This window comes from Nocardia sp. MH4, assembly GCF_019266065.1.
GTDB lineage: Bacteria > Actinomycetota > Actinomycetes > Mycobacteriales > Mycobacteriaceae > Nocardia > Nocardia canadensis.
Genome location: NZ_LPNR01000106.1, coordinates 1 through 57,671 on the forward strand (window position 1 = coordinate 1; position 57,671 = coordinate 57,671).

Sequence of the window (57,671 nt, forward strand, 5' to 3'; positions counted from 1 at the left end):
GCGCGCGGCCAGCGCCGGGCGGCCGGGCCCGCCCTCGGCGGCGGGCACGACCCGGGCCGCCAGCTGCGCCACGGTCGGCGCGTCGAACAGATCGCGCAGGGCGATGGTCGAGCCGAGCGCCGAATTCACCCGGGCGACCACCTTGGTCGCGCTCAGCGAGTTGCCGCCGAGTTCGAAGAACGACTGGTCGACGCTGACCTGCTCGGCCCCGATGACCTCCGCGAACACCGCGGCCACCGCGGCCTCGGTGTCGGTCCGGGGCGCGAGGTAGGGGCGCTGCGCCGCCGAGAAGTCCGGCACCGGCAAGGCTTTGCGATCCAGCTTGCCCACGGGGGTGAGGGGAATCTCGTCGAGCACGACGACATAGGCGGGCACCATGTAGCCGGGCAGCTCCGCCGCGACGGCCGCGCGCACCCGCTCGGTCTCCAGTGCGACACCGGGCGTGGGCAGGACATAGGACACCAGCACGGTCGCCCCCGCCGGGCCCGCGCGCCCGATGGTCACCGCGTAGTCGATCTCCTCGTCGCGCGAGAGCACCGCGTCGATCTCGCCGAGCTCGATCCGCAGGCCGCGGATCTTCACCTGGAAGTCGCTGCGGCCCAGGTACTCCAGCGCGAGGTCGCCGTCCTCGACGACCCAGCGGACCATGTCGCCGGTGCGATACATGCGGTCACCGGGCTCGCCGTAGGGATCGGCGACGAACCGGCTCGCGGTCATCTCGAACCGGTTGAAATAGCCGCGGGCCAGCGCGGGCCCGGCCAGATACAGCTCGCCCGCGATGCCGACCGGCACCGGCCGCAACCAGGTGTCCAGCACCACCACCGCCGACCCCCGGATCGGTCCGCCGATGGTGATCGGTTCGCCCGCCACCAGCTCGGCGGGACCGGTGGCCCAGATGCTGAATTCGGTGGGGCCGTACAGGTTCACCATCCGGCGACCGGCCGACCACTTCTCGATCAGCTCGGGGGTGGCGGCCTCACCGGCGACCGACAGCACCCGCAGATCGGTGAGTTCGGTCGGTTCCATGGTGGCCAGCGCCGACGGGGTGATCACCGCGTGGGTGACCCGTTCGGCGCGCAGCAGCCCTTCGAGTTCGCTGCCGCCGTAGACCTCCGGCGGCGAGATCACGAGCCGCCCGCCCGCCGAATGCGCGGTGAGCATCTCGAAGACCGAGGCGTCGAAGCTGGGCGAGGCGACCTGCAGCGCGCTCGCCGACGGGTCGAGGGCCAGCGTCTCCCGTTGCGCGGTGGTGAGATTGGCGATGCCGCGATGGCTGAGCAGCACCGCCTTCGGCTTGCCGGTGGAACCGGAGGTGTAGATCAGGTAGGCGGTGTGGTCGATGTCGATGGGCCCGCCGCGTTCGGCGTCGGTGATCGGCGCATCGGAGACCAGCATCACCCGGCGCAGCGTGTTCAGGTCGTCGAGCAGCAGCCAGTCGATGGTGCCGGGCAGCGTCTCCCCGGTCGTGGTGACGGTGACGCCGATCGGCGCCTTCGAATCGGCGAGCATGTGCTCGATGCGCTCCACCGGATAGCTCGGGTCCAGCGGGACGAATGCCGCGCCGGTCTTGGCCAGCGCCCACACGGCCACCACCGATTCCAGCGACCGGGTGAGGGCGAGCACCACGAACACCTCGGGGCCGACGCCGCGGCCCAGCAGGACCCGGGCGAACCGGTTCGACCAGGAATCCAGGTCGCGGTAGCTCATTCGCAGCTCACCCGCGCTGACCGCGATCGCGTCGGGATCGATGCTCGCGCCCGCGGTCAGGATGTCGGGCATCGTCCGCATCGGCACCGAGGGCAGCCCGCGGACCGGCGCCAGCCGCGCCAGTTCGGTGTCGTCGCAGTAGCGCACCTGCGAGACCAGGTCGTGCGGCTGCGCGGCGAGCCGGCCGAGCAGCCCGACGAACCGGTCCAGCAGCGACTGCGCGGCGGTGGCGTCGAGCTGATCGGCCATGAACTTCACCGTGATCCGCAGCGCGTCGCCCGCGCCCGCCTCGCCGCGCAGCGGGATCACCATGAGATTGAGCGGATACGGCGTCGCGTCGGTGCCCTCGACGTCGAGCACCCGCATACCCGCGATGTCGAGCGCCTGCGAGAGCGCCTCGCGATCGATCGGATAGGACTCGAACACGGTGAGGGTGTCGAACAATTCGGCCAGCCCGACCGCACGGTGGATCGCGGCCAGCCCGACGTGCTGATGATCCATCAGCCGGGCCTGCTCGGCCTGCACCCGGGCCAGCAGATCGGAGACCTTCTCGGCGGGGTCCAGCGTCACCCGCACCGGGACGGTGTTGATGAACAGGCCGACCATCTCCTCGACGCCCGGCAGCTCCGGCGGCCTGCCCGACACCGTGCTGCCGAACACCACGTCGGTGCGGCCGGTCAGCATGGCCAGCAGCAGCGCCCAGCTCGTCTGGACCAGAGTGTTCACCGTGGCGCCCGCCTCGCGGGCCGCGCCCTCGAGCTCGGCGACCGTGGCGGCGGACAGCTCGCGGGTGACCATCGCGGTCTCCGGTGAGGCGATCCCGGCCAGGGTGGGGACCGCGCGCGTCGGGGTGTCGATCCCGGCCAGGGACTGCTGCCAGGCGGCGAGCGAGGCGTCGGCGTCCTGGGCGGCGAGCCAGGCCAGGAAGTCGCGGTAGGAGCGGGCGGGCGGCAGCACCGACGCGTCGCCCGCGGTGACGTAGAGCGCGAGCAGTTCCCGGACCAGCAGCGGCGTCGACCAGCCGTCGAGCACCAGGTGATGGTTGGTCATGATCAGCCGGAACCGGCCGGGCGCGGTGGTGACCAGGGTGAAGCGGATCAGCGGGGGACGGGTGAGGTCGAAGCGGGTCAGCGCGTCCAGGGCGATGATCCGGTCGAGTTCGCGGGTGCGCTCCGCGTCGTCGGTGAGGTCGGTCAGATCGATGTCGGTCCAGCGGATCTCGGCGTCGGCCAGGACCAGCTGGCGTGGACCGTCGTCGGTCTCCACGAACGCCACCCGCAGGTTCTCGTGCCGGTCGACGAGCGCCTGGGCCGCGATCCGCAGCCGGGTGGTGTCGACGGTGCCCGCCAGGGTGAGCATCGACTGCACGGTGTAGCCGTCGGCGGTGTCGGAGTCGTAGAGCGCGTGGAAGAGCAGGCCGTACTGCAGCGGCGAGAGCGGCCACACGTCGACGAGATTCGGGTAGCTCTGTTCCCAGCGATCGATCTGCGGCTGGTCGAGGGCGACGAGCGGGAAATCCGACGGCGTGCGCCCACCGGCCTCTCCGGAACGCGCGTGGTCGGCGAGCGCGCGCAGCGCGGCGGTCCACAGGTCGGCCAGCTCGTCGACCGCGTGCTCGTCGAGCAGCCTGCTCGCGTAGGCCCAGGTGACTTCCAGGCCGGCGTCGGTCAGCACGGCATTGATGTCGACGACGGCGGCCAGCGGGGCCCGCTCGTCGTTGGTCGCGGCGAAGCGCCGGGGCATCCAGGGATCCTCGCCGGTAACCGCGCGGCCGAGATAGTTGAAGCTCAGCTGGGGCGTGGGGGCATCGGCCAGCGCGGCGGCGGTGTCGCTGTTCAGGTACCGCAGCAGGCCGTAGCCGACCCCGCGGTCGGGCAGCGATCGTAACTGCTCCTTGGTGGCCTTGAGGGCGGACCCCGCCGCCGGGCCGCCGGCGAAGGCGTCGCTCAGGTCGATGTCGGCGAGGTCGACCGCGACCGGGTACACGCTGGTGAACCAGCCGACCGTGCGCGCGACATCGGCGCCGGGCAGCAGGGATTCGTCGCGGCCGTGGCCCTCCAGGGTCAGCAGGGCCCCGGTGCGGTCGCGCCAGCGGCACACGGCCATGGTCAGTGCCGCGAGCAGCACATCGTCGGCGCCGCAATGGAATTGCTCGGGCAGGGTGGTCAGGACGGTGTGCGCGAGCTCCGGCGGTACCGTGCTCAGCCGCTGTTTCATGGTGGCGACGACGTCGACGACGGGGTCGAAGGCGGTCCGGTCGGCGGCGAACGAGGGGTCCGGTGTCGCCAGGACGTGTTGCCAGATCGGCAGTTCGCCGAGCCGGGTGTCGGCATCGTCGGCCAGTCCGTGCGCCCAGCGGCGGAAGGAGGTGCCGACCGGGTCGAGGGTGCCGCCGAAGGCGGCGGTCGCGAAGTCCGGCAGCAGGATTCGCCACGAGACGCCGTCGGTGACGAGGTGGTGCAGGACCAGCCAGCACAGCGGCGCGGCCTCGGCACGGTCGAGCAGCACGAACCGGGCGACGGCGCCGACCGTGGGATCGAGCTGATCCGCGGCGTCCTGCAAGGCACGCTCGACGGCGTCGTCGGTGTCGGCCGAGACGACGTCGAGCAGCGGGTCGGCGGCGACCGAACCGGGTTCGGCGACCACCCATTCCCAGCCCCGCGGGGTCTCGCGCAGCGACGAGCGGAGCAGGTCGTGGTGATCGAGCAGGACCTGGATCGCGGTCGCCAGCGCCGCACGGTCGATGCCCGCGGGCAGGCCGATCAGCACGGCCTGCCCGTACCGGCCCCAGGCGTCACCGTGCTCGACCAGCGCGTGCACGATCGGCGTGAGCGGCACCGGACCGACACCGCCACCGGGCAATTCGTGCACCACGTGGACCTCGGTGTCGGCCGCGACCGCCGCCAGCGCGGCGACGGTCTTGCGTTCGAACACGTCCCGGGCGCTGAACGCGATCCCGGCGGCCTTCGCCCGCGAGACCAGCTGGATGGAGACGATGCTGTCGCCACCGAGGGCGAAGAAGCTGTCGTCGACGCCGACCGACTCCAGGCCGAGCACGTCGGCGAACAGCGCGGCGAGCGTCTCCTCGCGCGGGGTGGACGGCGCGCGGCTGGTGACGGTGCGCGCGCTGAAATCCGGTGCGGGCAGCGCCTTGCGGTCCACCTTGCCCAGCGGCGTCAGCGGAACCCGGTCGAGCACCATGACCACCGCGGGCACCATGTAGGCCGGAAGGCTCTCGCCGACCGCCGCTTTCACGGCCTCGGGGTGGACGTCGGCGCCGGGCTCGGTCGTCACATACGACACCAGCGCGGTCGCGCCCGTGGCCGTCTCGACGCCGAGGGTGAGCGCGAAATCGATCTCGGGCAGCCGCTGCAGGGCGGCATCGATCTCCCCGAGCTCGATCCGGAAGCCGCGCACCTTCACCTGGAAGTCGCTGCGGCCCTGGTATTCCAGGACGAACCGGCCGTCGTCGTCGCGCCACCGCACCAGGTCGCCGGTGCGGTACATCCGCTCACCGGGTGCGTGCGGATTCGCGACGAACCGGCTCGCCGTCAGACCGGTGCGCCGGTGATAGCCGCGGGCCACGCCGGGGCCGGCGAGGTACAGCTCGCCGACGGTGCCCGCCGGGACCGGGCGCAGCCAGGGATCCAGCACCAGACCGGTCACCCCGCGCACGAGACTGCCGATCGTCACCGGCGCATCGGGCACCAAGGCGTCGGTGAGGGTGGTGGTCACGGTGGTCTCGGTGGGGCCGTAACCGTTGAGCAGGGTGCGACCGGCCCACTTGGCCACCAGTTCCGGCGGGCACGCGTCGCCGCCGACGACGATCGTGCGCAGCCCGGGCAGCGTCGCGGGATCGAGCGAACCCACGACGGCCGGGGTGACATTGAGATGGGTGACCCGGTGCGCGCGCAGCACCTGCGCCATGTCCTCGCCCGCGTACGCCGAGGGCGGCACCACCGCCAGGCTCGCGCCCGCCGCCAGCGTCACCAGGATCTCCTCGACGGAGATGTCGAAACTCGGCGAGACGGCGTGGGCGACAACGGAGCTCGCGTCGACACCGAACCCGGCTCCCGAGCTCGCGACGAGGTTGGCCAGGCCGCGATGCGAGACGAGCACGCCCTTGGGCAGACCCGTCGAGCCGGAGGTGTAGATGATGTAGGCGACCTGATCCGGCCGCACCGGAGCGCGGCGGTCGGCGTCGGCGATCGGCCCGGCATCCTGGGCGGCGATCTGCGCGAGGGTCGCCTCGTCGTCGAGGGTGAGCCAGTCGACCCCGTCCGGCAGCGATTTGCGCGCCTGCGCCACGGTCAGACCCGTGATCACCCCGCTGTCGTCGACCATGTGCTCGATGCGGTCGGCCGGATAGGTGGGATCGATCGGGACGAACGGCGCGCCGGTCTTGGCGACCGCGATGGTCGCCAGCACCGACTCGGCCGAGCGCGGGATGGACAGGGCGACACCGTGTTCGGGGCCGGCGCCGGCGGCGATCAGCACCCGGGCGAGCCGGTTGGTGTAGTCGTCGACGGCGCGGTAGGTCAGTGTCTCGTGCGCGCCCCAGCGCAGCGCCACCGCGTCCGGGTCGAGTGCGGCGCCCGCCGTGAGGATCTCGGGCAGCGTGCGGATGTCGACCCCGGCCGGTCCGCGCGCGGGGACCGCGAGGGCCTCCTCGGCGGGGGACAGGACCGGCACCGCCGACAGCGGCGCCTCGGGTCCGGCGACCAGGAATCGGTGCAGGAACCGCAGGAAGCGCGCGTGATGCCCCGCCAGGTCGGCCTCGCTGTACAGATTGCCGTTGCCCTGCAAGTCGATGTGGGTGCTCTCGCCGCCGACGCCCGGATACAGGTTGACGAACAGGTCGTCGATCAGGCCGGAGGTGAGCACGTGCAACCGCCCGACGACCGGGCCGAGCGCGATCCTGGTGTCGACCATCATCAGATTCACGGCCGGGCCGAACGAGGTGGCCTCGTCCATCGCCCAGCCGAGGTCGCGGACGATGTCCTCCTGGCGGTAGCGCTGGCGGCGCAGCGCGCCGGTCAGCTCGCTCTGCACGGCGAGGATCGCCGCGCCGACGGTCGTGGTCGGGTCCAGACCGACCCGCAGCGGGACGACATTGGCGAGCATGCCGCCGGACCGGCGCAGCGTCGCGGAGGTGCGCGCCGACACCGGCAGGCTCAATACCACTTCTCGCGCCCCCGTCATCGCGGCCAGGTAGGCGCCGAACGCGGCGACCACCGTCGGCGCGACACCCGAGTTCACGGCGGCGGCAACGGAATCCAGCAGCGCCGCGGTCTCGGCGGGCAGCGCGCCCGAGACCCGGTTCGGGTGGCCGTCGACCTCGGCGTCGCGCCCGGCCAGATTCACCGGATCGGCCATCCCCGCCAGGTGCTCACGCCAGTACTCCCGGTCGGCGGTGAAACGGTCGGAGGTGCGGTAGGCCAGGTCGGCCGCCACGATCTTCTGCAACGGCTCGGCCTTGGACGCCGGGGCCTCTCTGCCCTCGACGGCGGCGTTGTAGAGCTCGCCGGTGCGCTGCACCAGGGCCAGCGCCCCCATGCCGTCCAGCGCGATGTGATGCATCCGCGAATACCAGAACCAGCGGTCGTCGGCGACGCGGAGCATGGCCAACCGGACCAATCGGTCGCGCATCACGTCCAGGGGAGCGGTGTACTCGGCGCGCATCCACGCGTGCGCCGCCGCGACGGGGTCGGGCTCGGCGCGTAGATCCAGCTCGGCCATCTCGTCGTCGAGGGAGAAGTCGACGTACTGGTGGGGTTGGCCGTCGATGTCGATCAGGCGCAGATAGCCGGTGCCGAACTCGCGGCCGGTCCGGCGCACGACCCGCAGCAGCAGTTCGTGGTCGACCGGACCACTCAATTCGACGTATTGGGCGATGGAAATGGGGGTGTCGCCCGCGATGTGCTGGGCGAACCAGATACCACGTTGCGCCGCGGACAGCGGGAAGGCGCCCTCGGAAGGCTGGGTCATGAGCGGACCTGCGTTCTCATGTCTGGAGCTCGGTATTCACCATGTGTCCCCGACCGGCGGGCGATTACCTGGTAGGTAGTACCCGCCGCTGCGTACTGCGCTCTCGATCCATTCTGGACCTGCGAGGACCAGACCGGAATGGGTTCAGGAGACAGCGCGCAGATCGGCCGTCGACAGCGGCGCGTCGGAGCTGACCAGATAACGCTGCAGGGTCGAGCGATCGTCGAGGACCAGCCAATCGACGACGTCGGTCAGTTCGGGCCTGCGGGCCCGGGTGGTGATGCCGGCGTAGGCGCCGAAGACGAACTCGTCGTCAGTGACCGCGACGGGGATCGCGCCGATCTTGCGCACGGCCGCCTCGGCGACGATCGCCTCGATCGTGGCGTCGACCGCCAGCGCGATCCGGGCGCCCGCGGTGACGCCGCGGCCCAGCAGCAGTCGCGCCAGCCGGTTGGCCCAGCGATCCAGATCCGCGTCGGCGAGCTGTCCATCGGTGGCGATCGGGCCGCCCTGCTTGCGCGGCAGCTGGATGACGTTGTCGGCGATCGAGGTGGTCGTCGTGCTCATCGTGGTGTCCCCTTGGCGCTGGTAGGAGGTGCTTTTCGGTACACCTCTACTGTCGTCGCCGGGCGGGGTCTCCGACAGCGACCCCAGCGTTGGGGGGTGGCCTCCCAGGGGGGCGCGTTTCCCACCCCAAGGTGGTTGAACCCGGTGGTCGTCAGCCGAAGCCGATGACCTCGATATCGCGGTACTTCGCATCGGTCGTGATCAGCAGCAGGGAACCGGCGACCGTGGTGAATCGCAGGGATCTGGTCCCCGGCGCCACGGTGATCGGCAGTACCGGTCCCGCGCGACCGGTCGACCGGTCCCAGGTGCGTAGGTGGTAGCCGTTGTCGGAGGTCAGCGTGACGACCTGGTCGGCGAGCAGCACCGCCGCCTCGGCGTACTGCGCTCGCTCGTCGGAGGTCGTGTCGAGCTCGGTGGATGCGCCGTCGGCCGCCGACAGGATTTCCCATCGCCTGGGCAGCCGATATCCGTCCGGGTGGTCGGAGCTGACCAGGGCGTGGTCGTCCGCGGCGCGCACGTCGACGTTTGTGCGGCTCGATGCGGCGATCGCCGACGTCAGCGGGGCGTTCGGCGGCAGGAGGAGCGCGGCGTCGGCGCCGCCCCGGACGTAGCTGATCCAGACGAAGCCGCTGTCGAGCACCCGGACCTCGACATAGCCGGGCGACTCCCGGCGCGGCGCGGAAAAGTCGCGCCGGTCGCGCACCTGCCCGGACCGCGGATCGAACACGGTGACAGCCACCGTCGCCGTGTCGCCGTCGCCGCAGGTCGCGACTCGGTAGATCGCGGTCATCGTGGCGACGACGCGCTCCCCGGTCGAGGTGCACCCGGGCGGTTCGGCCGGAGTGGTCCACAGGTGGCGGCCGGTCCTCGCGTCGTACCGGGTCACCGTCCCGCGGGCGGAGGTGGTGGCCAGCAGGTGCCCGGGAACGATGGCGTCCCGGTCGCGGGTGAAATCCCCGGCGCGGTTGACGGCCCCGTCTCGGGTGAAGTCCGCGTCGGACCAGCGGAGTTCACCGGTGTCGGTGTCGAAGGCCAGCCAGCCGCGCTGCTCCCAGTAGGTCAGCACGACGTCCTCGCCGCGCAGCGCGACGGTCTTCGGCGGCACGTTCCCCACGCTGTCGGAGCCGACACCGAGGCGCCGGTAGTGCCAGCGTTCGGAACCCGTCGCACCATCGTAGGCCGTGATGCCGCCCCTGGTCGAGACGATGAACCCCGTTCCGGTGAAGGCGATTCGAGTGTCCGCGTTCGAGCCGCCGACCGGGGGCCGGAATCGGAATCTCTCCGGCCCGAGCACGGCGGGCACCGCGGTCTCCGGGCCGGGGTCGGCGGTGACGTGGTCGACCGAGGCACTGTCGTCGCCCAGCCGGCCCGCGACCCCGGCGGCGCCGAGCACCGGCGCGACGCCGACGACGAGGGCCACGACGAGCGCCGACCGCCGGGGCATAGGGGCGGTCGGCGTCGCCACGAGCACGAAGATCAGCGCCGCACCGAGGACGACGAGGGCCAGCGCCGCGATCGCACCCGGTACCCGCGGCGTGACGACGAACTCCGCGGTCAGCCGCTGATAGGTCGACGGGATGTGCGCGGTCACCGCGAACACGATGCTTCCGATGAGCACCGCCAGCAGGGCGAGCACGCCACCGGCCGTGACACCCGCGGCCCGCTCGTCACCGCGGCGCCCACGGATCAGCACCACCGTCACGATCAGCACGACCGCACCCGCGAAGATCAGGGTTGCCCGGACGAGGTGGCGGGGGAACTCGCCGGTCTCGGCGTAGCTGTCGAACGGCACCGGAATCGGTGCGGCGACGAACCAGCTGTACAGCGCCAGCGCGACACCCCCGGCGACCAGCACGGCACCGATCACACCCGCGTGGACCGGCCACGACGAACGTGCGCGCTCGGTCGACTGATCGTCGGACATGTTCCCCCCGGATAAGGACTCGATCGACACCGCCCCACCGGGTGTCGAGTCGAGACTAGCGCCGGTGGTGGCGACGCGGAAAACGCGCCGCCCCACCGCTCAGCGCGCGTTGCCGCCGATGCTGAAGTGGGCGCCGGTGGGGTCGGTGAGACCGGCCAGGCGGCCGTAGGGGGTGTCCATCGGCTCGAAGACGACGCCGCCGCCGAGGGTCTTGGCGAGTTCGACGGTCTTGTCGACGTCGTCGGCGCCGAAGTAGGCCGTCCACGCGCCGGGGATGCTCTCGGGGAGGTGGCCGGTGGCGTCCATGACGCCGCCGCGCATCGGTGAGGTCGCGTGGATGGTCGTGTACCGGAACTCGGGGGTGTCGGCCACGGCGAAGGTGTCGCGCCAACCGAAGACCTCGCGGTAGAAGGTCAGCGACTGCTCGTAGGCGCGGGTCATCAGCTCGAACCAGGACGGGACGCCGTCGTGGTTGCGCCAGACACCGTCGGCGACATCGCCGATCGCCTCGAAGCCGGGGAACTCGTCGGCCTGCCAGACGCCGACGCCGACACCGCCGACATCGGCCAGCACCGCCATCGTGCCGAGGTCGCCGACCGCCATCGGCTCGACGAAGATGTTGCCGCCCGCGGCGCTCGCCTTCGCCGTGGTCGCCGCGGCGTCGGCGGAGGCCAGGTAGACCGTCCAGCGATCGGGGTAGGGGTCACCGGCGTCGGGGATCCGGGGCATCGCGCCCGCGACGGCCTTGCCGTCCTTGCGCAGGGTGGTGTAGCCGCCGAATTCCTCGCCGCCGCGTTCGGCGGTCCAGCCGAACAGCTCGCCGTAGAAGGCGATTGCACGGTCGAGATCGGCGGTGTAGAGATCGACCCAGGTGGGATCACCGGGTTGCTGGGCACTGGACATGACGACTCCTCGGCTGCGGGGGACTGGCTCGACAGAGACGGTGGCAGGACGCGCCCACCGTCATCGATCATGACGCCGCGACCTCCGAAAAGTCATCGCCGACAACCGTTGCACCCGCCCGACCTGCGGAGGAAGATCGAGAACGGCGCCGGGCCGACACGCGGTCGGCCATCTACGGCGCGCTGAATACGACACAGAGTAGGACCCGCGCGGAATGCTGCGGCAGCACGGTTTACGATTCACACCAACGCATGCTGACCGTCGTCTGCCTCTGACCGGAGGACGGAGGGCCTGCGAGTGACGTACAGGCATCTTCAGGAGGATCAGTGACTGCGGTAGAGCCCAGGCCAGTCCCTCAGTTGGAAGCGACTCGACCGTATCCTGCTCGGACCGGGCCCAAGGGCTCGTTCCTGTACAAGGCGGTCACCACCACCGACCCCAAGGTGCTCGGCACCATGTACCTGGTGACGGCGATCAGCTTCTTCCTGGTCGGCGGTCTCATGGCGCTGCTCATGCGCGCCGAGCTGGCGCGCCCGGGTCTGCAGTTCCTGTCGCCCGAGCAGTTCAACCAGCTGTTCACCATGCACGGCACAATCATGCTGCTGTTCTACGCGACGGCGATCGTGTTCGGCTTCGCCAACATCATCCTGCCGCTGCAGATCGGCGCCCCCGACGTCGCCTTCCCGCGACTGAACGCGTTCAGCTACTGGCTGTACCTGTTCGGCGGCACCATGGCGACCGCGGGCTTCGTGACCCCCGGCGGCGCGGCGGACTTCGGCTGGACGGCGTACGTGCCGCTGACCGACATCCTGCACTCGCCCGGTGTCGGCACCGACCTGTGGATCCTGGGCCTGGCCGTCTCCGGTCTGGGCACCATCCTCGGTGGCGTCAACATGCTCACCACGGTGGTCTGCCTGCGCGCGCCCGGCATGACCATGTTCCGCATGCCGATCTTCACCTGGAACATCGCGGTGACCTCGGTCCTGGTGCTGCTGGCCTTCCCGCTGCTGACCGCGGCGCTGTTCGGTCTGGCCTACGACCGCCACCTGGGCGGCCACATCTACGACCCGGCCACCGGCGGCATCCTGCTCTACCAGCACCTGTTCTGGTTCTTCGGCCACCCCGAGGTCTACATCATCGCGCTGCCGTTCTTCGGCATCGTCTCCGAGATCTTCCCGGTCTTCAGCCGTAAGCCGATCTTCGGTTACACCACGCTGGTCTACGCGACGCTGGGTATCGCGGCGCTGTCGATCGCGGTGTGGGCGCACCACATGTACGCCACCGGCGCCGTGCTGCTGCCGTACTTCTCCTTCATGACCTTCCTCATCGCGGTCCCGACCGGTGTGAAGTTCTTCAACTGGATCGGCACCATGTGGCGCGGTCAGCTGACGTTCGAATCACCGATGCTGTGGTCGATCGGCTTCCTGGTGACCTTCCTCTTCGGTGGTCTGTCGGGCGTCATCCTGGCCTCGCCGCCGCTGGACTTCCACGTCACCGACTCGTACTTCGTCGTCGCGCACTTCCACTACGTGCTCTTCGGCACCATCGTGTTCGCCACCTTCGCCGGTATCTACTTCTGGTTCCCGAAGATCACCGGCCGCATGATGGACGAGCGCCTGGCGAAGTGGCACTTCTGGACCACCTTCGTCGGCTTCCACACCACCTTCCTGGTGCAGCACTGGCTGGGCGCCGAGGGCATGCCGCGTCGCTACGCCGACTACCTGCCCAGCGACGGCTTCACCACGCTGAACACGATCTCCACCATCGGTGCCTTCATCCTGGGCTCGTCGATGCTGCCGTTCGTGTGGAACACCTTCAAGAGCTACCGCTACGGCGAGGTCGTCACGGTGGACGACCCGTGGGGCTACGGCAACTCGCTCGAGTGGGCCACCACCTGCCCGCCGCCGCGGCACAACTTCTACGAGCTGCCGCGCATCCGCTCGGAGCGTCCGGCGTTCGAGCTGCACTACCCGCACATGGTCGAGCGCATGAAGGCCGAAGCGCATGTCGGCTGGGGCTCGGGTAAGCACGCGACGCACGTCAGCGAAGGCGCGCTCGCCAAGAAGTAGAAACACCGTAAGACGAGGGTGTGCACCTGCTGGGTTCACCAGCGGGTGCACACTCTTTTTGTGGGTAATCGAACGGAGCAGATCGACTTGGCCGACACCACAGTTCTCGTGACCGTCACCGGCCCCGACCGACCCGGCGTCACATCCGTGCTGCTGGCTACGCTCTCCCGCCACCAGGTGAGCCTGCTGGACGTGGAACAGGTGGTCATCAGGGGCAGGCTCACCCTCGGTGTGCTGGTCTCGTGCCCCAACGACCCCGAGGCACTGCAGGACGAGCTCGAAGAGGCCATGAACACAGTCGGCATGCAGGTCGACGTGTCGGTCGACGCGCAGATCGGCAAGCCGCCGATGTCGACGCACGCCGTCGTCGTGCTCGGCGCGCCCGTCACCGCGCACGCCTTCAGCGCGATCTCGCGGCTGCTGGCCGGCCTGGGCGCCAATATCGACACCATCCGCGGCATCGCCGACTACCCGGTGACCGGCATGGAACTGATGGTCTCGGCGATCGATTCCGGTGCCGACACCGATTCGCGGCTGCGCACCGCGCTGGCCGACATCGCCGTCGCCGAACAGGTCGACATCGCGGTGGAACGAGCCGGGCTCGCGCGCCGCGCCAAGCGGCTCATCGTCTTCGACGTGGACTCCACGCTGATCCAGGGCGAAGTCATCGAGATGCTGGCCGCGCACGCCGGAGTCGAGGAGCAGGTCCGCGAGGTCACCGAGGCCGCGATGCGCGGCGAACTCGATTTCGCCGAATCGCTGCGCCAGCGGGTGGCCACTCTCGAAGGTCTCGACGAATCGGTGATCGAGGAGGTCGCCGACCGGATCGAGCTCACCCCGGGCGCGCGCACCACCATTCGCACGCTGCGCAGGCTCGGTTTCCGCTGCGGTGTGGTCTCCGGTGGTTTCCGGCAGGTCATCGAGCCGCTGGCGCACGAGCTGGAACTGGATTTCGTGCAGGCCAACACCCTCGAGATCGTCGACGGCAAGCTCACCGGCCGGGTGATCGGCGAGATCGTCGACCGCGCGTTCAAGGCGACCGCGCTGCGCAAGTTCGCCGCCGAGGCGGGCGTGCCGATGGAGCAGACCGTCGCCGTCGGTGACGGTGCCAACGACATCGACATGCTCAACGCGGCCGGTCTGGGCGTGGCGTTCAACGCCAAGCCCGCGCTGCGCGAGGTGGCCGATACGGCGCTGTCGCATCCGTACCTGGACGCGGTGCTGTTCATCCTCGGCGTCACCCGCGACGAGGTCGAGGCGGCCGACGCCCGCGACGGCGGCGTGCGCCGGGTTCCGCTGCTCGGCCGGTAGCCCTGGCGCGTCGCGACCGGTGCGACCCGGTCGCGGCGTTAGCCTCCAGCGCAGGGTGTCCTTTCGGCGTTGGGAGAGTTCCATGCGGAAAATCCTGTTCGCGGCCTGCGCGGTGGCGATGCTGGTCACCGGGTGCGGTGACGACGGCGACGACACCGGGGATCTGTCCTCGACGACGATCGACCTGCCGACCACGGCCGCGCAGTCCGCGGCCGGACCGGTGGAGGTCGACCAGATGTTCAGCGGGAGCACGGTCGCGCTCGGGCTGGGTCAGCAGCTGCTGGTCCGGCTGCCGCAGAACCCGAACGACACCGAGTCCTGGACGCCGGTGAACATCGAGCGCGGGGTGCTGGCGCCGGAGCCGCCGCTGTCGGAGGGCACCAGCACGGTGTGGCCGTTCCGCGGGGTCGGCCCGGGGACCTCGACCATTCAGTTCGTCTACGGTCCGGCCAGTCAGCCGCCGATCGGGCCGGGGCCGGAGTTCATCCTGACCGTGCGGGTCGCCTAGCGTCCACGGACGGCGTGGTGGCCGCCTCGTTAGGCTTGACCCGCAGTGGCGTCGATCGGATCGGGTGTTGTGGCATGGGCAGCGGGGAACTGAGCAGCGTGGAGATCGAGGCGGAGGCCCGCGACGACGCGGCCGCATTCGCCCTCCGGCACGCCGAATTGGCGCGGGGATACGGCGGCAACGGCGATCCCGACGACCCGGCCATGGTCCAGGCCATGCAAATGGTCCTGCACATCCCCAAGGCCGACCCACCCGCGCGCAGCGCGCTGCTGGAAGCCGCGGCGGCCGCGGCGGTGGCCGTGTGCCTGGACCCGCGCTCCGGGCCGGGTGGGGAGTGGGAGCCGCGCTATCTGGCGTGGAAGCGCTCCAGGATCAGGAAGGTGGCGCGGCGGGCGCGCGGCGCGCAGTGGGTCGCGGCGGGCGAGGTCGACGGGGTGACCGTGGAGGTCGACGGCGCGCAGGCGCGCGCGTTCGTCCCCGGCCCGGTGGGCGCGATCGACCAGCGGATCCGCAAGCTCCAGATCGGCGGGACCGACCTCGACCACGACGAGCCCGGCCCACCGGACCCCGACCTGCCCGTGCTGTGGGTCGACGCGGCGCTGGAGATGTCGGTCGGCAAGGCCGCCGCCCAGGTCGGCCACGCGAGCATGCTGCTGGCCGGCGCACTCCCGGTGGGCGCCGCGGCGGCCTGGGCGCAGCGCGACTTCCGGTGCGCGGTCCGCGACGCCGACGAGCGACTGTGGGCGACGCTGGTGGCCGAGGTCGCCGCCGGCCGCGCCGTGGCGGTCCGCGACGCCGGTTTCACCGAGGTGGCTCCCGGCTCGATGACCGTGATCGCGGTGCCCGCCCGCTCCTGATCGGCGCGACACGCGCGAACCGAATTCGTCGATCGGATGACGGATTTCGCGACCCGCCGCCCGGGCTCGGTGTATCCGGCGGACCCCGGGGGTATACGTAACCGACGGCTGGGGGATCGAGGGCGTAGGGAGGTTCCGCGATGGTGACGACGATTGTGGTGATCCTGATCGTGTGGGTGGTGCTGTCGGTGCCGGTGTCCTTCCTCGCCGCCCGGATGCTGCGTGACGAGCCGGACGGGCGCCGCGGTTCCGCGTCGACCAGGAACAACGAATCCCACACGGGCCGGTCGTTCCGCTGAGGGGCCGCGTGGGCCAAGATGGAGCGCGTGTCGCAACCCGATCCCGATCTGCTCATCGACTTCTCCGACGTGACCATCCGCCGCTCGGGCCGAACGCTCGTAGGTCCGGTCACCTGGCAGGTCGAGCTCGACGAACGCTGGGTGGTGCTCGGCCCGAACGGGGCCGGCAAGACCTCGCTATTGAGAATGGCCGCCGCCGAGGTCCATCCGACCTCCGGTGACGCGAACCTGTTGGGGGAGACCCTCGGTCGCGTCGACGTCACCGAGTTGCGGCCGCGCATCGGGTTGTCCTCGGCGGCGGTGGCCAGCCGCATCCCCGTCGACGAGAAGGTCAGCGACCTGGTGGTGTCGGCCGGGTACGCGGTACTGGGCCGGTGGCGCGAACGCTACGACGACATCGATACCGAACGTGCCGTCGACATGCTGGAAACCCTGGGCGCCGAACATCTTTCCGACCGCACCTACGGCACCCTGTCCGAGGGCGAGCGCAAGCGGGTGCTGATCGCGCGTGCCCTGATGACCGACCCGGAACTGCTGCTGCTCGACGAACCGGCCGCGGGCCTGGACCTGGGTGGGCGCGAGGAACTCGTGGAGCGGCTGGGCAATCTGGCCGCCGATCCCGACGCGCCCGCGATGGTCCTGGTGACCCACCACGTGGAGGAGATCCCGCCGGGCTTCACCCACGCCCTGCTGCTCAAGGAGGGCGAGGTGGTCGGGCAGGGACTGCTCGAGGACGTGCTCACCGCCGCCAACCTCAGCGCCGCGTTCAGCCAGTCCATCGCGCTGGACCGGGTCGACGGGCGCTGGTTCGCCCGCCGGGCCCGGCGCGCGGGTCAGCACCGCCGCGCCTGAGGCCCACTCAGTGGGAACCGTCGCGTCGCACCGCGGCCCTCCGGGCTGAACTGTTTCCCCAGCGAACCAAGCGGGCGTTAGGGTGCAGACAGGCCGATGCGACGGCCGCGGTGGAACGGCGTCGGCTCCGGTGAGCCGTCCGATCCACCGCGGCCGTCGGACCGTCGGCCACGTGGTGGAGAGGAACGGTATGAGTGAGTCCGGGGTAGCCGCACGCGACGCGTCGACGGTGATGCTGGTGCGCGACGGCGCGGCGGGCATCGAGGTGTTCCTGCAGCGCCGCGTCAGCGGGATGGCCTTCGCGGGCGGCATGACGGTGTTCCCCGGCGGTGGCGTCGACGCCGCCGACGGCACCGCCGACATCGCCTGGGCCGGACCCGCGCCCGCGTGGTGGGCCGAGCGGTTCGCGACGACCGAGCAGGCCGCGCAGGCGCTGGTCGCGGCAGCGGTCCGGGAGACCTTCGAGGAATGCGGTGTGCTGCTGGCCGGGCCGACCGCCGACACCGTCGTCGACGACTCCGCGGTCTATCGCGAGGCGCGCGGCAAGCTCGAGCGCCGGGAGCTCTCGCTCGCGGACTTCCTCGCCGCCGAAGGCTTGGTGCTGCGCGCGGATCTGCTGCGCCCGTGGTCGAACTGGATCACCCCCGAAGCCGAACCCCGCCGCTACGACACCCGGTTCTTCGTCGCCGTGCTGCCGCAGGGCCAGATCGCCGACGGCGCCACCTCCGAGGCTGCCCAGGTCGTCTGGGCGACCCCGCAGGATGCGCTGGCGAGCTGGCGGGCGGGCGAACACGTCCTGCTGCCGCCCACGTGGTCACAGCTCGACGGTCTGCGCGAATTCGCCGATACCGCGGCCGTGCTGGCCGCCGAACGGGCGATCACGCCGATCATGCCGCACTACACGCCCACCGCCGACGGGCCGCCGTTGACCGACTTCCCCGACAACGGCCGGTATTTCGCGGAGCTGCCGCAGTTGGGCGCACTGGGCGGCCGGTAGGTTGGCCGCATGGCCGAATTCGTCACCCTCGAGCTGCCCGCCGACCCGTCCGCGCGCGGCGTCGCGCTGCTGCGCATCGATCGTCCGCCGCTGAACCTGGTCGACGCCCAGCTGGCCCGTGAGGTCGCCGCGGCGGCCGAAACGGTGGCCCGGCACCCCGGCGTGGCCGCGCTCATCGTCTACGGCGACGAGCGGGTCTTCAGCGCGGGCGACGAGATGACCGAGCTCGCCGAGCTCGACGCCGGGCAGGCCGCCGCGATGGCGGCCGATCTGCAGGCGGCGCTGGGCTGTCTCACCCGGGTGCCGCAGCCGACCGTCGCCGCGATCACCGGCTACTGCCTCGGCGCGGGCCTCGAGCTCGCGCTGGGCGCCGACCACCGGATCATCGGCGACAACGTCAAGCTCGGCCTCCCGCAGATCAAGGCCGGGTTGATCCCGCTCGCCGGCATCCGCAAGCTGTCGCTGCTGATCGGCGCGAGCCGCGCCAAGGACCTCGTCTACACCGGCCGTTTCGTCGACGCCGAGGAGGCCGCGACGCTCGGTCTGGTCGACGAGGTCGTCGCGCCCGACCATGTCCTCGCGGCCGCGCGCCGCTGGGCCGAGCAGTTCGTCACGGCCGCGCCGCGGGCCCTGGCCGCCGCCAAGGCGGTCTTCGAAGCGGGCCCGCACGGGCACTCCACCGCCGTCACCGAGTGGTCGGCGTTGTTCGACACCGACGACGCGCGCACGGGCACCCGGACCTTCGCCGCGGACGGTCCGAACAGCGCCGTTTTCACCGGACGGTGAGCTGAGACCGGTCATGCGACCAGTTGGAACCGCCGGAAACAAGACCGCCCATTGCGTGCTGAGGGTCTCCTATTACTCTTGGCGGTTATGACGGTCCACCCCGATGACCCGGCGCCGAACCCGCACGCCACCGAGGCCGAGGTCGAAGCAGCGCTGAAGGACACCAAGCTCGCCCAGGTCCTGTATCACGACTGGGAAGCGGAGACGTACGACGACAAGTGGTCGATCTCCTATGACGAACGCTGTATCGCGTATGCCCGCGGCCGGTTCGACCTCGCGGTCGGCCCCGCCCCGCTGCCCTACGAACGGGCGCTCGAGCTCGGCTGCGGCACGGGGTTCTTCCTGCTGAACCTGATGCAGGGCGGGATCGCGAAGAAGGGTTCGGTCACCGACCTCTCGCCCGGCATGGTGAAGGTCGCGCTGCGCAACGCCGAGCACCTGGGCCTGGACGTCGACGGCCGCGTCGCCGACGCCGAGACCATCCCGTACGACGACGACACCTTCGACCTGGTATGCGGCCATGCCGTGCTGCACCACATCCCGGACGTGGAGCTGGCGCTCAAGGAGTGCCTGCGCGTGCTCAAGCCGGGCGGCCGTTTCGTCTTCGCGGGTGAGCCGACCACCATCGGCAACCTCTACGCCCGCAAGCTCGGCCAGGCCACCTGGAAGGTGACCACCGAGGTCACCAAGCTGCCGTTCCTGTCCGGCTGGCGCCGTCCGCAGACCGAGCTGGACGAGTCCTCGCGCGCCGCCGCGCTCGAGGCCGTCGTCGACCTGCACACCTTCGACCCGAGCGATCTCGAGAAGATGGCGAAATCGGCCGGTGCCGTCGACGTGAAGGCCACCACCGAGGAGTTCGCCGCCGCCCTCTGGGGCTGGCCGGTGCGCACCTTCGAGGCCGCCGTGCCCGACGAGAAGCTGACGGTCGGCTACCGCATGGCGCAGTACCGCGCCTGGCTGGGCCTGAGCTGGCTCGACGAGAACGTGCTGCGCAAGGTCGTCCCGCGCGAGTTCTTCTACAACGCGATGATCACCGGCGTGAAGCCGGGCGCGGCCAAGAAGTAAGTGGGGTACCGCTTCGGCCGCGACGATGTCGCCTTTCTGGGCAGCGCGGCGGGATCCGCCGCGCTCGCCGAGGTCGACCGGCTGGAGCTGACTCCGGCGACGCACCTGCGCGATATCGAGCAGGTGCGTCGCTCGTTTCCGGAGCAGGCCGCCGCGCTGATCGAGACGGTGCGGTTGCGGCGCAAGGCCGCGGTGAAGCTGCCCGCGGCCGCCGACTGGCTGTTCACCGACGACGCGTTGCAGCAGGCGACACCCGCGCTGGTCGCTCGGCACCGGGCGGCCCGGCTGGCCGGTAGGGCCGTGCACGACGTCACCTGTTCGATCGGCGCCGAGCTGGCCGAGCTGTCGGCCGTGTGCCCGGCGGTGATCGGCAGCGATCTCGACGACGTGCGGCTGGCGATGGCGGCCCACAATCTCGGCGCCGTGTCGCTCCGCGCGACCGCGGTCGACGCCGAACCACCCGCCGCCCCCGACGCCGCGCCGGGCGCCCCCGAGACCTCGTCGACACGGCGGCGCAACATCGTGTTGGCGAAAGCCGACGCCCTCACCCCGACCACCCGCGATACCGTGATCATCGCCGACCCGGCGCGCCGAGCCGACGGCAGGCGCACCTACGACCCCGCGAAACTCCAGCCTCCGCTGCCCGACCTGCTGGCCGCGTACGCGGGTCGCGACATCGCGGTGAAGTCCGCGCCCGGTCTGGACTTCGACCGCCTCGGCTGGGACGGCGAGATCGAGATCGTCTCCCTCGACGGCGCGGTCCGCGAGGCCTGCCTGTGGTCGCCCGGGCTGACCGAACCCGGCATCACCCGGCGCGCCACCGTGCTCGATTCCCGGGGCGGCGCGACCACGCTCACCGACGCCGACCCCGACGACATCCCCGAACGCGCCCCCGGTGAGTGGATCGTCGACCCCGACGGCGCGATCGTGCGCGCGGGCCTGGTCCGCCATTACGCCGCGAAACACGTTCTCTGGCAGCTCGATCCGCAGATCGCCTACCTCACCGGCGACACGGTCCCGGCGGGCCTGCGCGGCTTCCGCATCGAGGACCGGTTCGAACTGCGCGAGAAGACCCTGCGGCAGGAGCTGTCCCGGCGCGACTGCGGCTCGCTCGAGATCCTGGTCCGCGGTATCGATCTCGACCCCGACGCGCTGCGCAAGAAGCTCAAGCCGCGCGGCTCGGTTCCGTACACCCTGGTCGTCACCCGGATCGGCCGGGCGGGCGTCGTGTTCGTGTGCACCGCGGTCGCCGCGGCGGCCTAGCCCTCGATCTTCTTCACCACTCGCTGCACCGTGAGCCAGGTGCGGGTGGTGATGTCCTTGCCGTAGGTCTTCTCCAGGCGGGCCATGAAGTCCGGCGTCGCGCCGGTGCTGTTGTCGATGACGGTCAGGAACGCGCGGGCGTCGCGGTCGTAGCCGATGACGCGGGTCAGCGGATCGTCGTCGAACGAGGACAGGTCCGCCTCGCGCATCTCGTGCTTGAAGAAGGTGACCGTCAGATACGAGCCGCGCTCGTGCGGGAGCCCCTCGAACGGGTCGCGATCGAGCAGCGCGCGCAGCACACGATGGCTGCGGATGATGGTGCCGCCGGGAATGCCGAGCTCGGCCGCCAGCGCCTCCTGGATGCGGTCCTCGAGGTCGGCGGGATCGTCATCGGTGCGGAACACCAGATTGCCGCTCGTGAGCACCGAGGCCACCTTGTCGAACCCGAGCCCTTCCAGCACCCCGCGCAACTTCTCGTTGCGCATGTTCGGGTTGGTCGGCATGATCCCCCGCAGCAACGCCGCATAGCTCTCCACGGAGCCGACCGTACCGACCGCCACCGACACGCACCATCGCAGCGCGCCGCGACGACGTCAGGCCTGCGCGGCGGCGGCGTTCTTCTTGCGCTCGATATCGGCCAGCGCGGCCAGGTAGGCCTCGCGCTCCTCGGCGCTCGCGTCCCAGGCGACCTTGCGGTTCTTGACGACCTTGGCCGGGGCGCCGACGGCGATGCTGTAGTCCGGGACGTCACCGCGGACCACGGCGTGCGCGCCGAGCACGCAGCCACGGCCGACACGGGTGTCGCGCAGCACGGTCACCTTGGCCGCGATCCAGGTGTCGGGGCCGATCCGGACCGGGCTCTTGACGATGCCCTGGTCCTTGATGGGCAGGGTGATGTCGTCCATCTTGTGGTCGAAGTCGCAGATGTAGCACCAGTCGGCGACCAGCGTGGACTCGCCGATCTCGATGTCGAGGTAGGTGTTGACGACGTTGTCCTTGCCGAAGACCACCTTGTCGCCGATGCGCAGGGAACCCTCGTGGCAGCGGATGGCGTTGCCGTCCCCGATGTGCACCCAGCGGCCGATCTCCATGCGGGCGAATTCCGGCGTCGCGTGGATCTCCACATTGCGGCCGAGGAACACCATCCCGCGCAGCACGATGTGCGGGTTGGCCAGGCGGAACTTGGCCAGCCGGTAGTACCGCACCAGGTACCAGGGGGTGTACGCGCGGTTGGCGAGTACCCAGCGCAGTGAGTCCTTGGTCAGGAACCGCGCCTGCTGCGGATCGCGGCGGCGGGAACCACGCCAGCGCGCGCTCAGCGGCGCGCCCCACATGCTCGTCACGAAGTACTCTCCCGTCGTGATCGCACCGGGCCAGCCCCGGGGATTCGGTCGTCGGTTACACAGAGTACTTTCGGAGCGCACGCCTACCGTGCGATACCCCGATCATCGGCTCGATTACCCAGGGAGATCAGCAGGTGCGAACTCGGACTCGCGTCGTGGCCTCGCTCGCTGCCGCCGGTGTGGTGGCGTTGGCAGGATGCGGCACCGATGTGGACGACATCACCGTCGGCGGCGGAAAAGGCTGGCCCGCAGCCCATCACGACGGCCGCAACGGCGGGGCGAGCCCGGTGGCCGGCGCGGACGCGATGACGCTGAGCTGGTCACGCCCGGTGGGCGGCCCGATCGCCCAGCCGCTGACGATCGGCTCCGAGGGGCAGATGTTCGTCACCTCGAGCACCGGCAACTGCGCGATCTTCTCCTTCCAGATGCGCACCGGCCGCAAGCGCTTCTGCAACCCGCTCGGCCCGTCGACGATCGAGGCGCCGACCGTGGTCGACGGCGTCAGCAACGTCTATGTCGGCGACGACGGCGCGGTGAACTCCTTCAACTATCTCGGCCAGCCCCGCTGGCGCACGCCGGTGGCCGGTGTCCCGGTGGCGATCCAGTTCACCGGTGACGGCCGCGTGCTGACGGTGACCCAGTCCGGTCAGGTCGACATCCTGAGCCGCCAGACCGGCGGCCGCGAGGTACCGACCCTGCAACTGCTCGGCGAGCCCGACTTCCTGCAGCTGCCGGGCCTGACCCGCCCGGCCTCCGGCGACGGCCTGGGCGACTGCCGGACCGGCGGCCCGCGCTGCGCGGTCGCCAACACCACCGCCGTCGACGCCGAGTCGGGTCGGTTCTTCGTCACCGTGTGGGAGCCGGGCAAGGCGGCCGCCTCGCTGCGGTCGATGCGCTACGCCGACGGCAAGGTCGTCCAGGAGTGGAGCGCCGACATGCTCACCGGTGGCAGCGCCACCAGTCCCACCCTTTCCGGTGACGGCGACACCGTCTACATCGGCGACAACAGCGGCCGCCTGATCGCGGTGAACGCCGAGGACGGCAGCACCCGCTGGACCCACGCGCTCGGCTGGACGCCCAGCGGCGGCATCTCCGTGGTCGACGACCTGATCATTCCCGCCGGCGACGACGGTTACCTGATGGCCGTGCAGGACCGTGGTGACCGCGCCGAGCCCGCCTGGGAGCGCAAGGACCTGACCCTGCGCGGCACCCCCGCCCAGACCGCGGGCGGTATCGGCTACACCGTCGCCGCCATCGGCGCGGGCCTGAGCCTGATCACCTTCGACACCGCCACCGGCAACACCGTCGACTCCGATGTGCTGCCGGGCGCCACCGGCACCACCACCGGCACCTCCGTCGGGCCGAAGGGTGAGGTCGTCGTCGCCACCCGCGTCGGCGAGATCTTCACCTTCACCCCCGACGCCTGATCGACCGTCAGTACGGGTTGCTCCGGTCCGCCCAGCGCGCGCCGATCTCCGCCGTGAGGTGGCGGGGGAACGAGACGCGGGCCGGGTCGCCGTCGGCGGTGTAGCGCTGCTCCGGGTGCGCGGCCAGCCGGTCCAGCCAGTAGCCCGAGTCGAACGGGACCGCGCCCCGGCCGGATCGGATGCGCGGCACGGCGAGCGGGTCGATCGCGCCGTACGGTGCCGGGGCCGGGCCGGCGCCGACCAGCATGACGGCCTCGAAGCGGTAGCCGGTCCCGTCCCAGCTGCCCTCTGCGGCCAGCGCGCGCTCGCGCGGGTAGACGCCCAGCGGTAAGGCCATGGTGCGCACGGTGACTCCCGGCGCGGCCGTGGTGATCGCGCGGACGTTGTGCGCCAGTTCGCGTTGCACACCGTCGGCGTCCAGGGTCGCGAGATTCGCGTGATCGGCGGTGTGCGCGCCGATCTCGTGGCCGTGGGCCGCCAGCCAGGGCAGCGCTCGCGGGTCGCCGCCGAACGGGTCGTTGTTGACGTAGAAGGTGGCGACCGGTCGGAAATCCGGGTAGCGGGCGCCGAATTCGGCCAGGATCCCCGCGGCGCTGTCGGGGGACACGGCACCGCTGTCGGTGAACGAGAGCTGGCTGCCGGTGGAATCGTCGAAGGTGAGCACGACCGGGTGCGTGCCCGCGGGCAGATCGAGATCGCCGGCGAGGTAGCTCGCGGCGGTCACCGGACGGTAGCCCTCGCGATAGAGCCGTTCCAGCTCGTCCCGGAACTCGGCCGGGGTCTGGTCGTATTCACCGGCCGGGTGCGGGGTGATCTGGTGATACATCAGCACCGGGACGAATCCCAGTTCGTTGGCGGCGATCTCGGCCGGATCCGGCGGTACGGGTTTCGCCGTCGTCGCCGGTGGTGGTGCCGGGGCCGCTGCCTGCGGTGTCGCGCAGGCGGTGAGCGCGGTGATCAGCACCAGCGCGGGCGCGAGTCGCAGGGCAACGTTCGAACCGCCGGTCATCGCGGCGATATTACGCGGCGGCGCAGGTTTTCCCCCGATCTTGCGATAACCCGCGGACAGTCCGCGCGACTGCGCCATAGTGGCCTGGCGAACGGTAGTGGAAGTTGGTGCGGGCGTTGGGATTGCGGATCCGGTCGGGCGAGCGGCGGCGGTGGGCGACGATCGCCTCGGGTGCTGTCCTCGCGATGGTCATCGTGGCGATGGTGGCGGGATTCGCGCTGAGCAGAACGGCTTCCGAGCCGTCGGCCGATACCGTGCCGCCGGTGCTCGAGGTCGCACCAGCGGAGCTCGCGCGGTCCTATCGCGCACCGATCGTGGTGCGCGGCAAGGCCGTCGACGCGGTCCGCGTGTCGATCGGCACCGATGCGGTGACACCCGCCGCGGACGGCACCTTCGAGATCTCGGTGCCGTGGGCGCCCGCCGTCGAGGTCGTCGCGGTGGACGCGGCCGGTAACCGGAGCAGCGCGATCGCGGTCTCGGCGGTCGCGCTGCCGCGGATGCGGGCGGTGCACGTCACCGCGCACGCCTGGTCGCACGAGGGGCTGCGCGAGGCCGTGCTCGATCTCGCGCGCGAGGGCCGCATCGACACCGTGCAGCTCGATATCAAGGACGAGGACGGCGTCGTCGGTTACGACTCCCAGGTCCCGCTGGCCCGCGAGTCCGGTGCCGTCGCCGATATCTACGACGCGCCGTCGGCCCTGCGGCAGCTACACGAGCTGGGCCTGCAGGTGGTCGGGCGCATCGTCGCCTTCCGCGATCCGACCGTCGCCGCGTGGGCCTGGCACAACGGCCGGCCCGACTGGGTGGTCCAGAACCCGTCCGGACAGCCCTATTCCAGCCATTACGGCCCGATCGCCTTCACCAATGTCGCGCATCCCGACATCCGTCGCTACACCATCGATCTGGCGGTCGAAGCCGCCCGGCTCGGCTTCGACGGCGTCATGTACGACTATGTCCGCCGCCCCGACGGCAGCCTGACCAGCATGCATTTCCCCGGCCTCGCCGGCACCCCCACCGACGCGGTCGCCGGCTTCCTCGCCGAGAGCCGCTACCCCGTCCACCTCGCCGGTGCGCACCTGAGCGCCGCGGTCTACGGCATCGCCGCCACCCGCCCCGAGCAGATCGCCCAGGACATCCCCCGGATGGCCCGCAACGTCGACTTCGTCGCCCCTATGCTCTACCCCTCCCACTGGAACTCCGGCGAATACGGCGTCCCCGACCCCAACGCCCAGCCCTACGACATCATCGCCCGCTCCCTGCACGACTTCCGGACCAGCACCGCGGGCACCGGCGCGAAGGTCATCCCCTGGCTCCAGGACTTCAGCCTCGGCGTCCCCTACGGCGACGCCGAACTCCGCGCCCAGATCGACGCCACCCGAGACACCGGCATCGACAGCTTCTTCCTCTGGAACGCCGCCACCCGCTACCACAGTGGCGGCATTCCCCCAGCCTGAGTTCGTCGCCGACTCGGGCTGGGGCGGTCCCAGCGAATGCCTATTCGGCCGGTTCGGCAGCGGCGATGTCGGCCTGGATCGGGGCGGCAGGCACCCATTCGCGGAGCGGCTGCACCACCGTGCCGTAGAAGGCATCGGTGGCCGAGGTGACGCTGGTGATGAAGCTGGCGGCGGTGCCGGAGCGTTTGCTACCCATCGGGAAGGTGTGTTCGAGGGTGAACGAGACGATCGGGGCGGTGCGTCCTTCGGTGAGGGACCTCGGGTTCGCGCGGACCGTGTCGAGCAGTTCACAGGTCTCGTTGCCACGTTCGGCGAACACGGCTTCGATCTGGAGGCGGCCCGGGGCGTCGGTGAGTTGCTTGGTCAGCCACGAGACCCGCCGGGCAGCCGTTCCTTCGTCCGGTGCGGCGATAGTGGTGCGGCAGCGCACCTTGTTGGTGCGGACATCGGCGACGATGGTCAGTTCGCCCGCGGTGTCGGGGATTCGCAGCACGGCCTCGAAGGAGCCGTCGGTGGCCAACCGTTCGGCGACAGCTGCCGCGCGAGCCGCGGGATCGGCCCGATACTTGCGGGCGAGCACGTGTTTGACCTCGACGCCGAGCTCCGCGGTGAGTCGCAGGGCCAGGTGCCTGCTCAGCGATACCCACGTATCGGCTACCGCCAGCGCTTTCTGATCACCTGCGCGCAAGGTGCCCGCGGTCACGGCATCGCGGACGGTCACCCAATGCCTGCCCATGTCGACGAATTCCGCAGCGCCCGACCGTGGATGGTCGAGGAAGCGCAGGAACTCGGCCAGTATCCAGGACTGCAGCGGGTCGTCGATATCACCGTGTGAGAGCAGCATCCTGGCCTCGTGGGCGATCTCGGCCCAGGACAGATGGCGCAGGGCGACTTTCGTCAGTTTGCGGCGGTCGACCTGCACCGGGAGCTCGCCCGGGCTGGCGGGAATGTCATTGGACAAACTCACGACGACGTCGTACTTCTTCCGCCGTGCGATGTCGAGATAGCTCTCGAGCTGGTCCTTCCTGAGCTTGCCGCTGCCGGTTTTCACCTCGAGCAGCCCGGTCCACTGTCTGCTTCCCCGGCTCACTTTCAGCACGGCATCCGGGACGACCTTCGAGTCGCCCGCCTCGTACTGGACTTCGATGTAGCCCTCGAATGCGCCTGCGGGGGCGCCCATCCTGGCGCAGACGGCGCGGGCGAACGGTCGCACCGCCTGCATGGTCGCGATCAACGCCGAGGTGGTGCGCCGTTCCTGCTCTTCGCCCGCGCCGACGCCGATCACCGAGAACAGCCGCGCGGGTTGCCATCCCTCGGCCTCGGCCTGCCGGAATTCGATCGGCTTGACCTTGCGGACCGGACGCTTGGCGGTACGGACACCGCCGACCCGAGCGGGTTTCGGTGCAGGCGCGGGTTGTGCCGGTTCGACCGGCGCTTCGGCCGGTGACGGTTCGGCGTCATCGATCGACACACCGAAATCTGTTGCCAGCCCACTCAGTCCCGAATCCCAGCCCTGGCCGACCGCGCGGACCTTCCACCCGCCGTCCCTGCGGTAGACCTCCCCGAACACGAACGCCGATTCGGTGTCGGCGTCGGCGGTCAGATACTCGGCCAGCGATCCCCCGGCCGGATCGATGACATGGAGAGCGAGCTTGCCGAGATCACCGAATGTTCCCGCGCCGACACTGCCCGCCAGGGCGATGGTGTGCACCCGATCCGGAACGGTGGCGAGGTCGATCGAGACCCTGGCTTGCATACCCTCCTCGGTCACGCTCGTCCCGAGAAATCGCACCGACCCGTCGGGGGATTCGGGCTGGTTGTAGAACACGAAGTCCGCGTCCGAGCCGACCCTGCGGTCGGTGCCGAGTAGCAGTGCCGAAGCGTCGACTTCGACCGCCGGCTCCGGCCAGCCGATCAGGATGTCGATACGGTCGACATCCTCCGGCAGTGCGATGTTCTGGCCCTTGGACAACAGCGAAGACGACACAGCAGCTCACCCTTCGAGGCTCGGCACGACACTCACCCGCAAGGCGATGCAGCCGACCCACCCGCTGACCCCCTTACCGCACACCACGATTCAGCGGCGATGCCGAGGAATGTCGGTGCTGAGGCCGCAGGTGTTACACAACTCACGTTTAGATGGGCGGAACTATCGTGACCAGCGACGACGATTGTCATCCCGCCCAGGCGATGGCGTCGGGTTCGGCGGTGACGGGGAAGACTCGGACTTCGGCGGGGATGAGGAAGCCGAAGAGGTGGACGGCTTCGCCGAGGGCCTTGTGGTCGGTGACCAGGGCGATGCGGCCCCAGGCGCTGCGGGGGACGCGGACGAGTTTCAGGTCCTGCCACATGGCGTCGAGGGAGTAGCGGTCGAAGTCGGGGCCGAGGACGTAGACGAGGTTGATCGGCTGTTCGTGCTGGAGGGCCGCGTCGATCGCCGGGTCGAGGACGGTGGTGTAGTCCTCGGCGGTGACGGTGCCGGTCGCGCGCAGGCCGATGGTGGCGGCGGGCAGGTGCGGAATCGGTTCCAGGGGCATGATCGGCTCCTTCGTCGTGGTGGTCGGCACCAGCGACGGTAGAGCCGGGGGAGGACCCCGGCGTCATGCGTTGTGGGTGAACTCGAGCTGCCTACTTCGGGTCGCGCTCGGGCAGCGGACGTTCCACGATGTCGGGACGGCCCAGCGAGGTGCGCACCCGGCGTTTGGCGGCCGAGTAGACCTGCGCGGTCTCCGCGGCGACCACGTCCCAGGCGAAGTCGGCGGTGAGCCGTTCGCGGGCGTTGTACGCGCGGTCCTGAGCGGTCGCGGGGTCGTCGAGGACGGCACGGGTGGCGTCGACGATGCCGTCCACGTCGGCCGGTTCGAAGGAGGCGCCGGTGACCCCGTCGATGACGGCCTCACCGAGCCCGCCCGCGGTGGAGGCGATCAGCGGAACACCCGCCGCGGCCGCTTCCAGGGCGACGATGCCGAACGGCTCGTACCTGCTCGGCAGTACGATGGCGTCCGCGCCGTGCAGCCAGCCCAGCAGCTCCGAGTGCCCGAGACTGCCGACGAACTGCACCGCCCTGGCCACGCGATGTACCCGCGCCCGTTCCCGCAGCCAGTCGAACTGGGTGCCGACACCGGCCACGGTCAGGGTGGTCCCGGGGTGGGCGCGCCGGATGCGGGGCAGCGCCGCGATGGCGTCTTGCACGCCCTTCTCGTATTCGAGCCTGCCCACGTAGAGCAGCTTCGGCGGCCCGGAGCGCGGTGCGCGCGGCCGGAAAGTCCACGCGCCCACGTCGATGCCGTTGCGGATCACCGTGATCGGCGCGAGCTCGGGCCCGTAGAGCCGTTCCACCTCGTCCTGCATCGAGCTCGAGCAGGTGATCAGCTGATCGGCCTCGTTGGTCAGCCACCACTCGACCGAGTGGACCTGCTTGTTGACCCGGCCGGACACCCAGCCGCTGTGGCGACCGGCTTCGGTGGCGTGGATGGTCGCCACCAGCGGCACGTCGTAGTACTCGGCCAGCGCGATGGCGGGGTGCGCGACGAGCCAGTCGTGCGCGTGCACCACATCGGGCGTCCAGCCCTCGCCGACGCCCGGCTTGCCCAGGGCGACACCGGCGCGGACCATCGCGTGCCCCATCGCCAGCGTCCAGGCGAGCATGTCCTCGCCGAAGTCGAAGCAGGGCGGGTCCTCGGCCACCGCGACGACGAGTACGCCGTCGGCGATGTAGGAGTGCGTGGGGTGGGTGATCGAGTCGGTGCCCGTGGGCCTGCGCGCCAGCACCACGACCTCGTGACCGGCGGCGGCCAGCTCCACCGCCAGGTGATGGACATGTCGACCGAGCCCGCCGACCACGACCGGCGGGTACTCCCACGACACCATCAAAATCTTCATGCGAATCCTTCAGCGGCGGCCGACGGGACAGCGCTCGGCAACCGCCGCGCGTCCAGACCAGGGAAGAATCCGTCGGCCAGGTTCCATCCTGCCGCGAGACGGGCCGCTTTGGCGAACTGGCCGGCCCCGATGGCCTCGGCGAGTTCGCGGACCGCGTGCGCGTGCTCGTGTGCCCGATCCCGGGCGTACCCGGCGGCGGAGTCCTTGGAGACCATGAAGGCCCAGTCGCTGGAGACGGTGAGAATCGCCTCGCGCAGCAATTGATCGGCGACCGGATCGCGCAGCGAACCGTCCCGGCCGACCTTGTCGAGGGTGTCCAGCGCCAGCCGGACGACGTCGGCGTTGAGCTCGACGAGGTCGGCGACCTGGTCGCCCGCCCACACCCGCCAGTCCTTGCCGGAACCCCACGACGAGTCGTTGAGCTGCACGGGTTCGCCCACGAAGCCGTTGTCGCGGGCGTCGGCGAGGGTGCCGACGGTGACGCCCGCTTCGGGCAGCGCGCGCAGCACCTGTTCGAGCCAGGCGGGACCCTCGTGCCACCAGTGACCGAACAGCTCGGTGTCGAAGGCGGCCACCACGAGGGCGGGCCTGCCGATCCGCGTGGACTCCTCGATCAGCCGGGCGCGCACGGTCTCGACGAAGTCGGCGACGTCGCGGGTGATGGCGGTGGCGGCGAGCTCCGGATCGTAAGGGGCCTTGTCAGGACCGGCGACGGTCTTGCCGGTCACCCGGGACGGTTTGAGACCGGTCGCGTGGTCGTAGTGGTGGAAATCGCGGTAGGCGCTCTGGCCCGGATAGCCCTGTTTCGGCGACCAGACCCGGTAGCTCACCTGGAGATCGCGGCCGAACGCGAGCACGTCGGCGTCGCGAACGGGTCTGCCGAGGGTGGTGTCACCGCGCAGCGACGGGCCGTCGACCATGAAATGCGTCACACCCGCGGCGTCGTAGTTCCGCTCCATGCCGGGGGTGTAGCCGCACTCGGGTGCCCAGATGCCGGTGGGGGTGGTGCCCCAGCGCAGGCGGGCGTCGGCCAGGCCCTCGGTGAGCTGGAACTGCCGAAGTCGCTCGTCGAGCAGCGGCTGGAACGGATGCGCCAGCGGGCCGCCGAGCAGCTCGATCGCGTCGGCGTCGATGAGCGAGCGCCACACCGGCGCGCTGCCGTGCCGCCAGTCCCGCTCGAACTCGGCCAACGCCGTTGCGGCGAGCCGATGTTCGTGCCTGCCCAGCGCCACGTTGCCGGACATGGACGCCTCGTCGGCGCGCAACTGCCAGTTGCCCAGCCAGTGGTGCATGCCCGCCAGGCAGTGCGGATCGTCGAGCTGGGCGGCCAGCACGGGGGTGATGCCCAGGCTCAGCAGGTGTGTACGGCCTTCGGCCGCAAGGTTTTTCAGGACCCGGACCACGGGCAGGTAGGACGCGGCCCAGGACTGGTAGAGCCATTCCTCGCCGACCGGCCAGCGCCCGTGATGGGCCAGCCAGGGCAGGTGGGAATGCAGGACGAGCGTGAACTGGCCCGGCACGGAGCCGGACCGGGCGGAGCGCGAATCGGTCAAGGCCTTGCCTTTGCGGCGCTTGCCTTCTCGGCGATCGCGACCAGGTCCAGGCTCGCGTCGATCTCACCCGCGCGCAGGTCGAAATCGTCGATGGTGACGGCGGCGACGTCGGCGGTCAGGTCGGCGGGCCACGGCTCACCGGCCAGCGCGCGCTCGATCTGGGCGTCGATGAAGGACCCGCCGTGCTTGGCGTCCAACGCTTTCAGGCTCGCGCCGTGGTGCACGCCGAGCATCTCGGTGACCGTGAAACCGGCCTCGACCAGCAGTTCGGTCAGCTCGGCGGCGTTGAGTTCGCGGGTGTGGAACGGGTTGAGCGGGGTGTCGCGACCGGGAGAGAAGGTGATCCGGTTCGGGGTGCTGATCAGCAGCTGCCCGCCCGGGCGCAGCACCCGCAGGCACTCGCGCAGGAACTGCGCCTGGTCCCAGAGGTGCTCGATGACCTGGAAATTCACGACGACGTCGACGGATTCGTCGTCGAGCGGCAGCTCGGCGAGATTGCCCTGGATCATCTCGACCCGCGGGTAGCGCGCGCGCACGTGCGCGACGGCGCCGTCGTCGTAGTCCACGCCGACGACACGCGCGGCCACGCCGGCGATCATGTCGGCGCCGTAGCCCTCGCCCGAACCCGCCTCGAGCACGGTCTTGCCGGTGCACCGGTCGAGCAGGCGGGCATAGGCGATCTCGTGCCGACGGAACCAGTAGTTCTCCTCGGCGATGCCGGGCACGGTCCGCTCACCGGTCAGCGGCAGTGGTTCATGTGTGGCGGCCACAGGTGCGGCAGGGATCACAGCCTCGCTCATTTCTCCGACGTTACTGGTACCGCCGGTTCCCCCAGGACTCAGGGATCGGTTCCGAACCCCTTGTGCATGTAGGTTACCCACGAGTAACTTAGCGTAGGGTAGTGTTCCGCTCTGAGCTACTCACACGGACGTACGGCCCAGCTCGTGCGGCCACCACACACGTGTACCCAGAAGGAGGTCGACGAAGACCGATGCCGAACATCGTCGTACTCATCAAGCAGGTTCCCGACACCTGGTCCGAGCGCAAGCTGACCGATGGTGACTACACCCTCGACCGCGAGGCCGCCGACGCCGTCCTCGACGAGATCAACGAGCGCGCCGTCGAGGAAGCGCTGCTGATCAAGGAGGCGCAGGGCGGCGAGGTCACCGTGCTGGCCGCCGGTCCGGATCGCGCCACCGAGGCCATCCGCAAGGCGCTGTCCATGGGTGCCGACAAGGCCATCCACATCAACGACCCGGCGATCCACGGCTCCGACGCCGTGCAGACCGCGTGGGTGCTGGCCGGCGCGCTGGGCCAGGTCGAGGGCGTCGAGCTGGTCATCGCCGGCAACGAGGCCACCGACGGTCGCGCGGGTGCCGTGCCGGCGATCATCGCCGAGTACCTGGGCATCCCGCAGCTGACGCACCTGCGCAAGCTGGCCGTCGACGGCGACAAGATCACCGGCGAGCGCGAGACCGACGAGGGCGTCTTCAAGCTCGAGGCGTCCCTGCCCGCCATCGTCTCGGTCACCGAGAAGATCAACGAGCCGCGCTTCCCGTCCTTCAAGGGCATCATGGCCGCGAAGAAGAAGGAAGTTCAGGTCTTCACCCTGGCCGATCTGGGCATCGACCCGTCGACCGTGGGCGTGGCCAACGCCGGCACCCAGGTCACCGGCTCCACCCCGAAGCCTGCCCGCACCGCGGGCGAGAAGATCGCGGACGAGGGTGAGGGCGGCAACCAGATCGCCACCTACCTCATCGGTCAGAAGATCATCTGATCCGGCCCCGTCCGAGACTTCGAAGGAGAAAGAACAATGGCTGAAGTACTTGTGCTCATCGAGCACGCCGACGGTGCCGTGAAGAAGGTCAGCACCGAACTGCTCACCGCCGCCCGTACCCTGGGCGAGCCCGCCGCCGTCGTGACCGGCCCGGCCGGCACCGCCGACAAGCTGGCCTCCGCGCTGGCCGCCGCCGGTGCCGAGAAGATCTACGTCGCCGAGTCCGACGACGTCGACGGCTTCCTGGTCACCCCGAAGGTCGACGTGCTGGCCGGCCTGGTCGAGTCCGCCTCGCCCGCCGCCGTGCTGGTCGCCGCCACCGCCGAGGGCAAGGAGGTGTCGGGCCGCCTCGCCGCGCGTATCGGCTCCGGCCTGCTCGTCGACGTCATCGGCGTCAACGCCGACGGCTCGGCCGTGCACTCCATCTTCGGTGGCGCGTTCACCGTCGACGCCAAGGCCACCGGCGACGTGCCGGTGATCTCGATCCGTCCGGGCGCCATCGAGACGGTCGCGCAGGCCGGTGCGGGCGAGCAGGTCGTCGTCGAGGTTCCGGCCCAGGAAGACGGCGTCGTCAAGGTCGTCTCGCGTGAGCCGATCGTGGGCGGCGACCGTCCGGAGCTGACCGAGGCGAGCATCGTCGTCTCCGGTGGCCGTGGTGTCGGTTCCGCCGACAACTTCGCGGTCGTCGAGGCGCTGGCCGACTCGCTCGGTGCCGCTGTCGGCGCCTCGCGTGCCGCCGTCGACTCGGGCTACTACCCGGGCCAGTTCCAGGTCGGTCAGACCGGTAAGACGGTCTCCCCGCAGCTCTACATCGCCCTGGGCATCTCCGGCGCCATCCAGCACCGCGCCGGCATGCAGACCTCGAAGACCATCGTCGCGGTCAACAAGGACGAAGAGGCCCCGATCTTCGAGATCGCGGACTACGGCATCGTGGGCGACCTGTTCAACGTCGCCCCGCAGCTGACCGAGGCCGTGAAGTCCCACAAGGGATAAATCGCTGAGGCGCTGAGCGCACTGCGGCCCCGTCCGGGTATCCCGGGCGGGGCCGCTTGCGTCTCGCGAGAGATGTCGTAGCCCGCGCCCTGCTGACACCGCTTCGGCGACTTCTGTCCGGGTGGGCTGTGCACCGTGGTGTGGCCGGTCGTCGTTGCCGCTGATCGAGGCGGTCGATTCACCTAATGCATGTCCCTGTCCGGTATCGACCGTCCTGACCTGCCCGAATTCATGACGTGGGAGCAGTTGGGGCAACTTCCGGATGAGATCGCCGGCCAGATCGAGCTCTGGGAGGGTCGGGTCGTCTGGCTGCGGCGTGGCCCCGGCGAGCATCAGATCTTCATGCGTCGGCTGACCAATGCGCTGGAGCGGTCCGCGGGAGACGACATGGCGGGGCACCCTGACCGTTGCTGGGTCGCCAATCTCGAGACGACCGTGTTCCTCGGTTCGACCGGATAGTCGGACTTTGTCACCCCGGACTTCTTGATACACCGTTGTCTAGGTGGTCCACTGCACCCTGTCGACTATCGACTCGACGACGAGTGGATCAACGATGCCGACGGCACGGTGTCATTCCCTCAACCTTTCCCGATCGAGGTCCCCTGGTCCGCGCTGGCCTTCTGATGTTTCGTGTCTCCGATGCGTCGAAGGTTTCTCCGGTGACCGGGGATTGCCGCGGCGTTTCGAGTGGAGGGCCGCCTTGTGGAGGCCGTGCGACCACTGCTTGAACGGTGGTCGACCCGGTGGCTACGTTGTGCCCGTGGAGATGGTGTGGTGGGGCTGGTATCGGCGAAACTTCTTCGATGACAAGGAGATAGCCGCGCGTGACCGGTTGGCCGACGCCGGCAGCGCCCCGGTTGGTGCGCGAGATCGACGCGACGGTGCCGGCCCAGCTCGAATGCCAGCTGCACGCCGTGATTCTGGGGCGAGTGCTGGACCTGTGCCGGAAGTGCGGCTTCCGACCGCCGCCGCTGACACCGCTGCTCGAGTACCCGGGCGCGACGCTGTGGGCGGCGATTCCGGGCATGTACGGCGGCTTCGCGATCGCGCTGGTGGCCGATGCGGACGAACTCGAGGTATCCAGCTGGTGCCGGGTGGCCGGTGGTTCGGGCCAACGGCATCGGGTTCGGCCGGACGGGTTCGACCTCGTCGAGGAAGGGTTCGTCTAGCCGGGAGCGTTCACCGGGCGGCCGAGCACCATCCACTTGTCCGGGTCGGTGAGGGTTTCGAAGCCGAACTTCTCGTAGAGGCCGTGGGCGTCGTGGGTGGCGAGCACGACGCGGCGCAGGTTGTCGGGGGCGAGGTGGTCGCGGATCGCGGCGACCAGCGCGACGCCGACCCCCTTGCCGCGTACCGCGCGATCCACGTACACATCGCACAGCCACGCGAAGGTCGTCCGGTCGGTGATCACGCGCGCGTAGGCGACCTGCTCGCCCGAAACACGTTCGTAAACTCCGAAATTGAGTGATTCCGCGATGGCGCGGTCCTGCAGCTCGCGGGTTCTGCCCATGGCCCAGTACGAGTCGGTGGACAGCCAGGTGTGCACGCGGGCGGCGTCGATGCGGGCGGTCTCGGTGGAGACCTCGTAACCGTCGGGGATCTCGGGTAGTGGGGTGTCGGTCATCTGGGCAGAATCGCAGGCCGGATACCGCGCTGTCGAGGGGGTTTCGGGCCACCCGGATGCCCGGTGGGGCTCTCCCCGCACGCGGATCGGCATGGCAGGGTGGGGTGGGTGACGATGTTGCCGATCGAAGTGCCGCCGGAGGTCGAGGAGACGGTACGGGCGGTGTTCGGGGCCGCGGGGGAGCGGTGGCTGGACGACTTGCCCGCGCTGGTGAAAAAGCTCTGTGCGGCTTGGGAGCTGATGCTGGTCGGCCCGGCGTTCGAGGGTGGGACGCACGCGTTCGTCGCGCCGGTGCGGCGCGGGGACGGGTCGGTGGCGGTGCTCAAGGTGCCGGTGGTCGACGAGGAGAACGCGGCGGAGGCGACCGGGCTGTATTGCTACGGCGGGGACGGGGCGGCGATGCTGTACCGGTTCGACGTCGACAGTGGCGCGATGTTGATGGAGTGGGCGCGGCCGGGGGAGCCGCTGCTGGAGCAGCCGGGGTTCCCGAGTCTGGAGGGCAGGCCGGAGAACACCGAGCGGGTCCGCCTGGCCTGCGGGCTGCTACGCCGGTTGCGGCGGGAGCCGGTCGACGTTCCCGAGGACTATCCGGCACTACCGATTGCGACCGACGTGGTCGCGCAGTGGACCGCGCGGCTCCGGCAGCCGGAACCCGAACTCGCCGAGGTCCTTCCGGACGCTCTGCGCGAGCGGGCACTGGCGTGGTGCGCGCGCCTCGCGGTTCCGGTGGGCCCGCTGCTCGTCGTCAATCGCGACACCCACCTCGGCAATATCGTTGCCGCCGAACGCGAACCGTGGCTGCTCATCGATCCGAAGCCCTACCTCGGCGAAGCCGCCTTCGACGCGGGCTTTGTGATCATGATCCAGGTGCAGTCCTCCCCGACCCCTGAGCACGCCCGTGCCGTCGTCGCCGCGACGGCACGTGACCTCGACATCCCCGTCGACCGTGCCCAAGGCTGGGCCTTCCTGCGCGCGATCGAGGAGATCATCTGGTCGGTCGAGGACGACGATGCCGAGACGCTGCCGCTCCACCTGGCCGTCGCACACGCCCTGGCGAGCTCGCCCATCGGCTAGCCGCTCCTACCGCCGGTGCAACGCGTCCAGCAGGGTGTTCACGATCGGATTCTGGCGTGCGTCCTCACGCAGCACCGCCGACACCGGGATACGCAGGCGGTGGTCGGTGAGGTCCAGGGTGAGCAGCCCCTTGGTCGGGCCCTCGTAGAGGACCGTCCAGGACTCGGGCCGGTTGAGCAGTTCCATCGTGGCGGTGTGGTCGGGGGGAATCGGTGGACCGAAGGTGGGGCCGACCGGAAGATCGGCGAAGGCCGAGCGGATCAGGGTGTGCAGCAGGACCTGCTCCTGCTCGGGCGGGAGCAACAGCGGATAGGGACTGAGGTCGGCGAGCGTGACGACCCCCTTGCCCGCCAGCGGGTGACTGCTCGAGATCGCGATCACCAGATCCTCGACCCACAACTGCTCCACCGCCAGCCCCGGCTGATCCACACTGCCGCGGATCAGCGCCAGATCGCAGTCACCGTCGGCCACGGCCGTGATCCGCTGACGGAACGGCTTGATGACGTATTCGATCTCGGCGTCGGGGTGGGCGGCGCGGGCGGCGGCGATCGCGGACAGCGACCGGGCCGCGAACGACATGTTGGCGGCGAGCCGGATGCGCGGGCCGGTGGTGCGCACGGCGGCGCGGATCGCGGACTCCAGACTCAGCATCTGCTTGGCCAGCGGCAGTAGGCGCAGGGTGGCGTCGGTGGGGACGACGGCGCGGGTCGTGCGCTCGAACAGCTGGGCGCCGAGGTCACGTTCGAGTCTCGCGATCTGGTGGCTGATCGCGGATTGGGAGATGAAGCAGCGGCTCGCCGCGCGGCTGAAACTGAGCTCCTCACAGACCGCGACGAAGTACGCCAGCTGGCGAAGTTCCACCAGGTCCCTCCTATTGATTAGTTATGCAGATAAGAGTCATCTTCAGTATGCGCCCAAACACTGGAAACATCTGCGTTCCGCATCGCGTTTACTCATATGAAAGGACTCATTACCGATCTTGGAGCGCGCGATCATGGAACACACGGATGTCGTCATCGTCGGTTCGGGCTTCGGCGGACTCGCCGCTGCCAAGCAACTGAGCAAGTCACGAATCAACTACGTCCTGATCTCGAGCACGCCCGAGCACCTGTTCCAGCCCCTGCTCTACCAGGTGGCCACCGGCGTGCTCGCGCCCGAGGAGATCGCACCGCCGATCAAGAACGTACTGCGCCGTCACCCCGAGGCCGACGTCCGGCTCGGCAAGGTCACCGCGATCGACGCCGAGGCCGCCGTGCTCACCTACGAGACCGCCGAGGGTACCCGCCAGATCGGCTACGGCTCGCTCATCGCGGCCACCGGCGCCAGCCAGAGCTACTTCGGCCGCGACGACTTCGCCGACAAGACCTTCTCGCTCAAGACCATCGACGACGCCCAGCGCCTGCGCGACCAGATCGCCTCGGTGTTCGCCGCGGCCGAGAACGCCGACGAGGCGACCCGGCGCAGGCTGCTCAGCTTCGTCGTCGTCGGCGCGGGCGCGACCGGCGTCGAGGTGGCGGGCCAGATCAAGGAACTGGCCAAACGGCACTTCCACCAGGAGGTCTCGGTGACCCTGGTCGAGGGCGCCGGCGCGGTGCTGCCCCCGTTCGGCGGCGGGCTCTCGGAATACGCGAAGCGCTCGCTGACCGACAGTGGCGTCGAGGTGCTGCTCGGGACCTTCGTCACCGATATCGACGAGGGCAAGGTGACGGTCAAGGACGCCGAGGGCATCGAGCGCGGCATCGCCGCCGAGACCGTGGTGTGGTCGGCCGGCGTGCAGGCGGGCGGATTCGCGGCACTGCTGGCCGAGGCCACCGGCGCCGAGACCGACCGCGCGGGCCGGCTGCTGATCAACCCCGACCTGACCGTCGGCGGCCACGCCGACATCTTCGCCATCGGCGACATGACCTCGCTCAACGGCTACCCCGGCCAGTCGCCGGTCGCCATGCAGGAGGGTCGCCACGCCGCCGACATCATCCGGCGCAAGAAGGACGCGGGCACGCCGTTCGTCTACTGGGACAAGGGCAGCATGGCGGTGATCAGCCGCTTCAGCGCGGTGGTCAAGCTCAACGACCGCATCACGTTCAAGGGCACCATCGCCTGGGCGATGTGGCTGGCCGTGCACCTGATGTACCTGGTCGGCTTCCGCAACCGCTTCGCCGCGGTCGCCTCGTGGCTGGTGGCCTTCATCGGCACCGCCCGCCCCGGCTTCGCCGACGCGGCCGAGACGAAGGTCGACGCCCGACAGGCCGAGCACCAGCCCGACACGCGAGAGCACATCGCGGTCTGACCGAGATGACAGCGCCCCGTCATCACGATGACGGGGCGCTGTCGCTGTCGGTCAGCGGCGATCAGCGATGCGAGGCGGCCGCGAAGGTGGGCACGCTGGCCAGCAACGTGCGCGTATAGGCCGCGGCCGGAGCCTCGTAGATCTGGGCGCAGGGCCCGGATTCGACGAGCTTGCCGTGCCGCAGCACCGCCACCGCGTCACTGACATGGCGCACCACCGCCAGGTCGTGCGAGATGAACAGCATCGTCAACGCGAGGCGTTCGCGCAGATCGAGCAGCAGATTGAGAACTTCTGCCTGCACCGAGCAGTCCAGCGCGGAGGTGATCTCATCGGCGATGATCACCTCCGGTTCCACCGCCAGCGCCCGGGCGATCGCGATCCGCTGACGCTGGCCGCCGGAGAACTCGTGGGGATAACGCCCTGCTGCGCTGGGATCCAGCGATACCGTCGCCAGCCGTCGCCCGATCGCCTCGGCGTGTACGCGCGGATCGGCGCGGGTCGGGTCGATGGCTTCGGCGATGGCCCGCCCGATGGTCATGCGCGGGTTCAACGAGGCGTAGGGATCTTGGGACACCAGTTGCACGCGGCGCCGCAACCGGCGCGGTGACTTTCCGGTGAGTGACTGACCGTCGAGGGTGATCCGCCCGGCGGTGGGCGCCACGAGCCCGACCACTGCCTTGGCGATCGTCGACTTGCCCGAGCCGGATTCGCCGACCAGGCCGAGGGTTCGGCCGGTCGGCACCCGCAGGGTGACCTCGTCGACCACGGTCGTGGCGTGTCGGCCCGAGCCGTAGGCGATGCTGAGCCCGGTGATCTCGAGTCCTGTGGTCATCGCGTGGGAACCTCCTGTGCGGCCTCGACGACATGGCAGGCAACGCCGCCGATTCGCGGTGGCGGCTCGGCCGCGCAACGTGGCACCGCGAGCGGACACCGTGGCGCGAAGGCACACCCGATCGGCCGGTCGGCGGGTGCGGGCGGGCGGCCGGGGATGGTCGCCAGCCTGCCTCCGGGCGCGCTGCCGTCGAGGGTCGGGCTGGCCGCGAGCAGGGCGCGCGTGTACGGGTGCCGAGCGCGTCCGGCGCGCAGTTCCGCAGCGGTCAGCTCCTCGACCACCCGCCCGGAGTACATCACCACCACGCGATGGCAGAGCGTGCCGACCACACCGATGTCGTGGGAGATGAACAACATTCCGGTACCGCGGTCATTGATCTCCCGCAGCAGGTCCAGGACCTCCGCCTGCACGGTCACATCGAGTGCGGTCGTCGCCTCGTCGGCGATGATCAACCGGGGATCGGGCAGCACCGCAGCGGCGATCATCGCCCGCTGCCGCATTCCGCCCGAGAGCTGGTGGGGATACTGGCCGAGCACTGTCTCCGGCTGCCGCACATGTACCCGGCGCAGGGCCTCGGTGGCCCGCGCCATAGCCTTGCGTCGTGTCGTCTTGCCGTGCACGCGTAGCACTTCGGTCAGCTGGGTACCGATGCGCAGCGCGGGATTGAAGGAAGCGGACGGGTCCTGGTAGACGATGCCGAGCGCGGTCGCCAATCGCGCCGGGTCGCTGTCGGTGCTCGTCAGGTCGAGCCCGTCCAGATCGAGGCAGGCCGCCCTGATGGTGAGTTCGTCGGGCAACAACCGGGCCACCGCCATCGCCGTCAACGACTTACCCGAGCCCGATTCACCGACGAGGCCGACGATCTCGCCCGGCGCCACCCGCAGTGAGACCGAATCGACCAGGCGGACACCACTGTCCAACTCGACGCTGAGGTCGGTGACCGTCAGCAGTGCGCCGGGCTCGGGAGCTTTCGGGGTGACCGGTGCGGTGACCGCCGGTGCTCGCCGCGGGGCGGTGCGCTCGCGCGGATCGATAGTGGCGGCGAGGCCGTCACCGATCAGCGAGGCGAACACCCCGGTCACCGTGATCGCGACAGCGGGACCCAGAGCTTCCGCCGGTGTGGTGTAGAGCGAGCGCAGTCCGCCGTTGAGCAGTGAGCCCCAGTCGAATTGGGGGTTCTGCACACCGAGTCCGAGGAACGACAGACCCGACAGCGCGACCAGCACCTGCGCGTACGCGGAGGAGAACAGCACTGTCAGCGGTCCGGCGATGTTGGGCAGCAAATGCCTGCTCATCACCCGCGCCGGTGAGACTCCGAGAAGTCTGGCGGTGGAGACGAAGTCGCGCCCGGCGACCGAGCCGGCGAGGTTGGCGGTGAGCCGTGCGAACGACGGCGAGCCGCCGAGCACGATGGCGATCACCGAGGCGGTCGGACCCGCGCCGAGAATGGTGGCGATCACCAGCGCCATGATCAGCGTCGGAGCGGTGACCATGATGTCGATGATCCGGAGCCCGACTTCACGGATCCGGGGCCCGGACACCCACACCGCGGTACCGATCGCGATACCGACGGCAGCGGCGAGCACGGTCGCCACGGTGGTCAACACCACCGTGAGCCGGGTCGCGACCAGGACCCGCGCCAACACATCGCGCCCGAGTGAGTCCGTCCCGAGCCAGTGCTCGGCGCTGCTCCCGCCGCGCACCGTGTCGGACATGGCGGTGGCGGTGTCGTACAGCAGGGGCGGGGCGAGGAGGGCGACCAGGACGACGACGGCGAAGCCGACCGCGCCGGCCACCAGGGAGGGATGGGGACGAGGCTTCATCGGTTGCCTCCGGCGAGCGAGGAGCGCGGGTCGAGAATCGCCAGCGCGATGTCGACCAGTAGGTTCAGCACGGCGGCCAGCAGTCCGAGAACCAGGACGCAGCCCTGGATCACCGGGTAGTCGCGCACCAGCAACGCGTCGACCACCCGCTGGCCGATGCCTGGCCAGGCGAACACGGTCTCCACGATCACCGTGCCGCCCAGCATCGAGGCCAGGACCAGACCGCTCAGGGTCATGACGGCAGTGAGCAGGTTGGGCAGTACGTGCCGCAGATACAGCCGTAGCAGGGGCAGCCGTCTACCGCGCGCGGTACGGATGTAGTCCTGGGACAAGACGTTTCCGGCTTCGCGTCGCACCACCCGTGCCATCACACACAGGCTGGGCAGGCTGATCGCCAGCACCGGCAGGATCAGCGACTGCGCGGTCTGCGCGCCACCCGCGGGCAACACCCCGAGCATGATCGCGAAGATCACCACCAGCGCCGTACCGACCACGTATTCCGGGACGGCACCGAGCAATCCGGTGGTCAGGGTGAACGCCCCGTCGGCCCGCCTGCTGTGTCGTGCCGCGACCGCGATGCCGAGTGGCAGCGCGACCGCGAGCACCAGGATCAGCGAGAACACCGCCAGCTCGGCGGTGAACGGCAGCCGCGTCGCGATCACGTCCGAGACCGCCTCCCTGGTCTGGAACGACCTGCCGAGATCACCCTGGGCCAGCCCCGACACGTAGTCGGTGAAACGGGTGAGCAGCGGGCGGTCCAGGCCCAGTTCGGCCCGGATCCGGGCGATGTCGGCCTGGGTCGCGTTCTGCCCGGCCAGCGATTCGGCGGGGTCACCGGGAATGAGCTGGATCATGGCGAAGGTGACTACGACGAGCACCACGGCCACGGCGAGGAGTCCGGCCGCGCGGCGCACCGCGAAGCCGATCCACCCTGTCACGCGCCGATCCGCAGGGTGCTGAGGTCGATCTGGCCGTTGGGGATGTGTGCGCGCACACCGTCGGCGAAAACGTAGCGCACGTTCAGCGTCGACAACGGCACGATGTCGACGGCGCTGAGCAGCCCCGCCTGACCCCGTTGCCAGGCTGCGCATTTGGCCGTCTGGTCGGTGGTGACGACCGCCGCGCGCAGACCCTCGTCGAAGGCGTCGTTGTGGGTCGCGCCGTAGTTGCGACCCGCCGGCGGTTCGGCACCGGTGAGCAGGTTGGACGCGGTGAGCAGCGTGGTCGACAGCGACGCCATCACGTTGATGTCCCAGTCCCCGCCGGGTAGCACCGACGAGGCCCAGGTGTTGTTGTCGACATTGACCAGCTTCACCTCGGCTCCGGCCGCGCGCAGTGCCTCGGCGACATAGGTGTTGCCCGCGCCGTCGGCGATCGCGTTGGTGCCGGTCACCGTGATCTTCTTGCCTGCCAGAACTCGGGTGGCCGCCGCGAGGTCGTGCCGGGTCAGCAGGGCATCGTCGGTGTTGGCGCAGACATTGGCGGTGTCGTCGACATAGCTCTTCAGCAGGGTTCCCGAGCCGCCGAGGACCTTGTTGTAGGCCGGAGCCTCCATGGCCTGTCCCACGGCCTTGCGGAACTCCGCGTCGGCGCCCGGCTTGCCCGCGCGCTGGTTGAAGAACAGGAAGTTGCGGACCATCGGCGCGGTCTCGGTGTCGAAGCCCTGTGCCAATCGGGTCCCGTCGGGACCGGTGAAGCCGGCGAAGTCGAGCTGACCGGTCTGCAGGAGATTGGCCGCGGCGGATTCGCTCTTGACGATGCTGAGCTCGAGCGTGGCGGGGGAGCGGCCCGCCCGGTCGGCGGCGAAAGCGGGAAACGCGTCGAAACCCTCGCGCAGGGAGGCGATGTAGCGGGAGCCGCGTTCACTCGCTGTCAGGACGTAGGGGCCGGTGCCTGCGCCGACCACCGAACCGGTGGCCAGGCCGGTGGGGTCGTCCAGACCGGGCTGACAGATGATGCCCGAGTTGACCAAGCCCAGCGAGGGGAGCAACTCCGTCCAGGGCGTAGCCATGCGTACCGAGACGGTGCCGGCCGCGTCGTCGCCGGTGATGGTGGTCTTGTCGCCGCCATTGGCCGGGCCGAACGTGTACGCCGCGCCTGGAGCCGTCTTGCGGAAGTACTCCAGCGATGCGGCGACCTGGCGCGCGGTGAGCGGGCTCCCGTCCGAGCAGGTCAGGCCCTGCTGCAAGGTGAAGGTGGCTTGCGTCGCGGTGACGTCCCACGACGCGGCCAGGCGCGGGACGACGACGTTGTCGTCGTCGAGGCCGACCAGCGTCGAGTAGAGCAGCCGGTCGACGGCGTACTCGGAGGATCCGGCCGCCCGTGCGGGATCGAAGCTACCGACGTCGGAGGTCAGCGCCAGGCGCACCGTCCCGCCGGACGCGCCGCCCCGATCGGCGGTCTGCGATGTCGTGCACGCGGCGAGTGTCGCGACCGCCGCGACACACGCTGCGAAGAGGGGGCGTTTCATGCGAACTCCTTGATGCGTGAGGTGACATCAAGGAAGCAGCGTCGCTGCCGAACGCCGGACTATCGCAAATGTCGGCCATTGCGGGCGCGCTGGTGCCGAATACGGGCGGAGAAGGTTGTTTTGCCGAGGATAATCGCCACCGGCGGGGCCCGGCTCGCGCTGCGCGCCGGCGGCGGGCCGCCGGGTTCTATCGATCGGTGGGTGAGTCGGCCGCCGTGGCGCGCGTGCGCAGGGCATCGACGAGCGCGTCCTCGGCTCCGGAAGCCGTGCGGTCCGCCCAGCGACCGATCGGAATGTGGCGCAGGTAGCGCCCGTGGGGGTCGAGCAGGGTAGCGCCGATCTTCAGCGGCCACAGCGCCATCGACCGATCGGCGATGGCGAGGTCCGGCATGGCTTCGGTGAGCCGCGCCTCGAAGGCGGGCATATCGGCCATCGTGCGCAGCCAGACGTTGAAGATCAGATTGCGCGGCCCGGTCATCGAGTAGCACATGCGGGTCTCGCGCATCGCCGCGATCGCGTGGCCGATCTCGGCGGCCCGCGCCAGCGGCGTTGCGGCCCAGAAGGTGACGCTGAGCGGCCAGCCCGACGCGAACCGCGCCACTTCGCAGCGATAGGCGATGGCGTTGTCGTGGTCGAGTCGCGCCAGTCGCCTGCGCACGGTGGTCGGGCTCATCCCGGTGCGCTCGGCCAGAGTGGTGACCGACTGCCTGCAGTCGCGACTGAGTTCGGTCACCAGCGGGATGTCGGCGGCGTGGATGGAGCCGTAACCGGGCGTGCGGCGCTGGGTCTGCGCCGACAACGCGGTGTGGGCCATCCGGGTCCGATCGAGCCGCCAGCGGCTGCCCTCGGTGAACGAGGTGGTCACCACCTGCGAGCGGGTGGTGACCACACCGGCGAGGGCGCCGAGCCGGAAGGTGACATAGCGGGCCAGGGACGCGTGGTCGAAGAAGGCCGCGGTGATCATCAGGTCGCGCGCGCCCGTGGTGAGTTCGACGGTCACCAGGTTCACATCGAGGGCGAGTTCGGCCGCTACTTCATGCAGACGTCCTGGAGCACAGTCGATTTCGATGACGGCGAGGATCGGCGACACGCCGTCGATGCTGAGCGGATAGCAGGTGAGCCAGGCCAGGCCCTCGCTGTGCAGCCGCGCCCAGCGGCGTGCCGCGGTGGAGCCGTCGATGCCGAGGGCACGTCCGATCTGCTGCCACTGTGCCCGCGGCGCCACCTGTAGGGCCGCCACCAATTCGTAGTCGAGCTCGTCCAGCGTGGCGGAATTCTGCATAGTTGGGCCTTTCAACGGCGAGATCCGGCAAATTGTATCGGTCCGGCGACTCGATCGGCACCGTGAAGTGGCCCAGCCCTTCCATCCGAGGAGCCCACCGTGGTGAACGAACTCAGCGCGCTATCGACCCCGTCCCCCCTCGCCGGGCTCGGTCGAACGATCGTCCCGGCGACCACCGAGGACCCCTGGCAGCGGGTGTACCGGCAGTTGCACGCCCATCCGGAACTGTCGGGCAGGGAATTCGCCACCGCGAGCCTGGTAGCCGAACAGCTGCGCGCGCTGCCGGGCTGGGAGGTCACCGAACGGGTCGGCGGCACCGGGGTGGTCGGGGTCCTGCGGGGCGGGCCGGGCCCGGTCGTGTGGATGCGGGCCGATATGGACGCTCTGCCGGTGCACGAGGACACCGGACTGGACTACGCCTCGACCGTGTCCGGTGTCATGCACGCATGCGGACACGACATGCACGTGGCCGCGTTGCTCGGTGTCTGCGCCGAATTGGCCGCCGGCGATACCGTCACCGGTACCGTCGTCGCGATCTTCCAGCCCGCGGAGGAAACCGGCGCGGGTGCGGCCGGCATGTTGAACGACGGTCTGCTGGAGCGCTTTCCACGCCCGGATATCTGTCTCGGGCAGCACGTCGGGCCGACCCCGGCCGGACTGGTCCTCACCCGCAGCGACACCCTGATGGCGGCATCGGACTCGGTGCGGGTGCGGCTGGCGGGCATCGGCGGACACGGGTCGAGTCCGCATCTGGCCGTGAATCCGCTGACCATGGCCGCCTCGCTCGTCCTGCGCTTGGACGGCCTGGTCGCGCGTCAGGCGGCCGTAGGGTCGAGTCCGGTACTCACCGCGGGTTCGTTGCACGTGGGCACGCGGCCGAACATCATTGCCGAGAACGCCGAACTCCTGCTCACTCTGCGCACGTTCTCCGAGCGTTCCCGCGCGCAGATGATGGAGGCGATCCGGCGGGTCGTCGCGGCCGAGGCCGCGGCGGCGGGTACCGCCATCGCGCCGGAGGTCGAGTTCTACGACCACTTCCCGATGACGGTGAACACTGTGGGCGCCACCGAGCGGGTGATGGCCGAACTCGGCGCGACCGGGTTGGCTGTGCTGCCCTTGAGGAACCCGCTCAGCGGCAGTGAGGACTTCGGTCTCCTCGGCACGGCGGCAGGCTGTCCGTCGGTGTTCTGGAACATCGGTGGCTTCGGCCCCGATCGCTTCGGCCCCGACGACGCGGCGTATATGCTGGCCGAAGGCACGGTACCGCCGCATTTCCCGGTCAATCACTCCTCGCGTTTCGCCCCCGATCCGGCGGTGACGCTGCCCGCCGCGATCGCCGCGATGGGCGCTGCCGTACGGGCGGAACTGGGTATCGGCGAATGTTGTGCGGCCGTGAAATGAACGCTCGGTGTGACCCCCATCTCGTTCACCGAACGGGCATCGACACGACACCGATGTGTCGCCCCGATGCCAGCTCGGACTGGCTTCATCAGCGGTATGACAATTTCGTCCGTGTTGACCGCGCCGGCGCCGGACTCCGGGGTGGGGAAGTCTCGGTACAGTCTGGTCGTCGCGTCCGATGCCGAGCACAGGGAGGCCGCGCAGCGGCTCCGATTCCAGGTCTTCGCCTCCGAACCCGGGTTCCGGATGCCCGACAACGGCACCGGCCTGGACGCCGACCGGTTCGACGAGCACTGCGACCACCTGCTGGTCCGTGACGAGTTCACCGAGCAGTTCGTCGGCTGCTACCGGATGTTGCCGCCGGACAAGGTGACCGCCGCGGGCGGGTACTACACGGCGACCGAATTCGATCTCACCCAGCTCGACCCGACCGGTCACCGGATCGTCGAGATGGGCCGGGCCTGCGTGGTGCCCGACCACCGCAACGGCTCGGTGCTCACCCTGATGTGGGCGGGGATTCTGCACTACATCCAGCTCACCGGCTACGACTGGGTGATGGGCTGCGTCTCGGTGCCCATGCAGGACGGCCCCCAGGACCCGGCCGGGGTGAACGTGCGCGGCGTGCGTGACCTGCTGCTGGGCCGCCACGCCTGCGACCCCGAGCGCCGGGTGCACCCGCACCGCCCGGTCGTCGTCGACGGGCTCTGCCTCGACGAGCTGACACCGCCGAGCCGCCCCAAGCTCCCGCCGCTGCTGCGCGGATACCTGCGCCTGGGCGCCGAGATCTGCGGCGAACCGGCCCACGATCCCGATTTCGCCGTCGCCGACTTCGTCGCGCTGCTCGGCATGGAAACCATCAACACCCGGTATCTGGAGCGGCTGCAGAGCGCGGCCGCCAATTTCGACGGGAAGTAATCACCATGGTGTTCGACGCGCCGCCCGCCACTCACTCGCACTCGTGGATGCCGTCGAGCCCCTGTGGTTCACGCTGCATCGAACCGATCGACCAGGTCGGTACCGCCAGGACGATCGCCCGGCTGGCCGGGGTGATCGGCCTGGTGCTCACCTTCCCCGTGCTGACCGCGGCGACGCCGAGGTCACGCCGGGAGAACGTGCAGCGCCGGTATGCCCGCGCCGCACTCGGTTGCCTGGGGATGCGGCTGCGCATCATCGACAACCGCACCCCCGAGCAGGGCGCGTCGACGGCGGGCTTCGCCGAGCCGGGCACCGCGGTGATGGTGGTGACCGGGCACATCGGCTGGGCCGACGTGGTCGCCCTGGCCGCGGTGCAGCCGGTCGGCTTCGTCGCCCGCGCCGACATGGTCGAGTGGCCGGTGCTGGGCAAGCTGGCCCAGCTCACCCGGGTGATCCCGATCGAGCGGGCCCGCCTGCGCGAACTGCCGGGCGTGGTCGGTCAGGTCGGGCGGCGGCTGGCCGAGGGCAACCGGATCGCGGTCTTCCCGGAGGGCACCACCTGGTGCGGGCGGGCCTACGGCTCGATGCGCCCGGCCATGTTCCAGGCCGCGATCGACACCACCACCCCGGTGCAGCCGGTTCGGCTGCGCTACCTCGACCGGCACGGCGTCCCGTGCACGGTGCCCGGTTTCGTCGGCGACGACAGCTTCGCCGATTCGGCGAAGCGGGTGCTGCGCAGTCGCGGCATGGTCGTCGAGATCTCGCTCGAGCCGCTGGAGCACCCGGGGTCGGACCGCCGCGATCTCGCGCGGCGGTGCGAGGCCGCCGTGCGCGGTACGGACCGCTCGCGCCACGGCGTGCGCGACACCGAATGGATCGAAGCGGGCAACACCCGCGTGCAAGATCCGTCGGTCGATCAGCGGACGCCGGAAAAGGTATCGGCTACTGCCTGGTAACCGATTGCCGGTGCTTCTCGTCCTTTACCGGGGACCGCGCTCGCGGTCTCCGGTAAAGGCGTTCGTCTGACCGAATTGCGGAGGATTCGCAGGTCCGAGCCCGGCGGGGAATCGGCGCGAAATGTGAAACAGTCACATCCGCCCCAAAGTCGTTCGCACAGCATATGACCTGCGTATGACGTGGGTTACATACCGGGCAGTTGGCTATACCCAGCCATTGTGAACTGAAACCTCCAAATTGCCGCTGCGCCAAAATTGATGAGATATTTGCGGTACCGTCACGCAGGATTTTCCCGATACCCCGGTGTAGCCGAGAGTCCAGGCGACGTTCGAGCAGTGCGATCGCAGGGGTGATCGATGGTGAAGGGAAGCATTACCGGTGACCGAGCAAGCTTCTGGCGTACGTCGTCCCGCCGCGCGCCGCGGCCGTCGATCGCCGGTGTCCACCCTGCCCCGGCTGCTGATGGCCGCCGTCGAGCGCGCACCGGAGGCGCAGGCGCTGAGCCTGGCCGGACGCGTGCTCACCTACACCGAACTCGACCAACAGTCCTCGCAGCTGGCCCGGGTGCTGATCGAGCGCGGTGTCGGCCCCGGTGACCGGGTGGTGCTGGCACTGACCCGATCGATCGAGTCGATGGTGGCGCTGTGGGCGGTGGCCAAGACCGGCGCCGCGTTCGTGCCCGTCGACCCGCGCTATCCGGCCGAGCGGGTCGCGCACATGCTCGCCGACTCCGGCGCCGGATTCGGCGTCGCCCTGGCCGCCGACGCCGCCCGGCTCGACGCCGGACTGCGCTGGCTGGCCCTGGACTCCGCCGAGTGCCGCGACGAGCTCGAGCGCGCCCCGGACGCACCCGTGGTCGCCGGCGACCGCACCCGCAGGCTGTTCGGCGAGGACATCGCCTACATCATCTACACCTCCGGCTCGACCGGCGTGCCGAAGGGCGTCGCCGTCACCCACACCGGCCTGGCCGGGCTGTGCGCCGAGCAGATCCGCCGCTTCCGGATCACCGGCGCGTCCCGCACGCTGCATTTCGCCTCGCCCAGCTTCGACGCCAGCATCCTGGAGCTGCTGCTGGCCATCGGCGCCGGCTCGACGATGGTCATCGCGCCGCCCGACATCTACGGCGGCGACGAGCTGACCGACCTGCTGCGCGCCGAACGGGTGACCCACGCCTTCATCACCCCCGCCGCGCTCGCCGGTGTCGACGGGTCGGATCTGCCGGACCTGGCCGCGATCGTCGTCGGTGGCGAGGCCTGCCCGCCGGAGCTGATCGCGCGCTGGTCGCCCGGACGCAACTTCTACAACCTCTACGGCCCCACCGAGACCACCGTCGCGGCCTCGATCAGCGATCCGCTGGCCCCCGGTGACCTGATCACCATCGGCGGCCCCATCCCCGGCATGACCGCGGTGGTCCTCGATGCCCGGCTGCGGCCGGTCCCGGACCGCACCCCCGGCGAGCTGTACCTGGCCGGTCCCGGTCTGGCCCGCGGCTATCACGAGCGCGCCGGGCTGACCGCGGCCCGTTTCGTCGCCGATCCGATCACCGGTGGCCGGCTCTACCGCACCGGCGACCTGGTGAAATGGGAGTTCACCGCCGACGGCGACCCGCAGCTGACCTTCCTCGGCCGCACCGACGCCCAGGTCAAGTTGCGTGGCTTCCGCATCGAGCTGGGCGAGATCGACGCGGTGCTCACCGCCGACGCGTCCGTCCGCTTCGCGACCACCCTCGTGCGCACCCTGCCCAGCGGCGTGGACGCGCTCATCGCCTACGTCGTGCCCGCGGCGGGCGCCACCGTCGACTCGGCCGCGCTGACCCGCCTGGCCGAGCGGCGTCTGCCCGCGCACGCCGTCCCCGCCGCCATCGTGCCCATCGAGCGGCTGCCGCTCACCCCGGTCGGCAAGCTCGACTACCGGGCGCTGCCCGAGCCGGAGCTGACCGCCCGCGCCTTCGCGGCCCCGCGCACCGGCACCGAGGAGTCGGTCGCCGAGATCTTCGCCGACCTGCTCGGCGCGGGCCCGATCGGCCGCGACGACGACTTCTTCGCCCTCGGCGGCAACTCGCTGCTGGCCACCCGCCTCGCGGGCCGCCTCGGCGCGAGCACCGGCGTGCGCGTGCCCGCCCGTACCGTGTTCGAACACGGCACCGTCGCTGACCTGGCCGCCGCGCTCGACGCACTCGTCGGCGAGGCGGCCGTGCGGGTCCCGCTGACCCGGCGTGCGCGCGGCGAGCGGGTACCGCTGTCGCTCGCCCAGCAGCGCATGTGGTTCATGGCCCGCCTCGACCCCGGTTCCAGCGCCTACAACATCCCGGTCGCGCTGCGGCTGTCCGGCCCGCTCGACACCGCGGCCCTGACCGCCGCTCTCGACGACGTGCTCGACCGCCACGAGGTCCTGCGCACGGTGTACCCCGAGTACGACGGTCAGGGCTACCAGCGGGTGCTGTCGGTGGCCGAGGCCGGGCTCGACGTGCCCGTCACCGCGATCGCCGAGTCCGACCTGCGGATGGAGCTGGCCCGGCTGACCTTCGGCGGCTTCGATGTCTGCGCGCGAGTTCCCGTGCGCGCCGCGCTGTTCCAGCTCTCGGCGACCGAACACGTGCTGGCCGTGGTGGTGCACCACATCGCCACCGACGGCTTCTCCCTCGCTCCGCTCACCCGTGACCTGGTGACCGCCTACGCCGCGCGCACCCACGGCGCGGCGCCGGACTGGGCCCCGCTGCCGGTGCAGTACGCCGACTACACCCTCTGGCAGCAGGAGATGCTCGGCGCGGCCGAGGATTCCGGCTCGCTGCTGGCCCAGCAGCTCGGGTACTGGCGCGAGGAACTCGCGGGCACGCCGACCCTGCTGGAGCTGCCCACCGACCGGCCGCGTCCGCCGATCGCGGGCAGTCGCGGCGCCGCGCACCACTTCGCGGTCGACGCGTCGCTGCACCGGGCGCTGGACACCCTGGCGCGCGACCACAACGCGTCGCTGTTCATGGTGGTGCGGGCCGCGCTGTCGGTGCTGCTCGCGCGCATCGCGGGCACCGACGATGTCACCGTGGGCGCGCCGGTCGCCGGTCGTGGTGAGCCCGAACTCGACGACCTGGTTGGCATGTTCGTCAACACTGTCGTGCTGCGCACCCGCGTCGACGCCGCCGAACCCTTCACCGCCCTGCTGGATCGGGTCCGCGAGACCGACCTGGCCGCGTTCGCCCACGCCGACGTGCCGTTCGAACGTCTTGTCGCCGAACTGGATCCGCCGCGCACCCAGGCGCATCACCCGCTCTACCAGGTGGCGCTGTCGTTCCAGAACTTCGGCGGCGCCCGGCTGGAACTGCCCGACCTGGCGGTCTCGGCCGTCGACCTGGGCGACGAGGTCGCGCCGGTCGATCTGCAACTGACCGTCGTCCCGCACGAGGACGCGGCGGGCCCGGCCGGACTGCGCTGCTCCTGGCGCTATGCCACCGATCTGTTCGACGAGTCGACCATGGCGACGCTGGGTCAGCGCCTGGCCGGGCTGCTGGCCGCGGCCGTCGCCGCGCCGGACCGCCCCGTCGGCGACCTGCCGCTGCTGACCGAGGCCGAGCGCGGCGAACCCGCGGGCGAGGTGCGGCTGGTCCCCGAGGCGACCCTCGCCGAGGCCGTCGCGACGCAGGCGCTGCTGCGCCCGGACGCGCCCGCCGTCACCTTCGCCGAATCGACGCTGACCTACGGCGAATTCGCGAGCCGGGTCAACCGGCTGGCCCGGCTGCTCGTCGCCACCGGCGTCGGCCCCGGCACGACCGTGGCGGTCGCGATCCGGCCGTCGATCGACCTGGTCGTCGCCATGTACGCGGTCTTCACCGCCGGTGGCGCCTACGTGCCGATCGACCCGGACGCCCCGGCCGAGCGCCGCGCCGACATCGTGTCGGTCGCCGCCCCGGTCTGCGTGCTGACGACGGTGGCCGACACCGTCGAGGTGGACGGTCTGCCGGTCGTCTCGGTCGATCTGGTCGCGAACTCCGGTGCGCTGTCGGCCTTCCCGGACCGTCCGCTGACCGATGCCGACCGCCTGCGTCCGCTGCGCGCGCTGGATCTGGCCTATGTCATCTTCACCTCCGGGTCCACCGGCAAGCCCAAGGGTGTCGGGGTGCCGCACTCGGCCATCGTCAACCAGGCGGCCTTCATGGTCGGCGAGTACGCCGTGGGCACCGACGACACCGTCCTGCAATCGATTCCGTGGACCTTCGACGCCTCGATGATCGGCTTCGCGACCCCGCTGCGCGCGGGCGCGCACATGATCGTGGCCGCCGCGCCCGGTCTGACCGACCCGGCCTACCTCGCCGGTCTCATCGCGCGACACCGGGTCACGGGCACCACGATCGTGCCGTCGGTGTTGCAGATGCTGCTCGAGGCGGCGCCGTCCGGCGCGTTGCGCTCGGTACGCGCGGTCTGGGTCGGTGGCGAGGCGCTGCCCAACGCCACCATCACCCGCTTCACCACCGCCACCGCGGGCAGGCTGCACAACCTGTACGGACCCACCGAGGCGACGGTGTCCATCACCGCCGCCGATGTGACCGATGTCGGGGACGGCATCGTCCCGATCGGCACGCCGCACTGGAACTCTCGCGCCTACGTCCTCGACGCCCGGCTGCGGCCGGTGCCGGTCGGCACGCCCGGTGAGCTCTACCTGGCCGGCGCGCAGCTGGCGCGGGGCTACCTCGGCAGCCCGGACAAGACCACCGAGCGCTTCGTCGCCGATCCGTACGGTCCCGTCGGTGAGCGCATGTACCGCACCGGCGACCTGGTCCGCAGGCTCCCCTCGGGTGACCTGACCTACCTGGGCCGCACCGACGTCCAGCTCAAACTGCACGGCCTGCGCATCGAGCCCGGCGAGATCGAGGCCGCGCTGCGCGCCCACCCGGCCGTCGCGGGCGCCGCGGTGACGGTGCACCATGAACAGCTCGTCGGCTACGTCGTCCCGGCCGCCGGGCAGACCGTCGACCTCGCCGATGTGCAGGCCGTGATCCGAACACTGTTGCCGCCGTACATGATTCCGCACCGGCTGCTGGAGCTGGCCGAGTTCCCGCTCGGCGCCACCGGCAAGCTCGACCGCAAGGCGCTGCCCGCGCCCGCGATGCGACAGCGCGAGTACCAGGCGCCCGCGACCGCCGACGAGGAGATCGTGGCGGCGGTGTTCGCGCAGGTCCTCGACCTGGAGCGGGTCGGCCGCGACGACGACTTCTTCGTCCTCGGCGGCACCTCGCTCTCGGCGATCCGGGTGCGCGCCGCGCTCGCCGAGCGCCTCGGCATCGAGGTGCCCCTGCGTCTGCTGTTCAGCTACCCGCTGGTCAGCGACCTGGCACTGGCCGTGCGCGACGAATCCTCGGCCTCGGTGGCGGGCCCCGATCCGGCCGTCGACACCGTCCTGGACCCCGCGATCGATCTCACCGGCTGCGCGCCTCAGCGCCCCGGCGATCCCGCGACGCTGCTGCTCACCGGCGCCACCGGGTTCCTCGGCAGCTTCCTGCTGCGCGAACTGCTCGAGCAGACCCGGGCGACGATCCACTGCCTGGTCCGGGCCACCGACGACGCGAGCGCGGTGGACCGGATCGTCGCGACCGCCGCGAAGTACAGCATCGATCTGACGCCCTACCGGGACCGGATCGTCGGCGTGCCGGGCGATCTGGCGCAGCCGAGGCTGGGCATCGAACAGCTGCGCTTCGCCGAACTGGCCGCGCGGGTCGACGCGATCTATCACAACGGCGCGCTGGTCAACCATCTCGAGCCGTACGCCCGGATGCGCGACGCCAATGTCGGCGGCACCACCGAGGTGCTGCGCCTGGCGACCACCACCCGGGTCAAGCCGGTGCACTACGTCTCGACGTTGTCGGTGCTGGCCGGTATCCCGCAGGACAGCGGCGTGCCCGGCGGTCTGCCCGGTTACGCCATGACCAAGTGGGTCGCCGAGCAGCTGGTACACACCGCGATCGAGCGCGGTATCCCGGTCGCCGTCTACCGGCCCGGTCTGATCACCGGCGACTCGCGCACCGGCGTCGCGCCCGCCGAGGACGCCTGGTGGACCATGCTGCGCGCCATGCTGGTGCTCGGTGTCGCCGTCGACGTGCGCGCGATCGGCGTCGAGATGGCCCCGGTCGACCACGTCGCGGCGGGCATCGTGCACCAGTCGCGTGACGCCGCCGCGATCGGCAACATCTACCGGGCGGCGGGCGCCCAGGTGCCGCTGCAGGTGGTCTACGAGGAGATCCTGCGTCGTCACTACCGGTTCGACTTCATCGACCCGATGGAATTCGGCCTGACCCTGACCTCCGCCGCCGAACGCGCGGACGCCGATCCGATCCTGGCCCGCGCCTCGGCCCTGAGCGGCAACTACGCCGCCGCCACCGCCGCGGCGACCCCCGCGACGGTCCTGAGCGCGGTCGAATCCGCCGCCCCCGCCGAGCCCTACCGGGGGTTGCCGATCGAGTTCCCCGCGGTCGACGCGACCGTCATCAGCCGCTACTTCGACCACTACATCGAGACCGGGTTCTTCCCCGCACCGGACGCGGGCACCCTGGCGCCGGCCTAGGCGTCCGCCGGGAACACCGCGTCGACCTCCACCTCGACCAGCCAACCGGCGACCGGCAGGCTCGCCACCTCGAGCGCGAACCTGGTCGGCCGCGCGGCATTGCGGACCAGGGGAGCGGCCGGGGCGGCGGTGCCGAGCGGGACGAGCTCGGTGTCGCCGGTGTCGAGGTTGGTGTTGGCGAAGAACTGGCGGTAGGCGCGGTTCCAGCCCGCGTAGTCGGCACGGTCGGTGCCGGGAGCGTTGTCGAGGAACACCCGCATGGTGACCACGTCGTCCAGGGTCAGTCCCTGAGCTTCCAGGTTCTCCCTGATCCGGGCCAGTACCGACATCCCCTGCGCCTCGGTGACGGTCACGCCGGGCCCCAGCGTGCCGCCGGCGAATTGCTGGGTGTCGATGAAGGATTCGGGACTGCCGGTGGGGGCTGTCTTGTTGAGCGCGGTGGGGCCGATGCCGCTGGTCTTGTAGACGGCGGCGTCGGCGGCGATCACCACGCCCTGCGCGATCATCGGAGTGGCCTGGCCCGCTTCCAGAATCGACGAGCTCGGGGCCTGCTTCGGGGTCTGGGCGGCGTCGGAATCGGCGGAACAGCCGGTGAGGGTGAGGGTCACGAGGGTCGTCGCGGCGACACCGATCAGGGTCTTCATGGTGGGTCTCCTTGTCCGAGTGGGTTGTTCAGGCGGCGACGCGGGCGTGCAGCGCGGTGACCACATCGCGGGCCGAGGTGAAGGCGCCGTGCTGCCAGGCGATCGCGTTGGACAGGTGGTCGCCGGCGAAATACACCCGTTCGACCGGCGCGAGCAGCGTGGTGTATTCCGGCGTGGCGACCCCGCCGTGCGCGTCGCTGCCGGACCAACCGACCCACGCGCCCTCGGAATACTTGGTGCGCCGCCAACTGCCGGAGAACGACGAGGCGATATCGCGCCCGTACTTCTCGCCGTGGATGGCCGAGCCCTCTTCGACCGCCTTCGCCAATCGCTGGCGGTGGGTGAGGGATTCGAAGGCCTGATGCCGTTTGCCGGTGTTGTAGTAGCCGACCACCACACCGCGTTCGCCGTGGTAGTGGTCGTACGGGAACATGATCTGCGCGATGTCCTTGTCGGTATTGGTCGCGCCGCCGTAGATCCGGTCCTCCAGCTCCCACCAGCGCCGCGAGTACTCGATGCCGAGCTTGCCGGAGGACACCGGGATCGCCGCTTTCAGTGCCGTCAGCACGCCGGCGGGCAGATTGGTGGCCAGGCGCCCGACGAGATTCGGGGGCAGCGTGCAGATGCAGTAGTCGGCGTCGATGGCCTGCTTCGCACCGTCCTGGGTGTACTCGACCCGCACCCCACCCGGGGTGTTCCGCATGGCCGAGACCTCGGCGCCGAAGCGGATCCGCTCGGTGCCGATCTCGCGCTGAAAGGCGGTGTAGATGCGGTCCATGCCGCCGACCGGGGTCATCATCATCATGGCCTGGTCGTAGCCGAACTCGAAGCTGAAGTTGCGGCCGAGACCGCTGCGGATGGTGTCGGACAGGGCGAACGGCTTGCGCTGGTCGCCGAAGTTCAGTCCCGCACCGGGTTCGGAGTCGTAGCCGCGCCGGGGCGAACCGAGATAGCGGCCGTCGCTGGACAGATCGCCGAAGTCGCGCAGGAACGAGGCCAGCGCCTCTTTGTCGGCGCCGGTGAGCACATCGTCGAGCGCGCCCCGCGACGCTGCCTTCTGCAACAGCTCCGACAGGTAGCCGTACATGTCGGCCTTGGCCGCCCGATACTGCACCGACTGCCCGGAGATCGGCGTCGCGCTCTGGTAGTTGACCAGGGTGTTGGCGTTCTGATTGCCGAAGGGCTGGACCTCGACCCCGAGTTCGCGGCAGTAGTCGAGGGTGATGTGGCCCTGCGGAATCCGCGTGGCGCCCAGATTGAAGTAGTGCCCCTCGGCGAA

General features: G+C 70.3%; 43 protein-coding genes (1 of these 43 running past the window's edge). 22 read left to right on the forward strand and 21 right to left on the reverse strand.

From position 1 onward, the window contains the following. From ATM97_RS18510 to ATM97_RS18525, 4 genes are all read right to left on the reverse strand, one after another. Positions 1 to 7,695: non-ribosomal peptide synthetase (locus ATM97_RS18510; protein WP_218719292.1), on the reverse strand; the 7,695-nt coding region annotated here is incomplete at its 3' end. Between the two features lie 144 nt (positions 7,696 to 7,839). Continuing rightward, positions 7,840 to 8,262, reverse strand: coding sequence for an AMP-binding protein (locus tag ATM97_RS18515; RefSeq protein WP_218719293.1), 423 nt, complete (start codon positions 8,260 to 8,262; stop codon positions 7,840 to 7,842). A 151-nt stretch (positions 8,263 to 8,413) separates the two neighbouring features. Further along, on the reverse strand, positions 8,414 to 10,186 hold the full coding sequence (locus ATM97_RS18520; protein WP_218719294.1) for a PQQ-binding-like beta-propeller repeat protein: 1,773 nt from the start codon (positions 10,184 to 10,186) through the stop codon (positions 8,414 to 8,416). Between the two features lie 99 nt (positions 10,187 to 10,285). Further along, positions 10,286 to 11,089: a VOC family protein gene (locus ATM97_RS18525; RefSeq protein ID WP_218719295.1), complete on the reverse strand. Its 804-nt coding sequence runs from the start codon at positions 11,087 to 11,089 to the stop codon at positions 10,286 to 10,288. 326 nt (positions 11,090 to 11,415) lie between these two features. Here ATM97_RS18525 and ctaD point away from each other — a divergent pair, with 326 nt between their 5' ends. From ctaD to ATM97_RS18575, 10 genes are all read left to right on the forward strand, one after another. Next, positions 11,416 to 13,158, forward strand: coding sequence for a cytochrome c oxidase subunit I (gene ctaD, locus ATM97_RS18530; RefSeq protein WP_218719296.1), 1,743 nt, complete (start codon positions 11,416 to 11,418; stop codon positions 13,156 to 13,158). 81 nt (positions 13,159 to 13,239) lie between these two features. Next, on the forward strand, positions 13,240 to 14,469 hold the full coding sequence (serB, locus tag ATM97_RS18535) for a phosphoserine phosphatase SerB (RefSeq protein ID WP_218719377.1): 1,230 nt from the start codon (positions 13,240 to 13,242) through the stop codon (positions 14,467 to 14,469). A gap of 82 nt (positions 14,470 to 14,551) precedes the next feature. Further along, positions 14,552 to 14,977, forward strand: coding sequence for a protease inhibitor I42 family protein (locus tag ATM97_RS18540; protein ID WP_218719297.1), 426 nt, complete (start codon positions 14,552 to 14,554; stop codon positions 14,975 to 14,977). Between the two features lie 74 nt (positions 14,978 to 15,051). Beyond that, positions 15,052 to 15,834: a peptidyl-tRNA hydrolase gene (locus ATM97_RS18545; protein ID WP_218719298.1), complete on the forward strand. Its 783-nt coding sequence runs from the start codon at positions 15,052 to 15,054 to the stop codon at positions 15,832 to 15,834. A 140-nt stretch (positions 15,835 to 15,974) separates the two neighbouring features. After that, complete coding sequence (locus ATM97_RS18550; RefSeq protein WP_218719299.1) at positions 15,975 to 16,133, forward strand: hypothetical protein; 159 nt, start codon at positions 15,975 to 15,977, stop codon at positions 16,131 to 16,133. Between the two features lie 18 nt (positions 16,134 to 16,151). Continuing rightward, positions 16,152 to 16,985, forward strand: coding sequence for an ABC transporter ATP-binding protein (locus ATM97_RS18555; RefSeq protein ID WP_218719300.1), 834 nt, complete (start codon positions 16,152 to 16,154; stop codon positions 16,983 to 16,985). Between the two features lie 190 nt (positions 16,986 to 17,175). Further along, complete coding sequence (locus ATM97_RS18560) at positions 17,176 to 17,982, forward strand: NUDIX domain-containing protein (RefSeq protein ID WP_218719301.1); 807 nt, start codon at positions 17,176 to 17,178, stop codon at positions 17,980 to 17,982. Between the two features lie 9 nt (positions 17,983 to 17,991). Then, on the forward strand, positions 17,992 to 18,768 hold the full coding sequence (locus ATM97_RS18565) for an enoyl-CoA hydratase-related protein (RefSeq protein ID WP_218719302.1): 777 nt from the start codon (positions 17,992 to 17,994) through the stop codon (positions 18,766 to 18,768). 87 nt (positions 18,769 to 18,855) lie between these two features. Further along, positions 18,856 to 19,833 carry a class I SAM-dependent methyltransferase gene (locus tag ATM97_RS18570; RefSeq protein WP_218719303.1) on the forward strand — a complete coding sequence of 326 codons (978 nt, stop codon included), beginning with the start codon at positions 18,856 to 18,858 and terminating at the stop codon, positions 19,831 to 19,833. After that, positions 19,834 to 21,096 (forward strand): class I SAM-dependent methyltransferase, encoded by a 1,263-nt coding sequence (locus ATM97_RS18575; protein ID WP_218719304.1) that lies wholly within the window; start codon positions 19,834 to 19,836, stop codon positions 21,094 to 21,096. Here the strand turns inward: ATM97_RS18575 and ATM97_RS18580 are convergent. Together ATM97_RS18580 and ATM97_RS18585 are read right to left on the reverse strand one after the other, a co-directional pair. Next, the gene (locus ATM97_RS18580) at positions 21,093 to 21,632 is read right to left on the reverse strand and encodes a DUF1697 domain-containing protein (protein ID WP_218719305.1); all 540 of its coding nucleotides are present in this window, start codon (positions 21,630 to 21,632) and stop codon (positions 21,093 to 21,095) included. The two genes, ATM97_RS18575 and ATM97_RS18580, sit on opposite strands and share 4 nt — an antisense overlap. Before the next feature lie 57 nt (positions 21,633 to 21,689). Further along, a complete protein-coding gene (locus tag ATM97_RS18585; RefSeq protein ID WP_218719306.1) occupies positions 21,690 to 22,439 on the reverse strand; it encodes an acyltransferase in 750 nt (249 codons plus the stop codon). Between the two features lie 134 nt (positions 22,440 to 22,573). Here ATM97_RS18585 and ATM97_RS18590 point away from each other — a divergent pair, with 134 nt between their 5' ends. Beyond that, entirely contained in the window at positions 22,574 to 23,866 is a 1,293-nt protein-coding gene (locus tag ATM97_RS18590) for a PQQ-binding-like beta-propeller repeat protein (protein WP_308248542.1), read from the forward strand. A gap of 7 nt (positions 23,867 to 23,873) precedes the next feature. Here the strand turns inward: ATM97_RS18590 and ATM97_RS18595 are convergent, their stop codons facing one another. Continuing rightward, a complete protein-coding gene (locus ATM97_RS18595) occupies positions 23,874 to 24,875 on the reverse strand; it encodes a polysaccharide deacetylase family protein (RefSeq protein ID WP_218719307.1) in 1,002 nt (333 codons plus the stop codon). 116 nt (positions 24,876 to 24,991) lie between these two features. On the opposite strand from ATM97_RS18595, the gene ATM97_RS18600 reads away from it, so the two are divergent. Further along, positions 24,992 to 26,329 carry a putative glycoside hydrolase gene (locus ATM97_RS18600; protein WP_255588010.1) on the forward strand — a complete coding sequence of 446 codons (1,338 nt, stop codon included), beginning with the start codon at positions 24,992 to 24,994 and terminating at the stop codon, positions 26,327 to 26,329. A gap of 40 nt (positions 26,330 to 26,369) precedes the next feature. Here ATM97_RS18600 and ATM97_RS18605 read toward each other — a convergent pair whose 3' ends face one another. The 5 genes from ATM97_RS18605 to ATM97_RS18625 form a co-directional block, all read right to left on the reverse strand. Next, a complete protein-coding gene (locus ATM97_RS18605; protein WP_218719308.1) occupies positions 26,370 to 28,316 on the reverse strand; it encodes a TerD family protein in 1,947 nt (648 codons plus the stop codon). A gap of 187 nt (positions 28,317 to 28,503) precedes the next feature. Next, complete coding sequence (locus ATM97_RS18610) at positions 28,504 to 28,866, reverse strand: STAS/SEC14 domain-containing protein (RefSeq protein WP_218719309.1); 363 nt, start codon at positions 28,864 to 28,866, stop codon at positions 28,504 to 28,506. A 91-nt stretch (positions 28,867 to 28,957) separates the two neighbouring features. Continuing rightward, positions 28,958 to 30,211 carry a glycosyltransferase family 4 protein gene (locus ATM97_RS18615; protein ID WP_218719310.1) on the reverse strand — a complete coding sequence of 418 codons (1,254 nt, stop codon included), beginning with the start codon at positions 30,209 to 30,211 and terminating at the stop codon, positions 28,958 to 28,960. Beyond that, entirely contained in the window at positions 30,208 to 31,764 is a 1,557-nt protein-coding gene (locus tag ATM97_RS18620) for a glycoside hydrolase family 57 protein (RefSeq protein WP_218719311.1), read from the reverse strand. The genes ATM97_RS18615 and ATM97_RS18620 overlap by 4 nt, the downstream gene beginning before the upstream one ends. After that, positions 31,761 to 32,564: a methyltransferase domain-containing protein gene (locus ATM97_RS18625; protein ID WP_218719312.1), complete on the reverse strand. Its 804-nt coding sequence runs from the start codon at positions 32,562 to 32,564 to the stop codon at positions 31,761 to 31,763. The genes ATM97_RS18620 and ATM97_RS18625 overlap by 4 nt, the downstream gene beginning before the upstream one ends. 191 nt (positions 32,565 to 32,755) lie before the next feature. Between ATM97_RS18625 and ATM97_RS18630 the strand changes: the two genes are divergently transcribed. From ATM97_RS18630 to ATM97_RS18645, 4 genes are all read left to right on the forward strand, one after another. After that, complete coding sequence (locus ATM97_RS18630; RefSeq protein WP_218719313.1) at positions 32,756 to 33,541, forward strand: electron transfer flavoprotein subunit beta/FixA family protein; 786 nt, start codon at positions 32,756 to 32,758, stop codon at positions 33,539 to 33,541. 36 nt (positions 33,542 to 33,577) lie between these two features. Further along, positions 33,578 to 34,534 (forward strand): electron transfer flavoprotein subunit alpha/FixB family protein, encoded by a 957-nt coding sequence (locus ATM97_RS18635; RefSeq protein WP_218719314.1) that lies wholly within the window; start codon positions 33,578 to 33,580, stop codon positions 34,532 to 34,534. A 189-nt stretch (positions 34,535 to 34,723) separates the two neighbouring features. Continuing rightward, complete coding sequence (locus ATM97_RS34490; RefSeq protein WP_255588011.1) at positions 34,724 to 34,993, forward strand: hypothetical protein; 270 nt, start codon at positions 34,724 to 34,726, stop codon at positions 34,991 to 34,993. A gap of 365 nt (positions 34,994 to 35,358) precedes the next feature. Beyond that, positions 35,359 to 35,703 carry a hypothetical protein gene (locus ATM97_RS18645; RefSeq protein WP_218719315.1) on the forward strand — a complete coding sequence of 115 codons (345 nt, stop codon included), beginning with the start codon at positions 35,359 to 35,361 and terminating at the stop codon, positions 35,701 to 35,703. On the opposite strand, the gene ATM97_RS18650 is transcribed toward ATM97_RS18645, so the two are convergent. Beyond that, entirely contained in the window at positions 35,700 to 36,158 is a 459-nt protein-coding gene (locus ATM97_RS18650) for a GNAT family N-acetyltransferase (RefSeq protein ID WP_218719316.1), read from the reverse strand. The genes ATM97_RS18645 and ATM97_RS18650 overlap by 4 nt on opposite strands. A 114-nt stretch (positions 36,159 to 36,272) precedes the next feature. On the opposite strand from ATM97_RS18650, the gene ATM97_RS18655 reads away from it, so the two are divergent. Next, a complete protein-coding gene (locus ATM97_RS18655) occupies positions 36,273 to 37,232 on the forward strand; it encodes an aminoglycoside phosphotransferase family protein (protein ID WP_255588026.1) in 960 nt (319 codons plus the stop codon). Positions 37,233 to 37,238: 6 nt separating this feature from the next. Here the strand turns inward: ATM97_RS18655 and ATM97_RS18660 are convergent, their stop codons facing one another. After that, the gene (locus ATM97_RS18660) at positions 37,239 to 38,093 is read right to left on the reverse strand and encodes a LysR family transcriptional regulator (protein WP_189027249.1); all 855 of its coding nucleotides are present in this window, start codon (positions 38,091 to 38,093) and stop codon (positions 37,239 to 37,241) included. Positions 38,094 to 38,226: 133 nt separating this feature from the next. On the opposite strand from ATM97_RS18660, the gene ATM97_RS18665 reads away from it, so the two are divergent. Further along, positions 38,227 to 39,519: an NAD(P)/FAD-dependent oxidoreductase gene (locus ATM97_RS18665; RefSeq protein WP_218719317.1), complete on the forward strand. Its 1,293-nt coding sequence runs from the start codon at positions 38,227 to 38,229 to the stop codon at positions 39,517 to 39,519. A gap of 61 nt (positions 39,520 to 39,580) precedes the next feature. Here ATM97_RS18665 and ATM97_RS18670 read toward each other — a convergent pair whose 3' ends face one another. From ATM97_RS18670 to ATM97_RS18690, 5 genes are all read right to left on the reverse strand, one after another. Beyond that, on the reverse strand, positions 39,581 to 40,351 hold the full coding sequence (locus tag ATM97_RS18670) for an ABC transporter ATP-binding protein (protein WP_218719318.1): 771 nt from the start codon (positions 40,349 to 40,351) through the stop codon (positions 39,581 to 39,583). Further along, positions 40,348 to 42,174: a dipeptide/oligopeptide/nickel ABC transporter permease/ATP-binding protein gene (locus ATM97_RS18675; RefSeq protein WP_218719319.1), complete on the reverse strand. Its 1,827-nt coding sequence runs from the start codon at positions 42,172 to 42,174 to the stop codon at positions 40,348 to 40,350. The genes ATM97_RS18670 and ATM97_RS18675 overlap by 4 nt, the downstream gene beginning before the upstream one ends. Beyond that, complete coding sequence (locus ATM97_RS18680) at positions 42,171 to 43,112, reverse strand: ABC transporter permease (RefSeq protein WP_218719320.1); 942 nt, start codon at positions 43,110 to 43,112, stop codon at positions 42,171 to 42,173. Before ATM97_RS18680 ends, ATM97_RS18675 begins: the two co-directional genes overlap by 4 nt. Continuing rightward, the gene (locus ATM97_RS18685; protein WP_218719321.1) at positions 43,109 to 44,644 is read right to left on the reverse strand and encodes an ABC transporter substrate-binding protein; all 1,536 of its coding nucleotides are present in this window, start codon (positions 44,642 to 44,644) and stop codon (positions 43,109 to 43,111) included. The genes ATM97_RS18680 and ATM97_RS18685 overlap by 4 nt, the downstream gene beginning before the upstream one ends. A gap of 187 nt (positions 44,645 to 44,831) precedes the next feature. Beyond that, entirely contained in the window at positions 44,832 to 45,926 is a 1,095-nt protein-coding gene (locus ATM97_RS18690; protein WP_218719322.1) for an Lrp/AsnC family transcriptional regulator, read from the reverse strand. 99 nt (positions 45,927 to 46,025) lie between these two features. On the opposite strand from ATM97_RS18690, the gene ATM97_RS18695 reads away from it, so the two are divergent. The 4 genes from ATM97_RS18695 to ATM97_RS18710 all read left to right on the forward strand — a co-directional run bounded on the left by ATM97_RS18695 (position 46,026) and on the right by ATM97_RS18710 (position 55,748). Beyond that, positions 46,026 to 47,327 carry an amidohydrolase gene (locus ATM97_RS18695; RefSeq protein WP_308248543.1) on the forward strand — a complete coding sequence of 434 codons (1,302 nt, stop codon included), beginning with the start codon at positions 46,026 to 46,028 and terminating at the stop codon, positions 47,325 to 47,327. A 96-nt stretch (positions 47,328 to 47,423) separates the two neighbouring features. Then, the gene (locus ATM97_RS18700; protein WP_218719323.1) at positions 47,424 to 48,242 is read left to right on the forward strand and encodes a GNAT family N-acetyltransferase; all 819 of its coding nucleotides are present in this window, start codon (positions 47,424 to 47,426) and stop codon (positions 48,240 to 48,242) included. 5 nt (positions 48,243 to 48,247) lie between these two features. Further along, positions 48,248 to 49,198 (forward strand): 1-acyl-sn-glycerol-3-phosphate acyltransferase, encoded by a 951-nt coding sequence (locus ATM97_RS18705; RefSeq protein ID WP_218719324.1) that lies wholly within the window; start codon positions 48,248 to 48,250, stop codon positions 49,196 to 49,198. A gap of 439 nt (positions 49,199 to 49,637) precedes the next feature. After that, the gene (locus tag ATM97_RS18710) at positions 49,638 to 55,748 is read left to right on the forward strand and encodes a non-ribosomal peptide synthetase (protein ID WP_218719325.1); all 6,111 of its coding nucleotides are present in this window, start codon (positions 49,638 to 49,640) and stop codon (positions 55,746 to 55,748) included. On the opposite strand, the gene ATM97_RS18715 is transcribed toward ATM97_RS18710, so the two are convergent. After that, positions 55,745 to 56,392: a Rid family hydrolase gene (locus ATM97_RS18715; protein ID WP_218719326.1), complete on the reverse strand. Its 648-nt coding sequence runs from the start codon at positions 56,390 to 56,392 to the stop codon at positions 55,745 to 55,747. The genes ATM97_RS18710 and ATM97_RS18715 overlap by 4 nt on opposite strands. Before the next feature lie 28 nt (positions 56,393 to 56,420). Beyond that, on the reverse strand, positions 56,421 to 57,671 hold the 3' portion of the coding sequence (locus ATM97_RS18720; protein WP_218719382.1) for an FAD-dependent oxidoreductase. 315 nt of this gene lie beyond the right edge of the window; 1,251 of the gene's 1,566 nt are visible here — the last part of the coding sequence; its start codon lies off the right edge, out of view — the gene reads right to left on this strand; its stop codon occupies positions 56,421 to 56,423.

What these genes read in the sequence shown, in the direction of transcription:
- ATM97_RS18515 (WP_218719293.1), bottom strand. Translation starts at nt 8,262, where the DNA reads ATGAGCACGACGACCACCTCGATCGCCGACAACGTCATCCAGCTGCCG.
- ATM97_RS18520 (WP_218719294.1), bottom strand. Translation starts at nt 10,186, where the DNA reads ATGTCCGACGATCAGTCGACCGAGCGCGCACGTTCGTCGTGGCCGGTC.
- ATM97_RS18525 (WP_218719295.1), bottom strand. Translation starts at nt 11,089, where the DNA reads ATGTCCAGTGCCCAGCAACCCGGTGATCCCACCTGGGTCGATCTCTAC.
- ATM97_RS18540 (WP_218719297.1), top strand. Translation starts at nt 14,552, where the DNA reads ATGCGGAAAATCCTGTTCGCGGCCTGCGCGGTGGCGATGCTGGTCACC.
- ATM97_RS18545 (WP_218719298.1), top strand. Translation starts at nt 15,052, where the DNA reads ATGGGCAGCGGGGAACTGAGCAGCGTGGAGATCGAGGCGGAGGCCCGC.
- ATM97_RS18550 (WP_218719299.1), top strand. Translation starts at nt 15,975, where the DNA reads ATGGTGACGACGATTGTGGTGATCCTGATCGTGTGGGTGGTGCTGTCG.
- ATM97_RS18555 (WP_218719300.1), top strand. Translation starts at nt 16,152, where the DNA reads ATGGAGCGCGTGTCGCAACCCGATCCCGATCTGCTCATCGACTTCTCC.
- ATM97_RS18560 (WP_218719301.1), top strand. Translation starts at nt 17,176, where the DNA reads ATGAGTGAGTCCGGGGTAGCCGCACGCGACGCGTCGACGGTGATGCTG.
- ATM97_RS18565 (WP_218719302.1), top strand. Translation starts at nt 17,992, where the DNA reads ATGGCCGAATTCGTCACCCTCGAGCTGCCCGCCGACCCGTCCGCGCGC.
- ATM97_RS18570 (WP_218719303.1), top strand. Translation starts at nt 18,856, where the DNA reads ATGACGGTCCACCCCGATGACCCGGCGCCGAACCCGCACGCCACCGAG.
- ATM97_RS18595 (WP_218719307.1), bottom strand. Translation starts at nt 24,875, where the DNA reads ATGACCGGCGGTTCGAACGTTGCCCTGCGACTCGCGCCCGCGCTGGTG.
- ATM97_RS18610 (WP_218719309.1), bottom strand. Translation starts at nt 28,866, where the DNA reads ATGCCCCTGGAACCGATTCCGCACCTGCCCGCCGCCACCATCGGCCTG.
- ATM97_RS18615 (WP_218719310.1), bottom strand. Translation starts at nt 30,211, where the DNA reads ATGAAGATTTTGATGGTGTCGTGGGAGTACCCGCCGGTCGTGGTCGGC.
- ATM97_RS18625 (WP_218719312.1), bottom strand. Translation starts at nt 32,564, where the DNA reads ATGAGCGAGGCTGTGATCCCTGCCGCACCTGTGGCCGCCACACATGAA.
- ATM97_RS18630 (WP_218719313.1), top strand. Translation starts at nt 32,756, where the DNA reads ATGCCGAACATCGTCGTACTCATCAAGCAGGTTCCCGACACCTGGTCC.
- ATM97_RS18635 (WP_218719314.1), top strand. Translation starts at nt 33,578, where the DNA reads ATGGCTGAAGTACTTGTGCTCATCGAGCACGCCGACGGTGCCGTGAAG.
- ATM97_RS34490 (WP_255588011.1), top strand. Translation starts at nt 34,724, where the DNA reads ATGTCCCTGTCCGGTATCGACCGTCCTGACCTGCCCGAATTCATGACG.
- ATM97_RS18650 (WP_218719316.1), bottom strand. Translation starts at nt 36,158, where the DNA reads ATGACCGACACCCCACTACCCGAGATCCCCGACGGTTACGAGGTCTCC.
- ATM97_RS18655 (WP_255588026.1), top strand. Translation starts at nt 36,273, where the DNA reads ATGTTGCCGATCGAAGTGCCGCCGGAGGTCGAGGAGACGGTACGGGCG.
- ATM97_RS18665 (WP_218719317.1), top strand. Translation starts at nt 38,227, where the DNA reads ATGGAACACACGGATGTCGTCATCGTCGGTTCGGGCTTCGGCGGACTC.
- ATM97_RS18670 (WP_218719318.1), bottom strand. Translation starts at nt 40,351, where the DNA reads ATGACCACAGGACTCGAGATCACCGGGCTCAGCATCGCCTACGGCTCG.
- ATM97_RS18675 (WP_218719319.1), bottom strand. Translation starts at nt 42,174, where the DNA reads ATGAAGCCTCGTCCCCATCCCTCCCTGGTGGCCGGCGCGGTCGGCTTC.
- ATM97_RS18685 (WP_218719321.1), bottom strand. Translation starts at nt 44,644, where the DNA reads ATGAAACGCCCCCTCTTCGCAGCGTGTGTCGCGGCGGTCGCGACACTC.
- ATM97_RS18690 (WP_218719322.1), bottom strand. Translation starts at nt 45,926, where the DNA reads ATGCAGAATTCCGCCACGCTGGACGAGCTCGACTACGAATTGGTGGCG.
- ATM97_RS18700 (WP_218719323.1), top strand. Translation starts at nt 47,424, where the DNA reads ATGACAATTTCGTCCGTGTTGACCGCGCCGGCGCCGGACTCCGGGGTG.
- ATM97_RS18705 (WP_218719324.1), top strand. Translation starts at nt 48,248, where the DNA reads ATGGTGTTCGACGCGCCGCCCGCCACTCACTCGCACTCGTGGATGCCG.
- ATM97_RS18715 (WP_218719326.1), bottom strand. Translation starts at nt 56,392, where the DNA reads ATGAAGACCCTGATCGGTGTCGCCGCGACGACCCTCGTGACCCTCACC.